The organism is Nocardiopsis salina YIM 90010 (assembly GCF_000341025.1).
In the GTDB taxonomy this organism is placed as follows: domain Bacteria; phylum Actinomycetota; class Actinomycetes; order Streptosporangiales; family Streptosporangiaceae; genus Nocardiopsis; species Nocardiopsis salina.
Genome location: NZ_ANBF01000168.1, coordinates 1 through 41289, shown reverse-complemented (window position 1 = coordinate 41289; position 41289 = coordinate 1). Strand labels below are relative to the sequence as shown.

Here is a 41289-nt window from a genome sequence, read left to right as displayed (position 1 = left end):
AACAACGCCGCAGAACCGGACACCCGTCACTCCGGCCCCACAAGCAAACGGCCCCATGAGCACCCCCTCGTGAGCCACCAAGAGCCCGGGGCCCGGAGGACACCCACACACTCGCCACCCCTGACACTCAACGCTCAGCCGGGAGTGCGCGGGGCCCGGAGGACCCCCCGCACGCCTGCCATCCCTGGCCTCAATGCCCTGCTGGGAGTGCGCGGGGCGTGCCGTTGCCTCCGCAGGAGCGAGCCGCCACCCGCACGCCGCAAGCGTTGGTCGCAATGGGGCACCCCAGGGGGATGGCAGTGGACCCCCGTTCCTTTGGGCTGCCAGAGGGCCTCGGGGGTGGAAGGGGGTTCGTCGATGCGGGTCGGGTCAGCCCGGCCAACAGGGCCGGAACGCACACCCCGACGCGCCAGGGACCGACCCACCACCACACCCGCACCCTCCCGCCAAGAGAACGAGACCGGCGGTGGCGCCGACGCGGGTTGCGAAACGGCCCGGCCGGGCTACGATCCCGACCCCCGACGAACCACCACCCCCGAGGCAACACCACCCAACACCCCACTCCCACACCCCAGCCGCATACCCGAGCCACCTACACCACACCAGCACCCCGATCCGGGGGCTCGCCGCGCCAGGGCCCAGGGACGGACACGTCGAAGAGCCGTCCTGCAACGGGGTGTTGGCGGACGACGTCGAGGACGACGGCGAGCACGGGGCGGACGGGCTCGGCGATGGTCCACCGGCCGGGACGGGGGCTGCACAGTGGCGCGGGCGGCCTCATTCGGACCGGAAGCGGGGCCGGTCGGGCCCGGAGGCGGAAGCTACGGAAACCGACCGGCCTCCGCCTGCTCCACAGCGGCCTCCGTCACGTGGGACACCCGACAACGCGCGCCCGACCGGTTCGCACCGGACCTGTCAGGTGGTGACGTGCTCGTTGGCGAGCTTGCCCACTTGCTCGGCCAGGAACTCCGGCATCTCAAGCGGCCCCATGTGGCCCACGCCCTGGATCTCCATGGGAAGGTCCGCGCCCGGGATCACCGACGCCATGTGGTGCGCGTGCCACGGCGGGGTCATCTTGTCGGCGGTCCCCGCCACGACAGCGGTCGGCACGGTGATCCGGGACGCGCTGTGGTCCACGTCCAGCTGGTTCATCACCGCGCCCCAGCGGCCGCGCACGATCCCGTTGCACTCGTGCACCATGCGCACGCACAGTCGCACCATGCGCGGGTCCGAGTCCTTGCCCATGGTGATGAACTTCAGTGCGGCGGTCGTGGCGGCGTTGCGCGGGCCCAGCGGCGGCGGGGCCTGCAGGAAGGTTTTGGCCGCCACGGTCCCGAGCGGTCCGGGCAGCGGGAAGACGGTGGAACGCTGCGGAAGCTCGACCGCGCCGGTGTTGGTCAGCAGCACCCCGCCGACCTTGTCGCGGAAGGTCTCCCGTGCACCGGACGCCATGATCGTCATCCCGCCCATGCTGTGCCCGGCCACGACGGCCCGCCGCCCCTCGGGCACGGTCGCCTCCAGCACGGCGCACAGGTCGTCGGCGAGCTTGTGCGGTCCGTATCCGGCCTTGGTCAGCGGGGCCTGGGAACGCCCGTGCCCGCGCTGGTCGTACAGCACCACGCGCAGGTTCGGGTCGAGTTCGCGTACGACGGGGCCCCAGGAGGCCAGGGACGTCGACCAGCAGTGGGAGAAGACCACGGTCGGCCCGTCCTCGGGGCCGCGCACCTCCACGTGCAGGAGGGTGCCGTCGTCGGAACGGACTTCGAGTTCGCGGGCAGCGCCCACGTGTCGGGTTGCCATCGGGGGTACCTCTCGCTCGGGGGTCAAGAGAAGGGATCCCCCGGGCCGACGCGTGGCCCGGGGGACGTTGACGGGGGCTGCTCGGTTCATGGGGCACGGGGGACGTGCCCGGGAACCTGCTCAGTCGTCGATCTCGATCTTCGGGACCGCGAAGGGCGGCGTTCCGGCCCCGCTCACGGGGTGCCCGCCCCACAGGTTGGGCTCGTCGAGGGTTCCGGAACCCTCGTGCCCGTCGGGGGTGCGGACCAGGACCTTGCGCGCCCCCTTCTTGTACGCGGCGGTCAGCTCGTCACTGGCCGCCAGCCGCCCCTTCCAGCGGTAGTCGCCGGTCAGGGGGGAGAAGTGGCCGGCGAGGTGGGCGCGTACGTCGACGGCCCCCACCTCCTTGCCCTCCTCGTTCTGCGGCAGGACGATCGTCACGACGCCCTGGTATTCCTCTTCCTCGTCGTCGAACCCGCTCATCGTTGTCCTTTCTCAGGCCGCGACGCGTGCGCGACGGGTCCGCGAGCGGTCCACCCGCAGGTCGTAGTTGTGGGGGTCGAACCACCGCGTGCGCAGCGCGAAGTTCCAGGTGAATGTGGGCCAAAGGGTGGTGTTGCGGCCCTGGTCGTTCAGGTACCAGCTGTCGCAGCCGCCGGAGACCCAGACCGTGCCCTCCATGGACTTGGCGACCATGTCGTTGTAGCGGCGCTGGGCCTCGGGGTGCACGTCCATGCGGTCGAGGCCGTTGCGGCACAGGTACTTCAGCGCTTGCATCGTGTACCGGATCTGCGCCTCGATCATGAACACCTGTGAGGTGTGGCCCAGGCCGGTGTTGGGGCCGGCGAGTACGAAGGCGTTGGGGAACCCGGCCACGGTGGTGCCGCGGAAGGCCTGCACCTCGGTGCCCCAGTGGTCGGACAGCGAGCGCCCGTCCTCGTTGAAGACCCGCTGGGCGATGGGCGGGTCGGAGACGTGGAACCCGGTACCGAGGATGATCGTGTCGACCTCGTGCTCGGTCTCCGTCCCGTCGGCGTCCCGGGTGACCACGGAGTTCGCGCGGACCTCGACGATGCCGTCGGTGACCACGTCCACGTTGGGCTGCGCCAACGTGGGGTAGTAGTCGTTGGACATCAGGATGCGCTTGCAGCCGGCGCGGAAGTTCGGGGTGAGCTTGGCGCGCAGCGCGGGGTCGTCCACGCTCCGGTTGATGTTGGAACGCCCGAGGGCCTCCACCACCTTGAGGAGCTTGGGGTTCTTCGCGAACCCGAAGATGTAGTTCTCCCGGCCCCAGTAGATGCTCTTGCGCGCGACCTGCTGTGCGCCGGGGATGTTCTGGTAGAGCCAGCGCTCCAGCTTGGTGATGTCGCGGTCGTGGCGGTACATCACCCAGGGGGCCGTGCGCTGGAAGAGCGTGAGCCGCTCGGCCTTCGGCTGGATCTCGGGCACGAACTGGATCGCGGAGGCCCCGGTGCCGATCACGGCGATCTTCCGGCCCTCGAGGTCGTGCTCGTGGTCCCACTGCGCGGAGTGGAACATGGTCCCTTCGAAGGTGTCGATTCCCTTGATGTCGGGGATCGACGGGTCGGCCAGCGGGCCGGCGCCGGTGACCAGGAACTGCGCGGTGAGCGTGCCGTGGTTGGTCTCGAGGCGCCAGCGGTTGTGCTCCGGTTCCCAGTGGGCCGAGGTCACGTCGTGGTCGTAGAGCACGTGCCCGGGAATCTCGTACTCGCCGGCCACCCGCTTCATGTAGTCCCAGATCTCGGGCTGGGGGGAGAAGGTGCGGCTCCAGGTCGGGTTGAGCGCGAACGACCACGAGTACAGGTGTGAGGGCACGTCGCAGGCGGCCCCTGGGTAGTCGTTGTCGCGCCAGGTGCCGCCGAGGTCGTGCGCGCGTTCCAGGATGACGAAGTCGTCGAGGCCGGCCTGTTTGAGCCGGACCGCCATCCCGATCCCGGCGAACCCGGAGCCGATCACGGCCACCCGGTGGTGAGGGGGTGCTTCGGTCACGTTCAGGTCCCTTCGTGCGAACCGGCCCGGTGCTGCGTCGGGTCGGGCGAGTGTGACCCCCCGGGGGCGTGGCGCGTTCCGCCCCCGGAGGGAGAGGTTCCCCGGCAGCGGCGTGGCGCGTTCCGCCGCTGCCGGGGCGAATGCCCCCGGGAACGTGGCGCGAGCGTCCCCGGGGAGGGGGTCCACCGCCGGAAGGCGTGGCGCGTTTCGCCTTCCGGCGGTGGAGTCTCGGGGAAGTCGGTCCTGCTCGGCGAACACCGTTTTGCTGCTGCGCGATGCCCCAGCGGCACTGGCGCGGCGTTCTCGTCGGTCGACGGAAGATCCGGGCCGACTCCTTCGGCCTTGCGACAGCACCACCGGATACGCCGCTCGCAACGGAAGGCGTCCGCTGAACAGGCCCTAGCCGAGCAGGCCGGCCTTCTTCCAGAAGTACTTTCCGAGGCCGGTGATGGCCTCGCCGGTGTTGAGCGTGGCCACGACCTTGCGGGCGGCCCAGGTCTTGGTCTCGATCCAGTGCGGGTTCTTCTTGGCGACCTTGTAGGCCTCCTTGGGGTCGAGCCCGACCTGCTCGTAGACCTTGGGGTTGATCAGCCGCGTGGCGGAGTAGTAGGTGATCAGACCGAGCACGACCTTGCTGTAGGCCTTGTCGATCGGGCCGCGGTTCTGCCAGTCGCGGGCGAACTCCTCGCGGGCGTAGCGCATGTGGCGGGCTTCCTCCACCACGTGGATGCGGGCGACCGCGCGCACCAGCGGCAGGATCTGCTCGTCGGGGATGGCCTCGCGCTGGATCTGGTCGAGGACCTCCTCGACGAAGAGGGCCCCGGCGAAGATCAGCGGGCCGTGCGCGATGGTCTTGAAGAGGCGGCCGAGGTGGAAGGCGACCGGGTCGAGGCGGTGGGTGTGCCACCCGAGCTTCTCGACCATCTTCGCGAACATCACCGTGTGCCGGCACTCGTCGGCGATCTCGGTGTAGGCGTACTGGACGTGCTGCGTGGTGGGGTCGTTGTGGTAGGCGTGCCGCACCAGCATCTGCATCAGGATCGTCTCGAACCAGATGCCGATGGTCGCGATGGAGGCGACCTCGAGGCGGGACAGCTCCTTGCGCTGGGCCTCGGTGAGCTGGTCCCACAGGTGGGTGCCGTACAGCGAGACGCGCTCGGGGCGGATCCCCCACATGTCGGGGTCGACGGGGGCGTCCCAGTCGATCTCGATGAGCGGGTCGTAGGAGGCCTTGGCCGATCCGCGCAGCAGGCGCTTGGCGATGTCCTCGCGGTCGGTGATCTTGGGCTTGGCCGTGATCTCTGCGGTCATTTTCGTCCCTCCTCAGGACGCGTTCTGCTGGGCGGCGGGGGTTCCATGACGCGCGTGGAGGCCCTGCGCGATCTCTGCGTCGGCGAAAGTGCCGTCGTTGAGGAGCAGCTGCATCTGCAGGGCGACGATGTTCTCGGTGGTGGTCGGGAAGTGCCGCGTCAGGTGCAGGGCTGCGGTACCGAGGGCGGTCGAGGCCACGTCGCGAGGGGGTCGCTGGGCGCCGGCGGCGCGGACGACGGCCATGACGGTGTCGCGCTTCTGTTCGGCGGGGACGAGGCCGTCCAGGGAAGCGCCGGTGGCACGCGAGCTGTCGTGGATCGGGGTGTCGACGTATCCGGGGTAGACCGTGGTGACGCCGACGTGGGTGCCGTACTCGGCGCGGAGCATGTCGGAGTAGGCGGTGACGGCCCGCTTGGAGACGACGTAGGCGCCCGCCAGGGGGAGCTGCAGGTTGGCCAGCAGCGACGCGGTGACCACGACCCGCCCCCGGCTCTCCATCAGTGCGGGGAGCGCGGCGGCGGTCACGCGCCAGGTACCGAGGAGGTTGACCTCGAGGGCCTGGTGGGCGTGGGAGTCGGGCATGCGGCCGATGTCCACGGAGGGTCCGACCCCGGCGTAGTTGATCAGCAGGTCGAGTCGGCCGTCGAGCTGGTCGACAGCTTCGGCGACGGCGTCCCGCACCTGGGTGTCGTCCGTGATGTCGCACCCGATGACTCCGGGGCCGGGCTTGCGGTCGATGCCGACGACGTTCACACCGAGGTGCCGGAGGACGTCCACGGTGGCGCTGCCGAAGGCGCCGGAAGCACCGGTGACCAGAGCGTTGAGGCCCGGCAGGCGGCGCAGGTGGTGCGGCAAGGGGGTCGTCATGTGATCTCCTCCACAGTCATTGCCGGAACATTACAACGCTCATTGTCACGATGCAATGGGACGTCATCGGATATTTACCGACGAGTAGGTTCTGTGTGGAGTGTCCGTGGGCAACCGGAGCAGGGGCCGTCACCGGGTCTTTGCCGGTGACGGCCCAGGTCAGCGCTATCGGGCGCCTCGGCTGCGACCGCCGGTCCCCAGGAGTCCCGCACGGCGCCAGAAATATGCGCCGAGGCCCGAGATCGCCCCGGCCGTGGACAGGGTCCCCACGACCTTGGCCGCCAGGTCGGTCTTGCTCCGGACGTAGCCGGCGTTGTGCCTCGCGGCGCGGGCGGCCTCCCGCGGGTCGAGCCCGACCTCGGCGTAGACCTTGGGGTTGATCAGGCGGGTGGCGGAGAAGTAGGCGATCACGCCTAGAGCGATCCGGGAGTAGGCGCGGTCGATCGGGCCGCGGTTCTGCCAGTCGCGGGCGAACTCCTCGCGGGCGTAGCGCATGTGGCGGGCCTCCTCCACGACGTGGATGCGCGAGGTGGCCCGTACCAGGGGTTCGACGGACTCGTCCTTGACGACCTCACGCTGGAGGCGGTCGAGGATCTCCTCGACGAAGAGGGCTCCGCCGAAGATCAGGGGGCCGTGTGCGCCGATCCGGCAGAGGCGGCCGAGGTGGAACGCCAGGGGGTCGAGCTTGTGGGTGTGCCAGCCGAGTTTCTCCACTGCCCTGGCGAACATGACCGTGTGCCGGCACTCGTCGGCGATCTCGGTGTAGGCGTACTGGACGTGCTGCGTGGTGGGGTCGTTGTGGTAGGCGTGGCGCACGAGCATCTGCATGAGGATGGTCTCGAACCAGATCCCCGTGGTCATGATGCTCGCGAACTCCAAGCGGCTCAGGCGCCGCTGTTCGTCCTCCGTGAGCCGGTCCCACAGGTGGGTGCCGTGGATGGAGACGCGTTCGGGGCGCATGCCCCACTTGTCCTCGAGCGGGGCGTCCCAGTCGATCTCGATGAGCGGGTCGTAGGAGGCCTTGGCTGATCCGCGCAGCAGGCGTTTGGCGATGTCTTCGCGGTCGGTGAGCTTGACTCCCGTAGGCGTGGCCACGATTGCTCTCCTCGGGGTGGGGGCGGGCTCCCGGGTCCGGCGGGGGCGCCGGTGTGACCCGGTTCACCTTTTGTTTCTCGAACGTTACAATGGCTGTTGTATCGGTGCAATGGGGTGCGGGGGGCTGTGCATACTGGGGGGTAACGTCCGAAGAGGTCTCTAGGCTTGGGCCATGGCCGAATACCGCATTGACGAACTCGCCCGGCTCGCCGACACCACCGTGCGCAACGTCCGGGTGTACCAGGACCGTGGCCTGCTCGCCCCACCCCGGCGGGAAGGGCGTGTGGGCCTGTACTCCGAGGCCCATCTGGCACGCCTGCGCCTCATCGGCCAGCTCCTGCGCCGCGGCTACACTTTTGCCAACATCGGCGAGATGTTCCAGGTGTGGGAGCGCGGCGGCGACCTCTCCGACATCCTCGGTTTCGAGTCCGCGGTCGGCGACGCCTGGAGCGACGAGATCGCCGACTACCTCACCCTCAACGACCTCAGAGGGCTCTTCGGCAAGGGCGTGACCCCGCGGACGATAAAGCGGTCCCTGGACCTCAAGGTGATCGAACGCGACGGACTCCGGTTCCGGGTCCCCAGCCCCCGCCTGCTGTACGCCGGCAGCGAGCTCGTCAAGCACGGCATGACCGTCGACTCGGTCCTGGACATCGCCGAGAACCTGCGCGACAAGGTCGGTGACGTCGCCGAGCACATGGTCCGCCTCGTCGCCGACCACATCCTCTCCGAGCACCCCACCATCACCAACATGGAGAGCGAGGAGATCGCCGAGGCCGCCGAACTGATCCGCCACGTGCGCCCCCTCGCGCAGCAGGCCGTGGACGCCGTCCTGGCCCAAGCCATGGCCGACCACATCAACGATGTCCTGGGTGAGCACTTCGCCGACGCGATGGAGGAACTGCGCGCAGAACCGGGCGACCGGGACGGGGACAGCGCCGTGGGCGCGTCGTGAGAGCGCCCCGGAACGGCCCCCGGCCGTCGCCTCCGGCACGCGGGTGACCCGCGTGGGGCCCCGCCCGGGCGGGCGGTCCGAACGGGGCCGGCGGGTGCGGGGTCAGTCGGTGCCGGGCCCCTCCTGACCGGTGGAACCCTCGGCGGGCGACTCGTCCGGCGCGGTGTCCGGCGCGGCCCCGTTCACTGCCTGCGCACGCGCGGCCTCCAGCGGGGCGTCGGCTGTGACGGTTCCGCCGGTCTCGCCGTCCTCCTTCGGCCCGACCACCGTCAGCGGCAGGGACGTGGTGTGGCGCAGCTCGGCGAAGGCGCCCTCCGGTACGGCCGGGTCGTGCGGGTGCACCGGCTTCAGGCGCTTGTACCCCTCGCTCTGCGGCGGCCTGGTGTCCTCCTCGCCCTTGTTCGGCCACAGTGACATCGCCCGCTCGGCCTGTGCGGTGATGGTCAGCGACGGGTTCACCCCCAGGTTCGCGGTGACCGCGGAACCGTCGACCACGTGTACACCCGGGTGCCCGTACAGGCGGTGGTAGGGGTCGATGACCCCGCTGTCGGGGCTGTCACCGATCGGGCAGCCGCCCAGGAAGTGCGCCGTCATCGGGATGTTGAAGACGTCGCCGATGGTGCCGCCGGCGAACCCGTCGATGCGCTCGGCCAGCCGGGTCGCCGCCTCCTGGCCCTCGGGGATCCACGTCGGGTTGGGCTCGCCGTGGCCCTGGCGCGAGGTGAGCTTCTTGCGTCCGCCGAACAGACCGCGCTTGACCGAGGTGGTCAGCGAGTTGTCCAGCGACTGCATCACCAGGCCGATGATGATGCGTTCCGACCACCGCCGGTTGGAGAAGCTGCGCCCGAAGATGTACGGGTGCCGCACGGCCTTGGCGAGGAAGTGCAGCCAACGCGGGACCGGACCGTCGCCCGGCACCTGCATCGCGGTCAGCAACCCCATGGCGTTGGAGCCCTTGCCGTACCGCACCGGCTCGATGTGGGTGTTCTCGTTCGGGTGGATCGACGACGTGATCGCCACGCCGTGTGTGAGGTCCTCGTGCCAGGGCACGTGCCGGCTCATGGCCCCAACGAGCGCCTCGGAGTTGGTGCGGGTGAGGGTGCCCAGTTTCTCTGACAGGCGCGGCAGCAGTTTCTGGTCGCGCATGCGGTGCAGCAGCGACTGGGTGTTGTAGGTGCCCGCGGCCACCACGACCTGGCGGGCGGTGAAGGTGTGCGCGTACTTGCGGCGCCGGGGCTTGTCGGTCTCCAGGGTGTCGACGGCGTACCCGCCGCCCTGGGCCCCGGGGAGCTCGCGGATGCGTTCGACGCTCGTCAGCGGGTGGATGCGGGCCCCACCGCGCTCGGCGAACCAGAGGTAGTTCTCCGTGAGGGTGTTCTTGGCGCCGTGGCGGCAGCCGGTCATGCACTCGCCGCACTCCGTGCAGGCCCTGCGCTCGGGCCCGGCCCCGCCGAAGTAGGGGTCGCCCACGGATTCGCCGGGGGAGGCGCTGTTGCCCTCGCCGTCCTGGCCGTCACCGAAGCACACACCCACGGGGGTCAGCCGGAAGGTGTCCTCGACGCCCATCTCACCGGCCACCGCGCGCAGGTGCTTGTCGGACGGGGTGATGGTGGGGTTGGTGCGCACACCCAGCATGCGGCGTGCCTGGTCGTAGTAGGGCGCCAGCTCGGACTTCCAGTCGGTGATGTGCTTCCACTGCGGGTCCTCGAAGAACGCGTCCATGGGGTGGTAGAGCGTGTTCGCGTAGTTGAGGGAGCCGCCGCCGACCCCGGCCCCGGCCAGGATCATCACGTCGCGCAGAAGGTGGATGCGCTGGATGCCGTACATACCGGCCTGGGGCGCCCACAGGAAGTTCTTCACGTCCCACGACGAGGACGGCAGGGACTCGGGGGTGAAACGTCGGCCGGCCTCCAGGACGCCGACGCGGTAGCCCTTCTCGGTGAGGCGCAAGGCGCTGACCGAGCCTCCGAAGCCCGAGCCCACCACGAGCACGTCGTAGTCGAAGCGGTCGTCGGCGTCTGTGTTCTGAGCGGATGGAGCGGTCTGGGGGTCTGGGGACACGAGCTGTCTCTCTCCTGGTCAGTTGCGGTCGACCCGTGATGCGCCGGACACGAGTCCGCAACATTGAAGGCGCCATCTGGAAATGTGACAATTCATATTGTAATCTCCCTCACTACCGCCGAGTAAGGTGTGTTCCACGTAACACGCGAGGCGTGCTTCGGCGCAAGTTTCGCTCCCCCTCACCGTCCGCCCCCGGGCGGTGGAACTCTGGAGGTACTCTCATGGCCAAGGCTTCCGACGAGGCATCGCAAATGTCTCAGGACGGGCCTGAGCAGGCCGACGGCAGCGGTGGCACCAGGTGGCGCCGCTTCGCCCTCGTGGCGATCCCCGGTTTCGTGGCCGCCGCCGTGCTCGGCGGCATGACCACCCAGGGCCTGCTCGCCGCCTCGTTCGCCGTCTCCGGCGACAGCTTCAAGATGTCCGCGGACCAGCTCCGCGGTGAAGGTTTCGCCCAGTACGGTGACGTGGCCGAATCGGTCGACGGCGAGTCCCGCCCGGTCGGCCTCTCTTACACCGAGAGCGCCGAGCTCGACAACCTGTGCATGTCCTCGCTGTGGGAGCTGCCCATCGGCGAGGCGACGCTGGTCATCACGGCAGGTGAGAACAACCCCGTCGAGGGCTCCTCGATGGTGATCGACATCGAACAACTCCAGGGCAACGCCGAGTTCAGCCAGATGGAGATCGGCCGCGACGCCAGCACCCTCGACAAGGTCGACGGCGCCCAGGGGCCGGCCGGTGGTTTCGGCATGCAGTCAGACACCATCACCGTCGACGAGATGGAGCTCACCTCGTGGGCCGTGACCGCCGGCACCCTGCGCCTGTCCGGCCTCGGTCTCGCGGTCCAGCCCGGAAACAACGAGTGTTTCTGACGCCATGGCCGACGCAATGACCAAGCTGCGCTCAGGGCGCGCCCGGTTCCGGGACTGGCGGCGAGGCCGTCCGTTCTGGGGCGGCGCCCTGCTCGCGGCAGCCGGTATCGAGCTCCTCGTGGCCCCCGCTGCGCAGAGCCTGATCCTGCCCGTCGACCTGATCATCTACGCCGGTATTGCCGGGATCTCCGGCAACCTCATCGGCATGCTCCTGATCGGGATCGGGGTTCTGAGCTGGTTCCAGCCCGCGCAGAACTCCTTCTTCGGGATGGTCGGGATCATGCTCGCGCTGGTGTCCTTCGTGACCTCCAACTTCGGCGGGTTCGTCATCGGGATGCTGCTCGGCATCGTGGGCGGAGCCCTCGTCTTCGCCTGGGGGCCCTCGGCCCGGGAACCGCGCCCCGGGGGGCGTCGCCGGGAGCAGGGGGCCGACAGCCGTGACGAGGACCCGACCGGTGGCGACGAGACCGGCGAGGACGCCGCGTCCGACGACCAGAACCCCTCCGCCGGGGACGAAGGCCCCGGTACCCGCACCGCGGAGCCCGCATCCTCGGACGAGGGCGGGAGCTCCCCGAAGTGGACTCGCCTGACCGGAATCCGGAGGCGAAAGTGAGACGACCCCCCACGGAGAACCGGCCCCTCGCGGCCGTAGCTCTGCCCCTGGCCCTGGTAGTCACCCTGGCCTCCGCCCCGGCTCCGACCTCCATCTGGGACTGGCTCGTCCCCGACGACGAGGAGGAGCAGGGTGAGGAGGAACCGCCTTCCGAGGAGCCCACCGACGGCACCGAGGACGACGAGGAGCCCGAAGACACACCCGATCCCGACCCCGAGGACGGCGACGACGATCCCGACGAGGACGACGACGTCGAGGAGGACGAGGAAGAAGAGGACGAGGACGACGACGAGGACGACGAGGAGCCCGACGCCGCAGAGTGCGAGTACCTCGTGGGCGAGGAAGGCCTCGTCGAGGACGAGGAGGAGTTCCTCGAGGCGGTCGAAGCCTGCCAGGCCGCCGAGGAGGACGGCACCCGTCCCGAGGCCGCCGTCGACGAGGCGGACGACTGCTTCACCGGCTCGACCAGGACGTCGGGGTTGACCGCCGACCGGCTGACCATGACCGGGGCCCGTTACGAGGGCGTGGTGGAGTGTTCGACGGACGAGGGGCCCCAGCGTTACCTCCGGCTCAGCATGAGCACGGCCGACCTCGTGGAAGGCGAGCTGTGGTTCGACGACGCCGGGACCCGGATGTCACTGGACCTTCCCGAACTGTCCATGGACGGCGACGTGGTCCTGCACGTCACCGAGATGAACGTGAGGATCCTGGGCATCCCCCTGACCTTCACGCCGGACTTCCCGCCGCCCCTGCTCCTGCCCATCATGATCGTCACCGACGTCGACGTCAGCGATCCCCTCGCCGCCACCGACACCATGAGCATCCCGGGCCTCAACGCCCGGCACAACCCGGAACAACAGTGAGGGCCGCCGGTACGGCCCGAGCGCAGTGGGGAGGGGAGCCACCGCGGTGGCTCCCCTCCCCGTGCCATGGCCGGGGGAGGAGCGGAGTCAGACCGCCTGGGGCTGTACCAACCGGCTCGCGGGCCCCACGTGTGAGACGTAGAGGGCGTCGCGCGCCCGCGTACAGGCCACGAACAGCAGCATGCGCTCGCGCTGGACCGCCTGTTCCATCGCCACCTGGTCACCCTCGGCCGCCTCGATCGCGGCCTCGGGCGGCAGCAGGTGGTCGCTCACACCGACCAGTGCCACGCACCGGAACTCCTGCCCCTTGAGCCGGTGCATCGTGCCGACCCGCACCGCGTCGGCACGGCCCGAGGTCTCCGTCGGCACGGTCGGGACCCCGCGCGCCTCCAGTTCCTTGGCGACCTTGCGGACCACCCACTGGTTGCGGCCGGCGACCGCGATGCCCTCCGGCCCGACCCCGGCCTCCAGCCACACACGCACCCAGTCGCCCAGCGCGCGCATCTCCTCGGCCGGGTCGGAACAACCGCGCACGACGGGCGCCGGGCCGCGCAGCAGCGAATGGTAACCGGCCAGGGTGTCGGCGTCGTCGTCCATACCCAGTGCGGGGCGGTGGCCGAGCAGGGGCCTGGCCCAGTCGAGGATCTCCTGCGTCACCCGGTAACTGATACGCAGCCGGTGCCCGCGGCCGCGCACGTTGATGCCGAGCGAGGCGAGCGAGACCCTGTTGTCGGACACCCGCTGGTGCGGGTCACCGACCACGAACAGATCGTCCGGGCCCTCCGGAACGGCCGCGCGCAGCATCCGCCACTGGGCCGGGTGGAGGTCCTGGGCCTCGTCGACCACCACGTGCCGGAACAGCGGCGCCTTCTGCTCCAGGAGCCGGGCGGCCTCGGCGGCCAGCTGAGGGTGGGTCCACACCCCCTCCACGCGCATCGCGCCGACGAAGCGGCGCACCGTCTCCCACACCTGCCGCCGGTACTCGGGGGCCAGATGGTGCACACGGCCGCTGCGCTCGCACCGGATGTAGTCGGGAAGTGTCTCCAGTCCCTGGGCGAGCAGGACCTGTTCCCACTCGTCCACCAGGAAGCGCCCCGAGTACGGCAGCCCGTCGGACACCGCCACCGCCCGCCAGCGCCGGGCGAGTTCGTCGCGGTCGATCACCTGCGGAGCGGTGCGTGTGTGCGAACTGACCACGGAGTGCGCCACCGCGCCGATGGTGGACACTCGCACCCGTGCACGCACGGCCGGGTCGGGCAGGAGCTGGTCGAGCCGCTCGGACAGGGTCTGGGCCGGCGCCCGGTCGTAGGTCGTGAGCAGAACCGATTCCCGGACCTGCTCGGGGTGGGCGGCTGCGTCGCGCATGGCCAGGTGGGCCGCGCGGTGCAGGGCGATGACGGTCTTGCCGGTCCCGGGTCCGCCCGTGACCTGAGTGGAACCGCTGTAGTGGGCCTCGGTGACCCGGTGCTGGTCGGGGTGGAGCGTGACCTGCCACTGGTCGAAGGGTGCCGACAGCGCGCCGGACAGCTCGGGAGGTCCGGAGGGGGTGGGGTCGGCGGGGCCGAGGGGTTCGGGGAGTACATCGCGGGCGAACTCCAGCGCCTGGGCGCGCGGGCGCACGGTGAGCAGTCGGTAGTGGTCGTCCTGGTCGGGCACCACGACGCCGGACCAGTCGGGGGTGACGCCGACGATCCGCACACCGGGGTCGGCGGCGCCCGGGACCGGTTCCATGTCGGGGGCATGACCGGAACTGTAGGCGCGCATCACGGACAGGGTGCCGAGCTGGACCTCGGGGGTCAGGTGGTTGAAGTCGTTGAGGAACGCCGGGGCGATCACGAGGGCGGACACGTGTGGTTTCCTCCGGTCGTCGACCTGGGAGCAGGGTGTGTGACCCCGCGTCTTCACTGGTCGTCGTTCTCGCGGCCGAATTCCGGCAAACGCTTCGGGAAGGGCCTTCGGGGGTCTTTCCGGGAAGGCTCGGATCGAGTGTGTCCATGCAGCTCAACTGGGATCTTTCGTATCTGAGTTCGAGATCCTCCGGAGGTTCGTTCGCGTGTGGTGCACGACCTGCGGTTCGTCCGCGAGGAGCGATGACCGAATGGGGTCTTGTGGCATGACCGGAATCAGTGGTGTCGCGCCCGGTGAAGGTGATGTGCGCGATCCGTTCGTGTGTGCGTCGAGCGCGGTCGTGCGAGGCGGGGGAGGGGCGGGGCCGTAGCGGGGGGACCGAAACACGCACGGAGGGCGGGGGCGAAGCTCTCACTCCGTGGCCAACACCGGACACGCTCTGTGCAGGTCCGGGGGAATGCGGGATCGTTGAGCGGCGGGGCCGGTGCCGAGTGCCCGGCCCTGCAGGCTCAGGGCCCTGCCGGGGTCCGTCCTACCCCGGCAGAGTCCTCAGCCGTTCCGTCACGCCGGTCGAAGCACTGTGGAGAAGCGGTACCCGCACCAAGCCCGGGTCAAAGCGCGGTCGCGGCGCAGTTTCCGCGTCCCCGGCCGGCCGCGGGGTCGGGCGTTGCCCCCGGCCGGTCCGCACCGGTTCCGGGACGAGCGTTCCGGCCCCGGACGGGGTGTCCTAGGCTTGAAGGGAACGCACGAGGGCATTCGAGAGGACAGTCGAGGACAGTGGCACCCCAGGACAACAGCCGCATGCGTGTCTCCGACGCCGACCGCGACCAGGTCGCCGCCGTCCTCCGTGAGGCCGCCGCTGAGGGCCGCATCACCCTCGGCGAACTCGACGACCGCCTTGAGCGCACCTACGCCTCCCAGGTCTACGCCGACCTCGACCCGCTCGTCGCCGACCTGCCGCACACCGTTAGCGGTTCCCACGGCGCCGCCCCCGCCCCGAACCCGGCCCCCGCAGGCCCCGCCGCCGCTGGGAACGGCGAGCCCCTGATCATCAACGCCAAGGGCGACTCCATCGTGCGCAAGGGCGAGTGGGAGGTCCCCTCCCGCGTCGAGATCAACAACCGCTGGGGCTCCTGCCGGATCGACCTGCGTGAGGCGCGCCTGACCTCCCCGGTCACCGAGATCCGGATCGACGCCTCCGCCGGCAGCGGCGACATCATCCTGCCCGAGGGGGCCACCGCCCACGTCGACGTCGACGCAGCCTGGTTCGGCTCCCTCAAGAACCAGGTCGACACCGTCCGCAGACACGGCGTCCCGCACTTCGTCATCACCGGTGAGGCCAAGGGCGGCGAACTCCGGGTGCGGTACAAGAAGTTCTCCCGGTTCGGCGGCCTTTTCGGCGGCTGACCGCCCCACACACGGCACGCGGGCGCGTGCCCCGGAACAACGGAAAGGCGGCCCCGTGGGAGCGTGGTTCGCGGTCGGCGCGGCAGTGGTCTGCGCCCTCACGCCCCTGGCCTGGACCCGTGCGTCGGCCCTCGGCCGCACCCACGCCGTCGACGGCGTACCCGGACGCCCGACCGCCGTCGTGCTCGGAGCCGCCGCCTGGGACGACGGCCCCTCGCCGCTGCTGGCCCGGCGCCTCGACATCGCCCTCGCGCTGTACCGGGCCGGACGGGTGGGGCGCATCGTCGTCTCCGGCGACAACCGGGAGACCTCGCGCCGGGAGACCGACACCATGACCGCCTACCTCGTCGAGCACGGGGTTCCGGCCGCGCAGGTCGAGGCCGACCGGTACGGCTACCGCACCTGGGACACGTGCGTGCGCGTGCGTGACCTCTTCGGGGTGCACGAGGCGGTCATGGTCACCCAGGCCTTCCACCTGCCGCGCACCATCGCCCTGGCCCGCGCCGCGGGCATCGACGCCGTCGGGGTGGGCGACCGGAGCATGGGGGCGCGCCGGCGTTCCACGGTCATCGGCCATGCGCGCGAGGCCGGGGCGTCGGTCAAGGCCCTGCGGGACGCGGTGTTGCGCCCGGAGCCCGCGCACACGGAGGTCTGAGGCGCCGGACGGGGCCCGCGACCCCGGGTCTCCTGGAACCGAGACCCGAGGCACCCCCATCCGGGTTCGCAGCCCGCCCCCGAGACGGGATAATCGGGGCCATGAACGCCACCACCGGAAACGACGCCAACGACGTCCCCAGCGGGGCACACGACGTGGACTGGGCCTCCCTGGCCCCCGAGGGCGGTGACCGCATCCCCGAGCTGCTCGACCAGCTCGCGGGCAGCGACAACGCCGTCTCCGAACTCCACGACATCATTCGCTTCCCCGCCCCCGGCCATCTGGCCGCGCCCCGCGCCGCCGACTTCCTCGTCGACATCGCCTGCGCCGAGTCCACCCCGGCCACCGACCGCTACCGTCCCCTGAGCCTGCTGCTCGAGCTGGTCAGCGCACACGCCGAGGACCGCTTCCCCGAGGCCCGCGACCTCGACCAGTGGCGGGACGAGGTCTCATGGGCCACCACCAACGACGCCGAGAAGGTCCGCGAGCAGTACCGGGAGTGGGCCGAGGAAGCACCCGACGAGCAGCACCACCGGCGCATGCGCAACCGACTCGCCGTCATGGAACAGGACCAGGGTGCGGCGCTGCTCCAGGCCGAGCTCGACACCCACCTCGCCGTGTGCGCGCGGGTGCCCGACCTCGTCGACCTGCTCAAGGGCGGCTCGAACCGCGGCGGCATGGACCGGGCGGGGGAGTGGGTCAGCTACCTGCTGGCGTTCCTGCCGTCGCAGGCCGAGCGCATCGTCTCGGAGATCACCGGCGCCTCCCACGTGCTGCTTGCCAAGGACCTGCGCCCCACCCCGCAGCAGCCCACCAGCTTCCGCGAGGCGATGAGCCAGGCCATGGACGGCGGCGAGCCCCTGCCCGCCGAGCTGTTCGCGCTCGGGCTGCTCGCCGACCCCGCCGATGTGGACACCGGTATCGGCCTCACCCACCAGATGGGCGGCGGCAACCTGTACAACTCCTTCGCGGCCTCGGTCGCGATGGTGCTCGTGCACGGCGAGAACACCCCGCGCGAGGCCCTGCGCCGCATCGGCCGCGGCGGGGGCACGAACATGGGCTACGAGGGGCTGTTCAACGAGTCGTGGCCGCACTGCGGGAACCGTTCCCCGCAGGTACTGGGCTTCCTCGCCCTGGGGCGCGCCGGTGAGCGCGCCCGCCGCCTGCGCCTGGACATCCTGCCCCAGCTCATCAAGGGCGAGGAGGAGTCCCGTGCCCTCGTCACCGGGGTGGGCCTGGAGCTCGTTCTGGGCCCACGCTCGAAGGAGCACACCGCCGAGGAGCACGCGAGCGCGGACTACGACGAGGAGACGCTCAAGGTCCTGTGGACCATCGCCGAGCTGCACGCCTCCGCCTGGGAGGACGAGGAGCTGCGGGAGACCCTGCGGTCCTGGGCGCTGCCCGACAACGCAGAGGACTACTGCGCGCTGGTGGGTGCGGAGCCCGAGCCGGAGGAGTCGGCCGAGGGGCCCGCGCCGGTCGAGCAGTCCCGCCCCATGGAGCAGGAGCGGCCCCAGGGGCTGCTCGGTCGGCTGTTCGGCGCCGGCCGCTGACGTCGCCGTACCGCGGGCGCCCCTCTCCCCTCGCGGGACGGGGCGCCCGGTGCCGGGCCTCACCGGCTCGCCAGTGCGTCGTCCACGCCCGTCTCGTAGTCGCCCAGCAGCTCCGGCTCCGGCAGCGACCAGGCCGTCACCGCGGACGACAGCGCCGCGGGGACCTCGCGCATCCATCCGTACACCGTGCCCGTGCGGCGCTCGTCCATGAGGGACTCGCCCACACCCACCGCGTCGATGCCCGCGGCCCGGCACAGCTGCACTGCCCGCGGGACGTGGAAGTCCTGCGAGACGACCGTGGCCTCCTCCACCCCGAAGACCTCGTTGGCCCGCGCGCAGGTGTCCCACGTGGAGAAGCCCGCGTGGTCGCCGACGACGTACTCCTCCGGAACACCCGCCTCCACCAGGTACGCCGCCATCGTGTCGGTCTCGTTGTAGTGGTCCTCGCCGTTGTCTCCGCTGACCAGCACCACCTCGACACTGCCCGCCTCGTAGAGCTCCACCGCCACGTCCAGGCGGTGGGAGAGCATCCTGCTGGGCTCTCCGTCCGAACGCACGCCCGCGCCCAGCACCACCGCGACGGGGCGGTCGGGGACGTCGGCCGCGGCGTGGCGGTGGTCCGACGTGGAGTTCAGCTGCCACACGAACGCCACGGTGCTCAGTACGGCGACCGCCGCGCACACGGCGACGGCGGCGCGCAGCACCAGGCGTTTGCGGGACGATCGCGAAGCGGAAGAGGGCTCTGGGTTCGTCACACCCGGGTGGACGAGCGGAACCGCGCAGAGGTTCCTGGCCGGAACCGGCAATCCTGCTGCGTCCGCGATCCCCGCACGGCTAAGGTCGCCCGCATGTCCCACGAGTCACCGAGATCCCCTCAGCCCCGGCAGATCGACGCGCTGCCGCCGCGGTTGCGCGCACTGGCCGACCTCGTCCCCGGAACCATGCGGGAGGGGGCCGGGATGCACGACTACGACGGGGTCGTCGCCGACCTCTCGCCCGACGGGGTGGAGGCCGGGATGCGGCGCCTGGACACCGAGACCGTGCGCGCGTACGGCGACGCCCACGACGAGGCGCACGCCACCGCGTTCGAGGAGGGGCTGCGGCTGAGCAACCTTCAGCTGGAGGAGTACCGCTCCAACCCGCTCCTGCACGCGTCGGAGATGGACCTGTCCGGCTACGACCGCGAGTACGCCCCGCGTGAGGTGAGGGAACAGGCCAAGCGCGAGCACCTGGGCCACTGGCCGCAGCTGGTCGAGAACGCGCTCACTTCCTTGGACCGGGTTCCGGCGCCGGTCGCGCGTTCGCTCATGGGTGCGGTCGAGGGGGTGGGCGCCGACGTGCCCGCGGGCCTGCCCGCGCAGGAGAGGGAGACCGCCCTGGCTGCCCACGCCCGCCTGGTCGCGCACGTGCGCGAGGCCGCCGAGAACGGGCCGGACGAGGCGGCTCTGGGCGCGGACAAGCTCGCCCGGCTCATGGGGGTTCCCGAGGCCGCCGACGTCGACCTGGCCGTGCTCGCCCGCCGGGCGGAAGAGGAACGCGACCGGCTCCTGGACGGTCTGGGCGAGGCCGCCGCGCGCCTGGATCCCGGACGGGACGCCATGGACCTCACCCGCGAGCTCACGGCCCGCCACCCCTCCGCCGACCGGGTTCTCGACGCTGCCCGGCAGTGGACCCGGTTGGCCCGCGACTTCACCACCGAGCTGGGGCTGGTTCCGGACGACACCGGGGAGTGCCGGGTGGAGGAGTCCCCCGAGTCGCAGCGCTGGGCCACCGCAATGATGGCCGGCGGCGGGCCCTGGGAGGGCGACACCCCTTCGTACTACTACATCACCCCGCCGCACACCTCGTGGTCGCCGAAGGAGAGCGCGGAGTGGCTGGAGATGTTCAGCCACACCACGCTGCCCGCCGTGAGCGTGCACGAGGTCGCGCCCGGCCACTTCTCGCACTGGCGGGCGATGCGCGCGTCGAAGAGCCCCGTGCGTGCCTCGCTGCACTCCATGACCTTCGCCGAGGGGTGGGCGCACTACGCGGAGGAGATGCTGCTGGAGGAGGGTTTCGGCGCCTACGCGGCCGAGCGCGTGGCCGGTGCCGGGTTCCTGGACGGGCACGACTGGACCCCGACCCACTACGAGATCGGGGTGTACGTGGAGGCGCTGATCAGGGTCACGCGGCTGTCGGTGGCGATCGCGATGCACACGGGCGGTGCGACCGTGGCCGAGGGGGCCGCGCGGTTCGAGGCGGACACCCCGCTGCGGGGGCCGGCCGCGCTCTCGGAGGCCCGCCGGGCGACCTTCGACCCCACGTACGGGCGGTACACGTGGGGCAAGCTCGAGATCCTGGCCGTGCGCGAGCGGGCGCGCCGTGTGTGGGGCAGAGGGTTCTCGCTCGCACGGTTCCACCGCGCCCTGCTCGCGCTGGGGTCCCCGCCCATCGGGCTGCTCGGGAACGCCCTCGAGCGGGGGTGACGGCCACCCCCGCTCGAGGGCCGGTGCCCGGGGCCGCACGGAGCGGCCCCGCGCCCATCAGCCGGAGGGTTCCTGGCCGGGGATCCCCAGACTCGTCAGCGCCGTACGTACCCGCCCCTGCGCGCCGTTCAGTGCCTGTGCGGCACTGTCGGCGTCCACCTCCGCCAGCAACGACACCAACGCGGTCCGGGTGTCACCCCCGGCGGCGGTCAGTGCGCGGGCGCACTCCTCCTCGCCGAGCCCCGTGGCCTGCACGAGGATCGTCACCACACGCCCGCGCAGCTTCCCGTTGGTGGCGTCCACGCCAACCATCAGGTTCGAGTAGGTGCGCCCCATCCGGACCATCACCGCGGTCGAGAAGGAGTTCAGCGCGAGCTTCTGCGCGGTCCCGGCCTTCATGCGCGTGGAACCGGCGATGACCTCGGCCCCCGTCGCCATCCCCACGTGCACGTCGGCGGCGTCGGCCAGGGGAGCGTCCGGGTTGGCGCTGATGAGTACCGTGCGGGCCGAACGCTCCCGCGCCGCCTCCAGCGCACCGCCCACGTACGGGGTCCGGCCGCTCGCGGCCAGCCCGATCACCAGAGACCCAGGGACGACCTCGGCGGCGTCCGCCCTCCCGGTCTCCCAGTCGTCCTCCACGCCCTCCACGGCGCGCTGCACGGCCTCGTTGCCGCCCGCATGGTGCGCGATCACCCACTCGGGAGGAACCCCGTAGGTGGGAGGGAGCTCCGCCGCGTCCTGGGTCGCGATCCGGCCCGAGGTCCCGGCGCCGAAGTAGTGGACGGCGGCCCCGCTCTCCAGGGCCGCCACCCCCAGCTCCACGGCTCGCGCGAGCTCCGGCAGGACCGCGCCCACCGCGCGCGGGACCGTCGTGTCCTCGGCGTTGACCTCCCGCAGGATCCCCAACGCCGGCAACAGGTCGATGTCGTAGGTGCCCGAGTTCCGTGCCTCGGTGGGGGCGCGCACGATCACGGCCTCACCCTCGGCCGTTCCGTGGTCCCCGTTCGACGGGACGTCACCGTCGTCCACAGCCCTCTCCTCTTCGGTCCGCACCCGGGCTCTCCCTCACTCTGGTGCGCCGCCGCGGCGGCGTCTGCTGTCGTCGTGCATCCGGAGTCCGCGGACCGCCTCGTAGGTCGTCTCCAGGGCGGTGCGGCTGTCTGCGTAGCGGAGCTGGGCGAGGCCGACGAACAGGCAGTNGGGGAGCCGACTGGCGGTGGCCCCCGACCGGAACGTCGTCTCGCGGGCCGCTGTGGTCAGGACGTGGTCCGCGAAACCGATGGCCGAACGCGGGAAGTTGGTGATCGCCACGGTCCTGGCGCCGCGCCGGCCCGCCTCCGACAACGCCTGCACGGTGTCCAGGGTCGCGCCGCTGTGGGAGATCCCGATCGCCACGTCCTCCCCGCCCAACAGCGCGGCGCTGGTGAGCATCACGTGCGCGTCCGACCACGAGAACGAGGCCAACCCGATCCGGTGCAGCTTCTGTTGCAGGTCGGCCCCGACGAACGCGCTCGCGCCCACGCCGTACACGTCCACGCGCCGGGCCCCGGCCATGGCGTCGATGACCGCGCGGAGCTCGTCCACGTCGAGGGCGGCACCGGTCTCCTCCACCGCCTTGGCGTCGGTGTAGGCGATCTTGTGCACGACCGAGGCGAGGGTGTCGTCGGGGTTGATGTCGCTGGAGGGCTCGGCCGTGGTGGACCGTGCTCCGCGCACCTGTCCCGCCTCGGTCCCCAGCGCCAGGCGCAGTTCCCGGTACCCGCTGAAGTCGATGGTGCGACAGAAGCGGATGACGGTTGCCTCGGAGGTGGCGCAGTCCTTGGCGAGCTGGGTGATGGAGGAGGCGGCGGCGCGTTCGGGGTCGTCGACGATGCGCTGTGCGACGCGGCGCTCGGCGGGGGCCAACGACGGCAGCAGCGAACGGATCCGCAGGACCGTCGTGGGCACCGGGGAGGCGGCCGTCTGCTCGGCCTCCTCGTGCTCGTCGGTCGGCTTCGGAGTTTGCGCCATGGAGGAAAGTTTCTTTCGGTCGTGGTGCAGAGTCAACGCAGTGAGGGGAAAAATCGGGAGAATCCAGCATTCCAAGTGCGGTCCTGTGCGGCAAGTGCCCCGGATCCGTTGCGCCGTCCCAGCTCGACGGGCACGCTTGGTCACGTACAGGCGCGACGGGCCGGCGCGAGGTGCCCGCCGGCGCTGTCGTAGGGGGGATGCGGAGTGTCGCTGGGCGGCCGGGCCGAGCCGCGGGTACGCGTGGGGCTGTTGGGCCGCCTCACCGTCGAGGCCGGGGGAGAGCCCCTGTTGCTGCGCGGGAACAAACGCCGTGCCCTGCTCACCGCACTTCTGTTGCGTGTGGGCCGTACCGTACCCGCCGATGTGCTGGCGCCCCGGATGTGGGGGCGTGGCGCAGAGGGCACCGATCGCAGGGGCGCACTCCATGTGCACGTTGCCCGGCTGCGTGCGCTCTGCACCGAGCGCCTGGGAACGCCGTTGGTGCTCGGCGACGACGGCGGGTACAGGGTCGACCTCCGGGAAGAGGAGTGCGACCTGCTGCGGTGGCGTTCGCTCGTGGGGGCGGCGCGCGATGCTCGGCACGGTGGAGATCTCGCGGGGTGTGCCGACCACTTCGCGCGTGCTCTGGAACTGTGGCGCGGTCCGGTGCTGGCCGACGTGTCCGGGCCGGTGCTGCACGAGGAGGATGTCGCGCCGCTCACCGAAGAGCTCCTGGACGCCGCGGAGGAGGGATTCGCCGCCGGCCTGGCCCACGGGGACCACGAGCGTGTCGCGGAGCGTATCCGTGACANGGGGGGGAGCCGCTGGCGCGGATGCGGATGAGGGCGCTGCAACGGAGCGGGCGCAGCGACGAGGCGCTGCGGGTGTACGAGCGGACGCGGGCGGCCCTGGCCGAGCGGCGGGGCGCGGAGCCCGGCGACGAACTGTGCTCGGTGTACCGGGCGGTGTTGTCGGACGGCGCCGGGGCCGCGGTGGACGGAACGGCTGACGGTTCCCGCGACGTGGGGATCCGTGATGACGGGGGGCGGGCCCCCGGTGTTGCGCCGGCGCATGCGCACGTGGCCCCGTACGTGACCCGCCCCGCGACGACGTCGGGCGGGGAAGGGGGCCCTGTGCACACATGCGCGGCCGGGACCGCCTGCCCGGGTACGTGTGCGTGCGCGCGTAAGCGGGCGTCCCGAAGCCCTGCTGAGCACGGGCACGGGCCGGAACCGGCGGCGCGCCGCGGGTTGGTGCGTCTCCCGGAGCCGCGGGCGTCGAAGGTGCCCGCTGAACTCCCCGCCCCGCCGGGAACGGCGGTCGGCAGGAAAGCGGCCCTGATCGAGCTCGACCGGCTCGCCGACCCCTACGGCGACCGGCCCCGCCCCGTCCTGCTCCGGGGTCCCTCGGGAACCGACGCGAGCGCGCTCGCCCTGCACTGGGCGCACTCCGTCCTCGACGCGTTCCCCGACGGGCAGCTGTACGTCGACCTGCGCGAGGCCGACGGTGCCCCGCGCCGCGCGCTCGACGTGCAGCGCAGGCTCCTGCGCGTTCTCGTGCCGGACCCGTCCGCGCATCCGCCCCGCGACACGGTGGTGGGCGCGGTCCGGCTCCGCTCGGCGCTCGCCGGACGGCGCGTCCTGGTGCTCATGGACCACGCCCGCTCCGCCGACCAGGTCCGCCCGCTCCTTCCCGGAGCAGGGTGCGCGGTGCTGGTGGTGAGTCGCATCCGGCTCACCGCCCTCCTGGCGTTCGAGGGCTTCCGCACCGTGAGTATCGGCCCGCTCGGGGACGGTGACGCCGTGCGCGTGCTCGCCGACCTCCTCGGCCGCCGGCCCGAGCCGGAGATGGAGCACCTGGTCGGCCTCTGCGACGGCCTCCCCCTCGTCCTGCGCATGGCGGCGGAGTGGTTGCGCGCCAACCCCGGGCAGACCGTCCGGGAACTCGTGCGCAGGATGGGGGATGTGGACCCGGCGCGGGCTCGCACCCCGGTGGGCCGTATGGCCGCAGTCCTGAACGCCGGGCCCGTGGCGAACCGTCGCGACCGCGGGGAAGTACCGACCGCTCTCGGCCCGCCTGAGCAGAGTGTGCGCCTTGCGTCTTACGCCCCGCTTTCACTGCGGTGACGCGGGCACCAAGGCGGGGCCTCCGGGGTCAAGCGAGAACGGGAGAAGTGAGGGAGGTGAGGGGCCGGAGGTCAATGCGGGTTGTGAAATGGGCCAGATCTTCTTCCAGGGGTGCTCAGCGCTCACACGAGTCGCTAGTGTCTGGTCCATGGCACAGAACAACGAACCCAACCCTGACCCGGCGGGCACCACGCAGCACTTCCGCCGTTTCGTCGACGAGAACCCCGAGCCGGAGGAGTCCGCCCGGCGCCCGATTCTGCCGTTGGTCCTGGCCGGGGTGGGCGTCGTGCTCGCCATCGGCATCGTCGTCGCGCTGGTCCTGGCCTTCGCCTAGGTCCGGTACGGCGGACGGGTCCCGGGGCAGAACTGCGTCGATTCGCGGCCGTCCCGAGCTCCTGCTAGAGTTGACGACGTCGCCAGGGAGGCCGCCCGGAAGGGCAGGAGCCGCCCCTGGGAGCGGCGGGCGTCATTAGCTCAGTTGGCAGAGCAGCTGACTCTTAATCAGCGGGTCCAAGGTTCGAGTCCTTGATGACGCACGAGCACGGTGGCCTCGGTCAAAACGCCGGGGTCACGCTTGTGCCACGCTCAGGATGTGTCCTACATCGCCTCTCGTGCGAATCGGAACACTCCGGAGTTCCGGTAGGCTCGAGAACGGCGGACGGGTCGGTCCCGGACGCCACACGACAAGCGCCATTAGCTCAGTTGGCAGAGCAGCTGACTCTTAATCAGCGGGTCCAAGGTTCGAGTCCTTGATGACGCACGAGCACGGTGGCCTCGGTCAAAACGCCGGGGTCACGCTTGTGCCACGCTCAGGATGTGTCCTACATCGCCTCTCGTGCGAATCGGAACACTCCGGAGTTCCGGTAGGCTCGAGAACGGCGGACGGGTCGGTCCCGGACGCCACACGACAAGCGCCATTAGCTCAGTTGGCAGAGCAGCTGACTCTTAATCAGCGGGTCCAAGGTTCGAGTCCTTGATGACGCACGAGCACGGTGGCCTCGGTCAAAACGCCGGGGTCACGCTTGTGCCACGCTCAGGATGTGTCCTACATCGCCTCTCGTGCGAATCGGAACACTCCGGAGTTCCGGTAGGCTCGAGAACGGCGGACGGGTCGGTCCCGGACGCCACACGACAAGCGCCATTAGCTCAGTTGGCAGAGCAGCTGACTCTTAATCAGCGGGTCCAAGGTTCGAGTCCTTGATGGCGCACCATACAGCGAAGGCCCCGGTCGTCGGACCGGGGCCTTCGTCGTGTCCGAGGCCCGTGCCGGTGCACCGGGTGCCGGCCCACCCCGCGGAATCCGTGTTCCCACGCAGGGGCCGGAGTGCCACCGCCGGCGTCCGCCCCTCCGGGCCCGGGCGCCCGTGAACTCGCCGTTCGGAAAACCCTTTGGCACGGATCGAATTCGGTTCGGTGTGCCCGCCGTTCCTGCGTCATTTCCCTGGGTGTTCCCGTGGCGATCGAGAGTCGCGGTTTCGCGATGGTGCGCCGTCCCCACCAGGCACGACGGGTGATGGTCCGAGTGTTCTCGGTGCAGGCGAATGTCTCACGGAACGGAATTGACAGCCGGGCCGCGATGGGAAATTCTTGCCTTCTCCCGTTCGCGCGGAAGCCCCCCACGAAACCCCCTGGAGTGCATTCATGCCCTCGGTCCCCGAGGTCCGACGCGTCGCCGCCTCCACCCCGGCTCCGGGCGCCGTGGCCGCACTGTCCGAGCCGCACGGCGGTGAGTTCTTCCACGCGGAGGACCTGCCCGACGGTGACCACTCCGGCGAGATCTCCGTCGACGAACAGTCCGTCGACGGGCGCGGGGCCGGGCCTTCGCCGGCTTCATCGACATCGACCACGTGGCGAGCGCGATCCGGGCGGGCCACCTCGTGCCGACTCGGCAGCGCTGGGGCAGTGCCGGCGGCCGGGAGATTCTCTGCTTTCTCGAGACCAGGGAGATGTCCACCGGCCGCCAGGAGGGTGCCGGTGTCCGACCGGACGGATCCTGCCGACCCCCGGTATGAACCGCCGTGACCTGCGCGGCCGCGTTCCGGAGGAGGGGCGGCCGAGTAATCCGCCCGTTTTGCACAGCCCTGCGGTGAAACCAGCGGCCGGGTGTGCGCATCAGTATGAGTGTCACCGGATGTCAGGCCGGTGCACGACCGAACCGAACAGTGGAGTGCTCATGTTGTCCGAATCGCGCCGCTTGCTGCCCGGCCGCATCGTTCTCGGGACCTTCGCAGCCGGTGCCGCGCTGTCGCTCTCGGCGTGCGGCCAACTGCCCCTGCTGCCCCCGGCTCTGAGCGGTGACAGCGCGGACGAGAGTCCGTCGCCCGAGCCCGCGGAAGAGGAGTCCCCCGAGGTGGAGGAGCCCACCGACGACCCCGCCGGGACTGAGGAACTCCCGGACGAGGTGGACCCGGACGACACCGACGTGTTCACCCTCCGCGTCGGCGACTGCCTCGACGAGATGGACTCCAACCCCGACGAGACCGTCTCCGAGGTCCCCAAGGTCGACTGCGAGGAGCCGCACGACTTCGAGGTCTACGAGGCCACGGACCTGGACGGCGACAGCACCTTCCCCGGTGAGGAGGAGGTCGCCGAGTTGGCCGACGAGATGTGCGTCGACGCCTTCGAGGGTTTCGTGGGTATGGAGTGGGAGGAATCCACCCTGGAGTACACCACGCTCTTCCCGACCGCCGAGGGCTGGGAGGACCACAACGACCGCGAGGCCCTGTGCCTGGTGTTCGATCCCGCGGGCCAGACCGAGGGCACCCTCGACAACGCCCGGTTCTAGGGCCAGCAGACGCCCCCGCACGTGTGCCCCCGGAGCGCCGCTCCGGGGGCACACGTGCGTCCGGGGTCAGGTCTCCAACCGGAAACAAACGTGTGCGCCCTCTGGTGCGGGGCGGGGAGGTCGGTTACGGTAACAATCTATTAGGAAAGTTTCCTATTAGTCCCCCGATGCCCCCGCCCGAAGGAGCACCCCTCCCGTGGCAACCGACATCGCGGCCGGCCCTCCGCCGCCCGACCCCGGGAGCGGCGCCACGACCGCCCGGGACGACGGGGCCCGCGTCCCGCCGCTGCGCCGGATCTGGTCGAACTACGTGTTCGTGAAGGTCCGCAAGGCCTTCGTCGTCGTGTTCGTCGTCGCCAACGTGACCTTCTTCCTCGGCAGGGCCATGCCGGGCGACCCCGTGGACGTCATGGCCGGCCGCCTCACCCAGGGCGGCATGTCGATGGACGAGGCGCGCGCGGTCGCGATCAACTCCCTGGCCTACGATCCCGACGCCCCGCTGTGGAGCCAGTGGTGGGAGTTCATCTCCGGCCTGGCCACCCTCGACATGGGCAACACCATCAACCGGCCCGGGCAGACCGTGGCCGAGGCGATCGGCGCGTACCTGCCCTGGACCCTGTTCAGCATCGGTGTCGGAACGCTCGTGGCCATCGTGCTCGGCCTCGCCCTGGGCATGGTCATGGCCTACTGGCGCAACCGGGTGCTCGACCACGTGCTCAGCGTCGTCGCCTCCGTGCTCGGGGCGGTGCCCAACTACCTCATCGCCATGCTGCTCGTCACCGGCGGCGGCATGTACCTCGGCTGGTTCGACCCCATCGACCTGCGCGGCACCCTGAGCCCCGGCGTGCAACCCGGTCTCACGGCGGAGTTCGTCGGCGACGCCCTCTACCACGCGGCTCTGCCGATCATCACCTATGTGCTCGCCATCATCGGTACGTGGATGCTCGTCATGAAGGCCTCCACCACCGAGGTGCTCGGTGAGGACTACGTCACCGTCGCCCGGGCCCGCGGGCTGCGCGACCGCCGCATCGCCTTCTCCTACGTCGGCCGCAACGCCGTCCTGCCGCTGGTCGCCCAGATCGCGATCTCCTTCGGGACCCTCGTGGGCGGCGCGATCTTCGTCGAACAGGTCCTGGTCTACAAGGGCGTGGGCGGGCTGCTCCTGGACGCCGTCAACTACCGCGACTATCCGCTCCTGCAGGGGCTGCTGGTCATCATCACCACGTGCGTGGTGCTGGCCAACCTCGTCGCGGACCTCCTCTACAGCCGTCTCGACCCGCGCATCCGAACCTGAGGGGGCACCAGCATGGCCGTCACCACCTCCGCCCCCGCCGCCGGTGTCTGGGGCACCATCGCCCGGGGCCTCACCCGCACCACCAGCGGGATCGTCGGGCTCTGCCTGGTCCTGAGCGTCCTGGCCTTCGCTTTCGTGGGCCCCTACCTCGTGGATCCGTACAACCCCACGGACACCACCGCCATCTGGGGTCCCATCAGCTCCGAGCACTGGCTGGGCACCAACCACGAGGGCAAGGACACCTTCGTCCAGCTCGTCATGGGCGGACGGGAACCCATCTGGGTCGGTGTCGTGGCCGCGCTCATCACCGTCGCCATCGCCGTGGTCCTCGGCGGCATCGCCGGATACGTGCGCGGACGCATCGACCACTTCCTGCTCCAGCTCACCGACATCACGATGACGATCCCGTTCATCGTCCTGATGCTGGTCGTGGCCTCCTTCTACCGCACGTCCTCGCCACTGGTCGTCTCCTTCATCATCGGGCTCGTGACCTGGCCGTTCCTCATGCGCTCGATCAGGGCGCAGGTCCTGACCCTCAAGGAACGCGAGTTCGTGGAGGCCGCCCGCCTGCAGGACCTCGGCACCGCACGCATCCTCTTCGTCGAGGTGCTGCCCAACATGGCCGGCTACATCTTCATCAACTTCATCATCGCCATCACCAACGCGATCTACGCCGTCGTCGGCATGTACCTGCTCGGCCTGCTGCCCAGCACCGCCGACAACTGGGGCCTGATGATCCAGCAGGCCTGGGACAACAACGCGTTCCTGCTGCCCTCGGCGGCGCCGTTCCTCATCGCGCCGATGGTGATGATCATGCTCTTCCAGATCGGCCTGGTCACCATGACCCGGTCCCTGGAACAGACCCTCGACCCCCGACTCCGGGACAGGTGAGCCCCGTGACCCCAAAACCCCCCGGCCGGGCTGCCGACGGGCCCCTGTTGTCCGTGCGCGGCGTCGACGTCGGATACCGCACCGGGCGCCGCACCCGTCTCACCGCGGTCCACGACGTCAGCTTCGACCTCTACCCGGGCCAGTCCATGGCGCTGGTGGGCGAGTCCGGTTGCGGTAAGACCACCCTGGGCCTCGGACTCCTGCGCCTGCTTCCCCGCACGGGAACGGTCTCGGCCGGCCAGGTCCTGTTCCGGCGCAAGCGCGGGGACGAGGTCGACGTGCGCACCCTGGCCGAGGAGGACCTGCGCCGGTTCCGCTGGAACGAGGCGGCGATGGTCTTCCAGGGCGCCATGAACGCCTTCAACCCGGTCCTGCGAGTGGAGGAGCACTTCCTCGACACCTTCCGCGCACACGAACACACCCGCCGCCCGCGAGCGGAGCTCCTCGAGGAGTCGGCCGAGCTCCTGGAGATGGTGCGCCTGGACCCAGCACGTGTGCTGCCCAGCCACCCGCACGAACTCTCCGGCGGAATGCGCCAGCGGGCCCTCATCGCCCTGGCCCTCGCACTGCGCCCCCAGCTGTTGATCCTCGACGAACCCACGACCGCCCTGGACGTGCTCACCCAGCGCTCCGTCGTCGAGCAACTCACCGAACTGCGCGAACGCCTGAGCTTCTCGATGGTCTTCATCACCCACGACCTCGGTCTGGCCGCCGAGCTCGCCGACCGGGTCGGAACGATGTACGCGGGCCGCCTCATCGAGACCGGCACGACCCGTGATCTCTTCCACCGCGCCCGCCACCCCTACACCTCTGCGCTCATCGGTTCCGTGCCCCCGGTCGTGGGCGACCTGCACGTGCCCGAACCCCTGCCCGGCGGGCCGCCCGGGATCGACGAACTGCCCCCGGGCTGCCCCTTCGCCCCCCGCTGCCCCCGCGTGACCGAGGAGTGCACCGCCACCCGTCCGGAACTGCGGGTCCTGCACCCGCGGGACGAGGGGCTCAGCCACGCGGCCGCCTGTCTGCACGCCGACGGCGCCGAGCTTTCCACACGAGGAGGCCACCCGTGATCGAACAGCCCCCGCGCCGCTCCCGCCCCGCGACGTCCCCCGCCCCGGAGCGTCGCGGCCCCGCCGACCGCGCCGGCCCGCCGGTGCTCAGCCTGCGCGGCGCCCGCCAGGTCTTCTCCACCCCGCGCGGCGACGTGCCCGCTGTGGCCGGGGTCGACCTGGACGTACGCCCCGGGCAGGTCCTGTGCCTGGTGGGCGAGTCCGGCTGCGGCAAGACCACGACCGCGCGCATGGCAGCCGGGCTGGCCGAACCCACCGGGGGAGAGGTGCTCTACAGGGGCGCCGGCCTACGGGGGTTCGGGAAGCAGGAGCGGGCCGGGTTCCGGCGGGCGGTCCAGTACATCCACCAGGACCCCTACGCGTCCCTGAACCCGGTGCGTACCGTGTACTCGACGCTCACCGCCGGGCTGCGCCGGCACGGCCTCGCCAAGGGCCGCGAGCAGGTCCGCCGCGCCGCGATCGAGCTGCTGGAACGCGTCGACCTGACCCCCGCCGAGGACCACCTCGACAAGTACCCCCACCAGCTCTCCGGAGGCCAGCGCCAACGTGTGGCCGTCGCCCGTGCCCTGGCCATGGACCCCGAGGTGATCATCGCCGACGAGTCCACCTCGATGCTCGACGTGTCGATCCGCGTCAGCCTGCTCAACACCCTGGGTGCGCTCCGCGACGACCTCGGCGTGGGGTTCTGCTTCATCACCCACGACCTCGCCGTGGCCAAGTACTTCGCCTGGGACGGTGAGATCGCGGTCATGTACCTGGGCAAGGTCGTCGAACAGGGGCCCACCCCCGACGTGATCAACGACCCCCGCCACCCCTACACCCGCGCCCTGGTCTCGGCGGTGTGCGAACCCGACCCGGACCTGGCCCGCACCAAGGAACGCGTCCGGCTGCGCAGCGCCGATATCCCCGACCTGACCGACCTGCCCTCCGGCTGCGACTTCCACCCCCGCTGTCCCCTGTACGAGCAGGGCCGGTGCGACACCGAGCGTCCCCCGCTGGTGGAGACCGGGGGACGCCGCCTCCTGGCCTGCCACGTCGCCGACGGGCCCGGGTGAGCGGAGTGTTCCTCCTCATCGGCCGTTTCGGCCTGGCCGTCGGTGCCCTGCTGGTGATCGGCGGCGGGCTCACGGTGTTCCTCGACCCCCCGGGCTCGGCCGAGTCCGTGATCAGCGTCGTCACCGTCGGGACCGGTGCGCTCGTGGTCGCCCTCGGCCTTCTCGCCCTCCTCCTCGAAAGGAAGCGCCACGAATGACCTCCATCCCCCAGAAGAACGTGCTCCTGCCTGCCCTGAGCCGGCGCCGGCTCCTTCGCGCGGTCGGGTTCGGCACCGCGGGCGCGGCCGGTGCCGGGCTCCTCACCTCCTGCTCCGGCGGTGACTCGGCCGGTGACGGGCCCGCACAGTTCACCGGGGTCTTCGACTTCGACCTCGACTCCCAGACCCGCAACGTGCACGCCGAGGACGGAGCGCTCCTGCTCAACTCGGTGTACAAGGACCTCTTCCTCTGCACCGGCGCGATGTTCAACTGGGAGACCCACGAGTGGGACCACCTGCTGCTCGAGGGGCACGAGTGGGACGGAGACGACCTGCTCGTCACGCTCCGGCCCGGCCTGCGCTGGAGCGACGGCGAGAGCCTGAACGCCGACGACGCGATGTACAGCTACGCGATGCGCATCCTGGAGGCCCCGCCGTGGGGTTTCGGGTTTCCGCAGGTGGAGGAGGTCGAGAAGCTCGACGACCTCACCGTGCGCCTGGGCACGGACGGGCGCTTCGACGGCCTCGAGCGCAGCATCCTCAAGCACCGCATCGTCTCCAAGGTCACCTACGCGGACCTGGGGGAGCGCGCCCTGGAGCTGGTGCAGGACGGGGTGCGCCAGGGCGACGACGAGCACACCGACTGGAACGCGGAGTACGTCGAGTTCGCCCCCGACGAGATCGTCTGCAGCGGTCCGTACAAGTTCGACGAGGCCCAGATGTCGGACGCGCGCATCACCCTGGTGCGCAACGAGGACGGATACCAGGGCACCGAGGTCCACTTCGACGAGGTCGTAGTGCACAAGGGCGACAACCGGCAGGCGGCGCTGCTGGTGCAGCAGGGCGAGGTGGACTACTCGACCCTGGCGCCCTCGGCCGCCGATCAGCAGGCCTTCGAGGAGGTGGAGGGCTTCACCTGGATCGAGCACGCCGGGTACGACGGCGTGGGCCTGATGTTCAACTTCGCCGCCAAACCCGAGCTGGAGGACGTGCGGGTGCGCAAGGCCCTGGCCCACATCCTGGACGGCGAGCAGATCGGCCGGGTCGCACGAGGCGAGGGGTACCACCGCATCGAGTACTACACGGGGCTGGTCGACCGGCAGGCCGAGGAGCTCATGTCCACGGAGGAACTGGGCGAGCTGGAGACCTACGACCAGGACCTCGGCAAGGCGGAGGAGCTGCTGGAAGAGGCCGGTTGGACCAAGGGGGGCGGTGTCTGGCACCTGCCCGACGGGTCCGAGGCCGGGTTAGAGGTCATCGGTGTGGCCGGGTGGAACGACTTCGAGCTCACCGCGACCCAGGTGGAGGAGGCCTGGAGCGACTTCGGGATCCCGACCACCGCGCGCAACGTCCCCGAGGACAACCCGTGGGGCATCTGGGGAGCGGGCGACTTCGAGGTGGCGGTGCGCCAGTGGGGCAACCCCGAGCAGCCCGACCACTGGGGTGCGTTCCGGATGAACTTCCTGACCGAGAACGACCCCGGCAGCGACGCTCCGGGGCAATCCTTCGAGCTGGAGGTGGACAGCCCCACGCACGGCGAGATCGACCTCCGGGAACTGGTGGACACAGCCCAGCGCGGTGGGTCCGAGGAGGAGCGCACCGAGGCGCTACGGACGATGATGACCGTCTTCAACGAACTCCTGCCGCGTATCCCGATCTGGGGTTACACCTACCTGTCCCCGGCGGTCGAGGGGATCCGGGTGGAGGCCTTCGACCACGACCACCCGGCCGGGGAGAACGAGCAGTACCAGGACAACCACGTGATTCTGCAGCTCATCCAGGGGGACCTGCGTCCCGTGGAGGGCTGAGGGCGGTATTCCGGGTCACGGGTTCTCGCGTTTCCGGCGGGTGCCCGTGCCCTTCTGGTGTCCGGAATCCCTCCTTCCCGGGGGTGTTTTTTCGCTCGTCCGGAGGGTCAGAACCAGGAAGTAACCTCGGGCAGAAATCAGACATATCACCACAAAGCACTCCAAAACCTGTGCACCGTGAAGCCCATGAACAGGGCGTTCTCGCACGTCGGAACGGGGGTCTCCGGTTCGCTCCCCGGGGATCTCCGATTCTTCTGTCAAGGCGGTCCGGCTTTGTTAGTCTGGCGAACCGAACGACGGTTCTCGGCGTAAGTACAGGAATTGTGCGGGGTATGGATACTTGTCTCCCGGCCGGCTCGCTGAGCCGGGCCGACGCCCGCCCCTCCCGTGCACGCACCGCACAGAACCGTCGCGGCGTTCCCCCGGCGAACGGGGCACCCGGTCGAGACGACGGGGGCCCGGTCGCGGTCCCCGGCACGGCTCCCTCCGCTCGGAGGGCAACGGCAGTGGACCACCGCCGTCCCGCCCACCCGAGTCGAGGAGACGAGATCGTGGCACAGGCGCAGTCACCGCACGACGGCGACGACCCCCTCCTGTCCCGGACGGCGTCGACGGAGGACGGGCACGCAACCAGGCGGGAGGGACGGCTGCGCCGGGCCATCTCGCGGATGGTCAGAGCGTACGAACCCCCGGAGACCGAGCAAGGATTTCCCGTGCATCAGCCCGTGCATCCGCACTCGCAGAATCCAGGTGGCCACCCGTCCGGAACCGGGGGCGGAGACGCCACGGGCCCCAACACCCGGTCCGCGGAGGACGGATACCGGCCCGCCGCACCGGCGAGTGTGCCCAACCCCTACACGACCCCGCGCGCCGAGGTCGACGACGTCGACGACGGCACCGCCCAGGTCGGAACCTGGCGCGGGGTCGGACTCGACGAACCCGAGCCGCGCAGCCCGCAGCCCCACGTCACGACGACGGACACCATGACCGATACTCCCTTCTCATCAGAGAACGCCGAGACCGACGACCACCGCGGGCAACCGGCCCCCGGGCACACGGGCGGACCCGCGCAGGGCGCCCACGCCGGACCCCCGGCAGCCCAGCCCCCGGGCCCGGCACCCGGCCGCCCGCCCGCGGACCCGCCGCGGCCCGCCCCGCAGGAACAGCCTCCGGCGCCCGCGCCGCAGGGGTGGGGCGAGGAACACCACCGGCCCGCCGCTCCGCCCCCGCATCCCGGCCAGCACCCGGGCCAGTACGGGTACGCGCCGCAGCCGCCCGCCCCGCAGCCGCCGCACTACGATCCCTACTACTACGCGCGCCCGCCCGCGCCCCCGGGCCACCAGGGCCCTCCGCCGGCTCCGCATGGATACGCACAGCAGGGATACGGGCAGCAGGCGTACGGCCACCCGCAGCAGGGCGAGTACCCGGCCCCGCCGCAGCAGCCCTACCCGCCGCACCCGATGACGGCCTACCAGCACCCGTATCCGGCTCCCTACCAGCCGCCGGGCTACTTCTATCCGGGCCAGCCGGTCATGTATCCGAGCCAGTTCGGCCAGCCGGTGCAGCACGTCATCGTCTTCACGCCCGGTCAGCAGCCGCAGGTCATCACCGCCGATGCCGTGGCCTCCACGCTCGTGCCCGAACGCACCGACGCCGACCGGCGCGAGGAGAGCCGCTCCGACGAGCGCGCGCTCACCACCGCCGAACCCGGTGAGGGCCGCGAGGATCAGGGCCCCGCCGAGAGGTCCGGCGAGGAGCGGGCGCAGGACGAGCCCGCGTCCGGGGGGCCCGAGGCCACCGAGCAGCGGGCCGGCCCGGCCTCCGAGGATCAGGCCGCCCCCGAACGCGCCAGCGAGACGCCGGTCTCGCGCATCGGGGCGGACCCCGACCTGCTCAACGAGGCCCTGGCCGGCCTGGCGATGCGGGACCTGTCCCTGGTGGACGCCCTCCTGGAGATGGTCGAGGCCCTGGAGACCGACGCCCAGGACCCCGACCTGCTCGACCAGCTCTTCCAGATCGACAACTACGCGACCCGTATGCGACGCAACGGGGAGAACTTCCTGGTGCTCACCGGCCACGACGGCGGCGCCTCCGACGCCCACGACGAGATCGTCCCCCTGCTCGACGTCGCCCGTGCCGCGAGCTCCGAGATCAAGGACTATCCCAGGGTCCGGATCGGCACCCTGCCGCAGACCTCGGTCACCGGTCTGGCCGCCGACGACGTCTCCCACCTCCTCGCGGAGTTGCTGGACAACGCCACGGCCAACTCCCCGGAGCACTCGCCGGTAACGATCAGCGCCCAGGAGATGGACGACGGCCGGCTCATGATCGTCGTCGAGGACGAGGGTGTGGGCATTCCCGACCGCCAGCTCGCCGACCTCAACGAACGGCTGAGCGGCGAGCCCGTCCTGGACGACGAGGTCCTGCGCCACATGGGCCTGTACGTGGCCAGCCGGATCGCGCACAAGCACGGGTTGGAGACCCGTTTGGAGTCGCGCTCCTACCGCGGTGTCAGCGCCTACGCCATCATCCCGAAGGACCTGCTGCGCGTGGCCACCCCGCGGACCATGACCGACGAGCGGGCCTCCTCCACTCCGTCCTCGACGGTCGCACCGGTGGTCTCCATGAAACCCACGGGTCCGGTCCCGCACCAGCCGCCCAACGGATCCGACCAGGCCGAGGGCGGGAACGCGGCGGTCACCTCCGCCGGTCTGCCCCGGCGCAGCGCCACCCCGCACGGTTCGCCGCTGCGGATGATGCCGCGCCCCGAGCACACGCCCGACAACCCGCCGTCGGCCCGGGACGACACCCCGCCCAAGCTCACCGGCGATGCACGGGCCGAACAGATCCGCGACGAGCTGGGCGACTTCTTCGACGGGGAGCGTGCCGCCCGCGACGGAGAGGAGCTCGACGGCGGCGAATGAGTACCGCGTCCGCCGAAGCAGCCCGGGTGTGCGAGCACACCCCCGACCCCCATCGAGAACGACACTCGGCCGAGGACAGGTAGAGCACTGCGATGACTGAACCCGCAAATGACAGCGTTGAGAACTTCTCCTGGATCATCGACCGGTTCGTCCGGGACGTACGCGGTGTGGAGCACGCCGTCGTCGTCTCCTCGGACGGGCTGGTGCTGACGCACTCCAGCGACTTCCCCGAGGAACACGCCGAACAGCTCGCAGCCATCGCCAGCGGTCTGCACAGCCTGGCCGTGGGCGGCGCCGGACTCTTCCAGCGGGGCGAGTGCGAGCAGCTCCTGGTCCGTTTCAACCACGGGCACCTGTTCATCATGGCGATCAGTGACGGCTCCTGCATGGCGGTGCTGACCGCCCCCGGGACCGAGTTGAAGATCGTCGGCTTCCAGATGGCCAAGCTCGTGGAGAACGTCGCCCACGTGCTCACCCCGCAGCTGCGATCGCAGTTGCGCGAAGTCATCCAGAACTGACGACCGTGGCCCGCGAGGCTTGGCAGGAATGAGGTTGCCGCGGCTATGAGCTTCCGCAGGCGAAGGAGTAACCGTGTACGTCCGTTCACCTTCACGGGTGGGCGTACCCGGTCACGGCATCCGCTGATGGTGCAGACCCTGGTCTCGACGTCCGAGCCTGGGCAGGAGCCTCCTGGCACCCTCATGCCGGAGTCGATCAACATCTACAAACTGTGCCGGGAGACGAGGTCGCTCGCCGAGGTGTCGGCCGAGCTCAACATCCCCCTGGGCGTGACGCAGGTTCTGATCAGTGACCTGGCTGAACAGGACCTGGTGTACATCCACCCGACCATCACCGGCAGCAGTCCGTCCGAAAACCAGGTTCTGGAGAGGGCTCTTCGTGGTCTCGAACGACTTTTCCAGTGACAAGCGGTCCAATCGGAAGAAGATGTCGAGCAAGATCGTCATCGCCGGAGGCTTCGGCGCCGGCAAGACGACCTTGGTGCGCTCGGTGTCCGAGATCCCGCCCGTCACGACCGAAGCGATCATGACCGAGGCCAGCGTGCCGCACGACGACACCTCGGTCACCCCGGACAAGACGACCACCACCGTCGCGATGGACTTCGGTCGCATCACGATCGACGACGAGCTGGTCATGTACATGTTCGGCACACCCGGCCAGGCGCGGTTCTGGTTCATGTGGGACGACCTGGTCCGCGGGGCGGTGGGCGCGGTGGTCGTGGTCGACTGCCGCAGGCTCGCCGACTCCTTCGACGCGGTCGACTACTTCGAGACCAACAAGCGCATCCCCTACATCGTGGCGCTCAACAAGTTCGAGGGCGAGCTCGACTACACGTCCGAGCAGGTGAGGGAGGCGCTGGAGGTCAGCCCGGAGGTACCGATCATCGACTTCGACGCCCGCCACCGGCTCTCCGGCGGCGAGGTGCTCAAGACCCTGCTCCGGTACGCCCTGGAGCACAACCGCACGACCGAGCCCGTCGCCTGACGGGCGGGGCCCGGAGCTCCCCCCTGACCCCGTAGGTTTCCAGGAAAGTAAGCGACACATGCGCAAGATCCTTATCGTCGGCGCGGGCCACGCCGGGCTGCACCTGGCCCACGGGCTCCTGAGCCATGGCTACGACGTCACGGTGATCACGGGGCAGTCCTCGCAGGAGATTCGGACCGGCAAACCCTCGATCTCCCAGTGGACCTATCCCACGGCCTTGGAATACGAGCGTGCCCTCGACCTCGATTTCTGGAGCGCTCTCTCACCCCAGGTGCGGGAGCAGAAGCTCTTCATGGTCCCGCAGGGCGGCGAACCGATGAGCCTGGTGGGCAACTCAAGCGGGGGGAACGGTTACGTCGTCTCCGTCGACCGCCGTGTGAAGATGGCCGACTGGTTGGAGTCCTTCGAAGATCGCGGTGGCAAGGTCGTGATCCACGGTGTCACGGTCACCGACCTCGACTACTTCTCTCGGATGTTCGACCTGATCATCGTCGCGGTCGGGCACGGTGAGCTCGGGCAGCTCTTCGACCACGACACCAGCCGATTCAGCGGCGCCCGCCCCCGTGCGCTCGCCCAGGCCTACGTCTACGACCTGTGGCCCGACCCGGGAGAGTCGGAGAATATCGGCTGGGTGGCGGCCACACACGGGGCGGGAAACATTCTGATGTTCCCCGTGCTGACCCAGGAAGGTCCCGCACACAACCTGCTCATGGTGGACAAGAAGGGCGGGCCGATGGACGCCTGGCCCGACCGTCCCGGCCCCGAGGAGCAGCTCCGCCGGATGAAGGACCTGATGCGCAAGCATCTTCCGCGGTTCTTCGAGCGGGCCAAGGACGCCGTACTGGTCGAAGGGGCCAGCACCCGTGTGGAGGACCTGACCCCGCAGGTGCGCAACCCCGTGGGCCGTCTCCCCTCAGGAGGGCTCGTCCTGGGGATGGCTGACGTGGTCGTCACCATGGACCCGTTCGTTGCGCAGTCGTGGAACAACTCGACCCGGTGCGCAGAGTCCTACCTGCACAGCATTCGCCAGCACGGGGACCGGCCGTTCGACGAGACGTTCCTGGTCAACGCATTCGACCGTTTCTGGGAATTCGGTCGCCACAACCAGGATTGGGCTGAATTCGTCTCCACGATGTGGGAGGGAGAGACCCCTGAGTTCCTGACCAATGTGATGCTGGCGGCGACCCAGTACCGGGAGATCGCTGACCGGTGGATCCAGGGTTGGGACGATCCCACCGACTACCAGAACTGGCTCTTCGACCCCGACGAAGCGGAGCGCTACATCGCGGAAGTGAAGGCTCGGCACGGGGACTGAAGGGCCTTCGGCAGCTCGCCCCCATACCCGAACAGCGGTCAGTAACGCCTGTCGTGCAGCGCCCGGTGCCCCTGAGGCACCGGGCTTGCCGTGTTTCGGATGGTTCTCTGATTACGTCCTAACCGGTAACCGTATGGGAGGGAAACCGAAACCTTGCTTTCCGTTGTCACGCGGGTGAGTGGACAGCTACGATCCTTCGATTGATGCCTCTTCGAGCCACATGGTGACGCATGGGTCCTGTGTTGCGTTTGTAGGGTTTTCGTCTGAAATGAAGATCGGTCACCCCGCCGACCGCCCAACGCTTCGGAGGGTTTGTCGTGTACTCGCACCCAGCGCCAACGCACAGCGGCACTGAGGCCCACACGTGCATCTGCACGAGCGTGAGCGGAGGGCGGCAGTGAGCAGACCCGAGCACGCCCCCGGACCCCAGGAAACCCCCGACGCCCCCGTCGCCGTGGTCGGCATCTCCTGCCGGCTGCCCGGTGTCTCCACCCCCGAGGCCTTCTGGCGCCTGCTGTGCGAGGGGCGCGAGTCGATCGTCCCGCCCCCGGAACGGCTCGGTGAACCCTCGCCCGAGCGTGGCCTGCGCTGGGGCGGATACCTCGACCGGGTCGAGGACTTCGACGCGGCCTTCTTCGGGATCTCCCCGCGAGAGGCCCTGGCCATGGACCCCCAGCAGCGGCTCATGCTGGAGTTGAGCTGGGAGGCGGTCGAGAACGCGCGCACCGCACCCGAGGCCCTGCGCGGCACCGACACCGGCGTGTTCACCGGCGCCGTCTCCTCCGAGTACGAGCGCCTGCTCACCGGGGCGGCCACGCACCACACCCACACCGGGACCCAGCGCGGCATGATCGCCAACCGGGTCTCCTACGCGCTCGGCCTGGGCGGGCCCAGTCTCACCGTCGACAGCGGGCAGTCGTCCTCGCTGGTGAGCGTGCACATGGCGATGGAGAGCCTGCGCCGGGGCGAGTGCGCCCAGGCCCTCGCCGGGGGCGTGAACCTCATCCTCACGCCCGAGGGCACCGAGAACATCGAGCTCTTCGGCGGGCTCTCCCCCGACGCCCGCTGCTACACCTTCGACGCGCGCGCCAACGGGTACGTGCGCGGCGAGGGCGGTGCCGTGGTCGTTCTCAAGTCCCTCGACCGCGCCCTGGCCGACGGAGACCGCGTGCACGCCGTCCTGCGCGGGGGAGCGGTCAACAACTCCGGTCAGACCTCCTACCTCGCCCGCCCCGACGCGGAGGGGCAGATCGAGGTCGTACGGGCCGCTCACCGGCGCGCGGCCGTCGACCCCGGGCAGGTCGGCTACGTCGAGCTGCACGGGACCGGAACCCCCGCCGGCGACCCGGTCGAGGCCTCCGCGCTCGGTGAGGTCTTCTCGCCCCCGTGCGGGGATGTGCTGCGTGTCGGGTCGGTCAAGACCAACATCGGCCACCTGGAGGGCGCCGCCGGTGTCGTGGGCCTGCTCAAGGTCGTGCTGAGCCTCTCGCACGGCCAGCTGCCGCCCACCCGCAACTTCGCCACCCCCAACCCCGACATCGACCTGGACGCGCTGCGCCTGCAGCCGCAGGTCGAGCGCGAGGCCTGGCCGGGAGAACGCCCCCTGGCCGGGGTCTCCTCCTTCGGCATGGGCGGTACCAACTGCCACCTGGTTCTGGCGCCGCCCCCGCCGCAGTCGCCCGAGAAGGCCGGGCCGGAGCTGGGCGAGAACACGCTGGACCCGGTTCCGTGGGTGCTCTCGGCCCGTTCCGAGGCGGCCCTGCGTGCGCAGGCGTCGGTCCTGCACTCCTACGTCTCCCAGCGTTCCGGCCTGCGCGCCGAGGACATCGGTTACTCGCTGGCCACCACCCGGTCGACGATGGAGCACCGTGCGGTGATCCTCGCCCCGGGCGCCAGCGGCACCCGCGAGCTGGACTCCGTGCGCCCCAGCGGCCCGGTCGACCCCGAGCGCCACCGGCTGGGCCCGGTCATGGTCTTTCCCGGC

The 41289-nt window shown here is 70.5% G+C and carries 35 protein-coding genes, 4 tRNA genes and 1 pseudogene; 29 read left to right on the top strand and 11 right to left on the bottom strand.

Annotated elements, in window-relative coordinates:
- Nucleotides 1-915: 915 nt before the first annotated feature.
- The 6 genes from D474_RS0118625 to D474_RS0118600 form a co-directional block, all read right to left on the bottom strand.
- A complete protein-coding gene (locus tag D474_RS0118625; RefSeq protein WP_017615032.1) occupies nt 916-1800 on the bottom strand; it encodes an alpha/beta fold hydrolase in 885 nt (294 codons plus the stop codon).
- A 120-nt stretch (nt 1801-1920) separates the two neighbouring features.
- Entirely contained in the window at nt 1921-2262 is a 342-nt protein-coding gene (locus D474_RS0118620; RefSeq protein ID WP_017615031.1) for a DUF4873 domain-containing protein, read from the bottom strand.
- Between the two features lie 12 nt (nt 2263-2274).
- On the bottom strand, nt 2275-3789 hold the full coding sequence (locus D474_RS0118615) for a flavin-containing monooxygenase (RefSeq protein WP_017615030.1): 1515 nt from the start codon (nt 3787-3789) through the stop codon (nt 2275-2277).
- Nucleotides 3790-4188: 399 nt separating this feature from the next.
- A complete protein-coding gene (locus tag D474_RS0118610) occupies nt 4189-5100 on the bottom strand; it encodes an AurF N-oxygenase family protein (RefSeq protein WP_017615029.1) in 912 nt (303 codons plus the stop codon).
- Between the two features lie 12 nt (nt 5101-5112).
- On the bottom strand, nt 5113-5967 hold the full coding sequence (locus D474_RS0118605; protein ID WP_017615028.1) for an SDR family NAD(P)-dependent oxidoreductase: 855 nt from the start codon (nt 5965-5967) through the stop codon (nt 5113-5115).
- Between the two features lie 165 nt (nt 5968-6132).
- Nucleotides 6133-7062, bottom strand: a complete 930-nt coding sequence (locus D474_RS0118600; RefSeq protein WP_017615027.1) for an AurF N-oxygenase family protein — start codon at nt 7060-7062, stop codon at nt 6133-6135.
- 172 nt (nt 7063-7234) lie between these two features.
- Here D474_RS0118600 and D474_RS0118595 point away from each other — a divergent pair, with 172 nt between their 5' ends.
- Entirely contained in the window at nt 7235-8017 is a 783-nt protein-coding gene (locus D474_RS0118595; protein WP_017615026.1) for a MerR family transcriptional regulator, read from the top strand.
- Nucleotides 8018-8119: 102 nt separating this feature from the next.
- Here the strand turns inward: D474_RS0118595 and D474_RS0118590 are convergent, their stop codons facing one another.
- Nucleotides 8120-10078 (bottom strand): GMC oxidoreductase, encoded by a 1959-nt coding sequence (locus D474_RS0118590; RefSeq protein WP_017615025.1) that lies wholly within the window; start codon nt 10076-10078, stop codon nt 8120-8122.
- Nucleotides 10079-10299: 221 nt separating this feature from the next.
- On the opposite strand from D474_RS0118590, the gene D474_RS0118585 reads away from it, so the two are divergent.
- Genes D474_RS0118585 through D474_RS32790 form a run of 3 tightly spaced genes read left to right on the top strand, consistent with a single transcriptional unit; the run spans nt 10300 to nt 12423 of the window.
- Nucleotides 10300-10947 carry a DUF6230 family protein gene (locus D474_RS0118585; protein WP_026118612.1) on the top strand — a complete coding sequence of 216 codons (648 nt, stop codon included), beginning with the start codon at nt 10300-10302 and terminating at the stop codon, nt 10945-10947.
- Nucleotides 10948-10951: 4 nt separating this feature from the next.
- A complete protein-coding gene (locus D474_RS32795) occupies nt 10952-11560 on the top strand; it encodes a DUF6114 domain-containing protein (RefSeq protein ID WP_239647112.1) in 609 nt (202 codons plus the stop codon).
- Nucleotides 11557-12423 carry a hypothetical protein gene (locus D474_RS32790; protein WP_017615022.1) on the top strand — a complete coding sequence of 289 codons (867 nt, stop codon included), beginning with the start codon at nt 11557-11559 and terminating at the stop codon, nt 12421-12423. Before D474_RS32795 ends, D474_RS32790 begins: the two co-directional genes overlap by 4 nt.
- An 87-nt stretch (nt 12424-12510) precedes the next feature.
- Here the strand turns inward: D474_RS32790 and D474_RS0118570 are convergent, their stop codons facing one another.
- Nucleotides 12511-14271, bottom strand: coding sequence for a UvrD-helicase domain-containing protein (locus D474_RS0118570; protein WP_017615021.1), 1761 nt, complete (start codon nt 14269-14271; stop codon nt 12511-12513).
- An 801-nt stretch (nt 14272-15072) separates the two neighbouring features.
- Between D474_RS0118570 and D474_RS0118565 the strand changes: the two genes are divergently transcribed.
- The 3 genes from D474_RS0118565 (at nt 15073) to D474_RS0118555 (ending at nt 17886) form a co-directional block, all read left to right on the top strand.
- The gene (locus D474_RS0118565; protein ID WP_193374026.1) at nt 15073-15678 is read left to right on the top strand and encodes a DUF1707 SHOCT-like domain-containing protein; all 606 of its coding nucleotides are present in this window, start codon (nt 15073-15075) and stop codon (nt 15676-15678) included.
- A gap of 55 nt (nt 15679-15733) precedes the next feature.
- A complete protein-coding gene (locus D474_RS0118560) occupies nt 15734-16333 on the top strand; it encodes a SanA/YdcF family protein (protein ID WP_017615019.1) in 600 nt (199 codons plus the stop codon).
- 101 nt (nt 16334-16434) lie between these two features.
- Nucleotides 16435-17886 carry a hypothetical protein gene (locus D474_RS0118555; protein WP_017615018.1) on the top strand — a complete coding sequence of 484 codons (1452 nt, stop codon included), beginning with the start codon at nt 16435-16437 and terminating at the stop codon, nt 17884-17886.
- Between the two features lie 59 nt (nt 17887-17945).
- Here D474_RS0118555 and D474_RS0118550 read toward each other — a convergent pair whose 3' ends face one another.
- Nucleotides 17946-18641: an ElyC/SanA/YdcF family protein gene (locus D474_RS0118550; protein ID WP_017615017.1), complete on the bottom strand. Its 696-nt coding sequence runs from the start codon at nt 18639-18641 to the stop codon at nt 17946-17948.
- A 93-nt stretch (nt 18642-18734) separates the two neighbouring features.
- Between D474_RS0118550 and D474_RS0118545 the strand changes: the two genes are divergently transcribed.
- On the top strand, nt 18735-20351 hold the full coding sequence (locus D474_RS0118545) for a DUF885 family protein (RefSeq protein ID WP_017615016.1): 1617 nt from the start codon (nt 18735-18737) through the stop codon (nt 20349-20351).
- A 57-nt stretch (nt 20352-20408) separates the two neighbouring features.
- Here the strand turns inward: D474_RS0118545 and D474_RS0118540 are convergent, their stop codons facing one another.
- Together D474_RS0118540 and D474_RS0118535 are read right to left on the bottom strand one after the other, a co-directional pair.
- On the bottom strand, nt 20409-21380 hold the full coding sequence (locus tag D474_RS0118540; RefSeq protein ID WP_017615015.1) for an N-acetylmuramic acid 6-phosphate etherase: 972 nt from the start codon (nt 21378-21380) through the stop codon (nt 20409-20411).
- A gap of 36 nt (nt 21381-21416) precedes the next feature.
- Nucleotides 21417-22361, bottom strand: a complete 945-nt coding sequence (locus D474_RS0118535; RefSeq protein WP_017615014.1) for a MurR/RpiR family transcriptional regulator — start codon at nt 22359-22361, stop codon at nt 21417-21419.
- Between the two features lie 378 nt (nt 22362-22739).
- On the opposite strand from D474_RS0118535, the gene D474_RS33510 reads away from it, so the two are divergent.
- The 21 genes and pseudogenes from D474_RS33510 to D474_RS29255 form a co-directional block, all read left to right on the top strand.
- A complete protein-coding gene (locus D474_RS33510) occupies nt 22740-23183 on the top strand; it encodes an AfsR/SARP family transcriptional regulator (protein ID WP_449289360.1) in 444 nt (147 codons plus the stop codon).
- Nucleotides 23174-23251 (top strand): annotated as a pseudogene (locus tag D474_RS33930) (BTAD domain-containing putative transcriptional regulator); the annotation flags it as partial. The gene D474_RS33510 and the pseudogene D474_RS33930, both read left to right, overlap by 10 nt.
- A gap of 372 nt (nt 23252-23623) precedes the next feature.
- A complete protein-coding gene (locus tag D474_RS33505) occupies nt 23624-24466 on the top strand; it encodes a hypothetical protein (protein ID WP_017615012.1) in 843 nt (280 codons plus the stop codon).
- A 148-nt stretch (nt 24467-24614) separates the two neighbouring features.
- Nucleotides 24615-24800: a hypothetical protein gene (locus D474_RS0118525; protein ID WP_017615011.1), complete on the top strand. Its 186-nt coding sequence runs from the start codon at nt 24615-24617 to the stop codon at nt 24798-24800.
- Nucleotides 24801-24929: 129 nt separating this feature from the next.
- Nucleotides 24930-25002, top strand: a tRNA-Lys gene (locus D474_RS0118520).
- Nucleotides 25003-25153: 151 nt separating this feature from the next.
- A tRNA-Lys gene (locus D474_RS0118515) sits at nt 25154-25226 on the top strand.
- Between the two features lie 151 nt (nt 25227-25377).
- Nucleotides 25378-25450 (top strand) — tRNA-Lys (locus D474_RS0118510).
- Between the two features lie 151 nt (nt 25451-25601).
- Nucleotides 25602-25677, top strand: a tRNA-Lys gene (locus tag D474_RS0118505).
- 962 nt (nt 25678-26639) lie between these two features.
- Entirely contained in the window at nt 26640-27251 is a 612-nt protein-coding gene (locus tag D474_RS0118500) for a septum formation family protein (RefSeq protein ID WP_040703932.1), read from the top strand.
- 196 nt (nt 27252-27447) lie between these two features.
- Nucleotides 27448-28545, top strand: coding sequence for an ABC transporter permease (locus tag D474_RS0118495; RefSeq protein ID WP_017615009.1), 1098 nt, complete (start codon nt 27448-27450; stop codon nt 28543-28545).
- Nucleotides 28546-28557: 12 nt separating this feature from the next.
- The gene (locus tag D474_RS0118490) at nt 28558-29436 is read left to right on the top strand and encodes an ABC transporter permease (RefSeq protein ID WP_017615008.1); all 879 of its coding nucleotides are present in this window, start codon (nt 28558-28560) and stop codon (nt 29434-29436) included.
- A 5-nt stretch (nt 29437-29441) separates the two neighbouring features.
- Nucleotides 29442-30503 (top strand): ABC transporter ATP-binding protein, encoded by a 1062-nt coding sequence (locus D474_RS0118485; RefSeq protein WP_026118610.1) that lies wholly within the window; start codon nt 29442-29444, stop codon nt 30501-30503.
- An 83-nt stretch (nt 30504-30586) separates the two neighbouring features.
- Complete coding sequence (locus tag D474_RS0118480) at nt 30587-31558, top strand: ABC transporter ATP-binding protein (RefSeq protein WP_239647113.1); 972 nt, start codon at nt 30587-30589, stop codon at nt 31556-31558.
- Between the two features lie 5 nt (nt 31559-31563).
- On the top strand, nt 31564-31755 hold the full coding sequence (locus D474_RS0118475) for a hypothetical protein (RefSeq protein ID WP_017615005.1): 192 nt from the start codon (nt 31564-31566) through the stop codon (nt 31753-31755).
- Nucleotides 31752-33563 carry an ABC transporter substrate-binding protein gene (locus D474_RS0118470; RefSeq protein ID WP_017615004.1) on the top strand — a complete coding sequence of 604 codons (1812 nt, stop codon included), beginning with the start codon at nt 31752-31754 and terminating at the stop codon, nt 33561-33563. The genes D474_RS0118475 and D474_RS0118470 overlap by 4 nt, the downstream gene beginning before the upstream one ends.
- 713 nt (nt 33564-34276) lie before the next feature.
- Nucleotides 34277-36487, top strand: coding sequence for a sensor histidine kinase (locus D474_RS0118465; RefSeq protein ID WP_026118609.1), 2211 nt, complete (start codon nt 34277-34279; stop codon nt 36485-36487).
- Between the two features lie 92 nt (nt 36488-36579).
- Nucleotides 36580-37005, top strand: a complete 426-nt coding sequence (locus D474_RS0118460; RefSeq protein ID WP_017576361.1) for a roadblock/LC7 domain-containing protein — start codon at nt 36580-36582, stop codon at nt 37003-37005.
- A gap of 45 nt (nt 37006-37050) precedes the next feature.
- A complete protein-coding gene (locus D474_RS0118455; RefSeq protein ID WP_083931873.1) occupies nt 37051-37410 on the top strand; it encodes a DUF742 domain-containing protein in 360 nt (119 codons plus the stop codon).
- Nucleotides 37411-37432: 22 nt separating this feature from the next.
- Nucleotides 37433-37990, top strand: coding sequence for a GTP-binding protein (locus tag D474_RS0118450; RefSeq protein ID WP_017615002.1), 558 nt, complete (start codon nt 37433-37435; stop codon nt 37988-37990).
- A 58-nt stretch (nt 37991-38048) separates the two neighbouring features.
- Nucleotides 38049-39305, top strand: a complete 1257-nt coding sequence (locus D474_RS0118445) for a styrene monooxygenase/indole monooxygenase family protein (protein WP_017615001.1) — start codon at nt 38049-38051, stop codon at nt 39303-39305.
- 397 nt (nt 39306-39702) lie between these two features.
- Nucleotides 39703-41289 (top strand): type I polyketide synthase (locus D474_RS29255; protein ID WP_040703924.1); only part of this gene is annotated, 1587 nt, incomplete at its 3' end.

Excerpts from the sequence above, each read along its gene's own strand:
- D474_RS32795 (WP_239647112.1), top strand. The coding sequence starts at position 10,952 with ATGGCCGACGCAATGACCAAGCTGCGCTCAGGGCGCGCCCGGTTCCGG.
- D474_RS0118525 (WP_017615011.1), top strand. The coding sequence starts at position 24,615 with ATGGCACAGAACAACGAACCCAACCCTGACCCGGCGGGCACCACGCAG.
- D474_RS0118585 (WP_026118612.1), top strand. The coding sequence starts at position 10,300 with ATGGCCAAGGCTTCCGACGAGGCATCGCAAATGTCTCAGGACGGGCCT.
- D474_RS0118605 (WP_017615028.1), bottom strand. The coding sequence starts at position 5,967 with ATGACGACCCCCTTGCCGCACCACCTGCGCCGCCTGCCGGGCCTCAAC.
- D474_RS0118445 (WP_017615001.1), top strand. The coding sequence starts at position 38,049 with ATGCGCAAGATCCTTATCGTCGGCGCGGGCCACGCCGGGCTGCACCTG.
- D474_RS0118610 (WP_017615029.1), bottom strand. The coding sequence starts at position 5,100 with ATGACCGCAGAGATCACGGCCAAGCCCAAGATCACCGACCGCGAGGAC.
- D474_RS0118470 (WP_017615004.1), top strand. The coding sequence starts at position 31,752 with ATGACCTCCATCCCCCAGAAGAACGTGCTCCTGCCTGCCCTGAGCCGG.
- D474_RS0118545 (WP_017615016.1), top strand. The coding sequence starts at position 18,735 with ATGTCCCACGAGTCACCGAGATCCCCTCAGCCCCGGCAGATCGACGCG.
- D474_RS0118595 (WP_017615026.1), top strand. The coding sequence starts at position 7,235 with ATGGCCGAATACCGCATTGACGAACTCGCCCGGCTCGCCGACACCACC.
- D474_RS0118555 (WP_017615018.1), top strand. The coding sequence starts at position 16,435 with ATGAACGCCACCACCGGAAACGACGCCAACGACGTCCCCAGCGGGGCA.
- D474_RS0118450 (WP_017615002.1), top strand. The coding sequence starts at position 37,433 with ATGTCGAGCAAGATCGTCATCGCCGGAGGCTTCGGCGCCGGCAAGACG.
- D474_RS0118620 (WP_017615031.1), bottom strand. The coding sequence starts at position 2,262 with ATGAGCGGGTTCGACGACGAGGAAGAGGAATACCAGGGCGTCGTGACG.
- D474_RS0118460 (WP_017576361.1), top strand. The coding sequence starts at position 36,580 with ATGACTGAACCCGCAAATGACAGCGTTGAGAACTTCTCCTGGATCATC.
- D474_RS0118455 (WP_083931873.1), top strand. The coding sequence starts at position 37,051 with ATGAGCTTCCGCAGGCGAAGGAGTAACCGTGTACGTCCGTTCACCTTC.
- D474_RS0118625 (WP_017615032.1), bottom strand. The coding sequence starts at position 1,800 with ATGGCAACCCGACACGTGGGCGCTGCCCGCGAACTCGAAGTCCGTTCC.
- D474_RS0118490 (WP_017615008.1), top strand. The coding sequence starts at position 28,558 with ATGGCCGTCACCACCTCCGCCCCCGCCGCCGGTGTCTGGGGCACCATC.
- D474_RS0118500 (WP_040703932.1), top strand. The coding sequence starts at position 26,640 with ATGTTGTCCGAATCGCGCCGCTTGCTGCCCGGCCGCATCGTTCTCGGG.
- D474_RS0118565 (WP_193374026.1), top strand. The coding sequence starts at position 15,073 with ATGCGTGTCTCCGACGCCGACCGCGACCAGGTCGCCGCCGTCCTCCGT.